Below are 55822 nucleotides of genomic sequence, written 5' to 3' on the forward strand. Positions count from 1 at the left end.
GTATCGCTCGACGGACCGCCGCTGTCGTTGTGGCGCTCCCGTGGTGTACCTGCCCCATAACGCATCCTTCCAACCATCGGAAAACAGTGCACCATCAAAGTCCGGGACCAAACATCTAGCTACGCAACCCGGCTTCCCATGGCACCTCCTTCTGAGTCATCAGGAGGAGGCGGTGCCAGACCTTGGCCGAGAAGCCGCTCTGGAGCCTCGTCCGCAATCGCCGCTTGGGTGGGTTCCGGTTCCTGCGGCAAGTCGCGATTGACCGCTTTCGCGGACTTCGTCTGTGAGGCGGCCAAGGTGATCGTGGAACTGGACGGCGCTGCGCATGACGGTCGCGAGGACTACGACGAGCGCCGCACCCAGACGCTGGAGCGGTTTGGATATGTCGTTCTGAGATTTACCAACGAACGGGTTCTTGCCGATCCGGGCGGAACGGCGGGCGACATCCTGGCGGTGCTTCGTTCGGCGAGGCTGTAACCTCTCACCCTCCCACCGCTGCGCGACGGGCCCCTCCCTCTCTCTACTGTTCAGACCAGGGACATCCGTGACAGGTGTTCGGAGACATCCGTGACACATTTTCGATCTCGCAGGGAGGTCGGAGATGCCGTTCACGGGAGTGTCCGCGAAGGATTTCAAGTTGGAGTTCGTGAGGCTGGCTGGGGTTGAAGGCGCCAACCGGCGTGAGCTGTGTCGGCGGTTTGGGATCAGCGCCAGCCTAGGCTACCGGTTGCTGTCGCGGTATGCAGCGCAAGGCGAAGGGGGGCTGCAAGAGCGGTCGCGGCGTCCGCAGGGCTCGCCCCGAACGACGTCGGACGTGATCGAGGCGGCGGTGATGGCGGTGCGGGCCGCGCATCCGGCCTGGGGCGGGCGCAAGATCGCCGTCAGCTTTGACGCAACCCTTTTGGCCGCGTTGCCAAGGTCGTCATCTGCACTGGCGCCAACCATCCGCAAGCCGAGCATGACGGCTTCCATCTCGTCGCGGTCCAGCGTCAATGGCGGAAGATAAGAACCAGGCTCGATCAGATACCCGAGTCCCGCCTCACCCCTTATGGGAACTCCCGAAGCCTGGAGGGAAGCGATGTCGCGGTAGGCCTTGGCGAAGCAACCAGGCTGGATCTTCCAACGCCTCATTCGGCTGGATGACGGACTCTTCTACGACCTGTCGTTCGCTGCCAACCGAGAGGCATCTTAGGCGATCTGCGCGGGTTGGATGCAAACCCCGCTATGCCAAGCGTTCCTGGACCTGATCGAAGCCGAGGAGCTTCGGTTCGGGTCGTTTGCTTGACCGACGTCGATGAGGTGATCGCGCTTGCGGTCATCTGGCCAGCCGGCTCCTGGATATTTGCCAAGATCAATGAGCCTTCAGCCGCCTACATCACGTTCGTAGCAAGCGGGCGGCGGAGTCGGTTCGGGTCCCTCAGAGTTGAGGCAAAGATCGGCGATACACGGTGGCGCACATCCTTGTTTCCGCAGAAGGAACAACGGGGCTGGCTATTGCCGATCAAGCGTGAGGTGCGCGAGGTCACGGGGATCAGCGTAGGAGAGGAGGTTGAGATTCTGCTTCGTTTCTGACCTCGATAACCTGGGGTTCTCACCAACGTCCGCTCACCGACCCTTGGCAGACGATCAGCATGTCCCCTTCTGGCATCGACGGCGAATACGCCCGCCGTAGCGCTACGACCGTAGGCGCCTCGTTCCTCATCCCGCTTGCCACGCTTGCCCGGATGAGTCATCCGAGGACAGCGCAATAAAGGCAGGCAAGAGAGTCGTATGACCGCAGCCAAGCCCCACGCCCTCCCCCTCACTCGCAGTGGCGGGCGTGGCAGACCGTCCAAGGCCAAGGGCCTGGACCTGAAGGAAACCATCCTCGACGCGGCCGAGGGGCTGTTTGCGCGCCATGGCTTCTATGGCGTGACCACCCGTCAGGTGGCGGCGGAGGCTGGCGTCGATACGGCGCTGATCCACTATTATTTCGGCGCCAAGCGCGAGTTGTTCGACGCGGTGTTCCTGCGTCGGGCCGAGATCCTCAACCAGGCGCGGCTTGCCTCGATGGACCTCTATGCGAAAGCCCATGCCGGATCGCTGACCGTCGAGGGCGTGATCGAGGCGTTCATCGAACCCCTGCTGCGCATCTCCCAGGAGGGCGGGCAGGGCTGGAAGAACTATTTCGTCCTGGTGGCCCAAGTGAACAACACCCCCGTTTGGGGCGGCGAGACCATGACCCGGTTCTTCGATCCGGTGGTTCACAGGCTGGTCGAGACCCTGAAAGCGGCGCGTCCGGACGCGGAATATCGCGACCTCTACTGGTGCTACCAGTTCCTGACCGGCTCGATGATGCTGGCCCTGTCGGAAACCGGCCGGATCGATTCGCTGTCGGAGGGCGAGTGCCATTCCAGCGATCTGGAGGCGGTACGCCGCCGCCTGTTCGCCTATTGCGCGGCGGGTTTCGAGACCGTCATCGGCCGCGCGGCCGTGCCGAAAGCCTGAAAGACACAGTCCGGCGCCATTTCATCACCTGATGAAAAAAGGCTGGCGTTGCGTCAATCTCTGGGTGACAGTGGCGCTATTCGCGGTTCGATGAATTCGCGAGCTCCGAGCACGTGTCCGCCAAAAGGATCCGGTTCGGCAAGGGCGGAACGTACAAGGGAGGGGAAACCCAATGACTTCGATGTGGAAGGCTGCGCTGCTGGCTGGCGCGGCATGGAGCGCGGCCGCGACGGCCGTTTCGGCTCAAGAGGCGCCTGTCGCCAATTCGGGCCTGTCGGTTGAAGAGGTGGTCGTCACCGCCCGTCGTCGCGAGGAAAGCCTCAAGGACGTGCCGGTCGCCGTTTCGGCCTATAGCGGCGAGACCCTGGCCCGTCAGGGCGGCGCGGACATCACTGTCCTGCAGCAGACGACCCCCAACATCACGGTTCAGACCGCCCGCGGTTCGAACTCGACCCTGATCTCCTACATCCGCGGCATCGGCCAGCAGGACCCGCTGTGGGGCTACGAGCCCGGCGTCGGTCTCTATATCGACGACGTCTACGTCCATCGCCCGCAAGGCGCGGTGCTGGACGTGTTCGACATCGAGCGCATCGAAGTGCTGCGCGGCCCGCAAGGCACGCTGTATGGCCGTAACACCATCGGCGGCGCCATCAAGTACGTGACCAAGCGCCTGGGCGGCGAGGCTCAAGGCAAGGTGCGCGGCACCTATGGCAGCTACAACCAGACCGACCTGCTGGTCTCGGGCCAGACGCCGGTCGGCGGCGGCCTGTCAGTGGGCGGCGCCTACGCCCTCTACAAGCGCGATGGCTACGGCAAGAACCTGACCACCGGCGCCGAGCACTACAACAAGGACGTCCAGGCCATCCGTCTCAGCGCGGAGTATGCGCCGAACGACGACCTGTTCTTCCGCCTGGCCTATGACCACGTCCAGGACGATTCCAATGCCCGCCACGGTCGCCGCGAACTTCCGACCCTGGTCGGCGGCTTCAAGGTGATCGACGAATATGACACCCAGGCCGGCTTCGGCGACGACAACTCGGTCGAGACCGAGGGCCTGTCGCTGACGGCCCAGTGGAACGCCAGCGAGTACCTGACCCTCAAGTCGATCACCGCCAGCCGCAAGGGTCACACCGACACCGTCATCGATTTCGACGGCACGCCGGTGAACACCCTCGACATTCCGGCCACCTATGACGACCGGTCGTTCTCGCAAGAGCTGCAGGCCGTCTATGCGGACGACAACGTCCAGGGCGTGTTTGGCCTCTACTACATGAACAGCCAGGCCTCGGGCGAGTTCGACACCATCGCCGGCAACCTCGGCCTGTCCATCGCCGATGGCGGCAAGGTCAGCACCCAGAGCTTTGCAGCTTTCTTCGACTTCAGCGCCAACCTGACCGAGCGCTTCAAGGTCTCGCTGGGCGCCCGCGCCACGCGCGACCACAAGCGCAGCACGACCTTCCGGCTGTTCTATCTGGGCGCCACGCGCTCGCCGTATCAAGGCGGCACGCCGCGTCCGATCCTGCAGACCCGCACCAACTACGGCGCGCAGACCACCTTCTCGCAGTTCACGCCGCGCGTTTCGGCCTCGTATGAGCTGAGCGACGACCTGAGCACCTACGTGTCGTACTCGAAGGGCTTCAAGTCCGGCGGTTGGGACATGCGCGGCGACGCCCTGATCACGCCGCAGACGGTCAACGGCTATAAGCCTGAAGTTGTCGACGCCTATGAAATGGGCCTGAAGGGCTACCTGTTCGATCGCCGCGTCTCGTTCGCTTCGGCTGCCTTCCTGTCCAAGTACGAGGACCAGCAGGTTTCGACCCAGGTCGTTGTCCCGAGCGGCATCGCCAGCTCGATCGACAACGCCGGCTCGTCCACCCTGTACGGCGTCGAGTTCGAAGCCAAGGCCAAGCTGACCGCCAACCTCTCGGCCAATGTCGCCTTGGGCTACATCCATGCCGAGTACGATACCTTCAACCGTTTCGTCCCGGCCGGCGCGCCAAACCCGCTGAACCCCTCGCAAGTCATTCCGGCGGGTGGCCAGACCGTCAACGTCGCCGACCTGTATGGCTTCCAGAACACCCCGGAATGGACGGGCAATGTCAGCCTGACCTGGGTTGGCGAACTGGCCGGCGGCACGCTCGCCGTCACGCCTATGGTCAGCTATCGTGACAGCTATCAGCAGTTCGAGCTGCCGCTGCCGCTGCTGGACCAGGACGCCTTCACCCTGGTCGATGTCACAGCGATCTGGACCGCCCCGGGTAACCACTACAAGCTTGCCTTGACCGGCAAGAACCTGACTGATGAGCGTTATCGGACCGGCGGCTATAATTTCGCCGGCGCGACCTTTAATAACTCGGTCATCGGTTTCTACGGCCCGCCGCGCACTGTCTCGGCCAGCCTCGAAATCGCATTCTGATCTAGGTTTGTAACTGGCGGCGGCCCGCTGCAACGGGCCGCCGCCATTTCTTTGTCTACAACGTAGAAGCCAAGCGGGGCGACCATGAGCGATAGCCAGAGCCAAAGCCGGATTGGGCCATCGGCGAAGGGGTCGCGCTACCGCTATGTGGTGCTGGCGATGCTGATCCTCGCCTACACCTTCAATTTCCTGGATCGGCAGATCCTCGGCATCCTGGCCGGGTCGATCAAGGCGGACCTCAATCTCACCGACACCCAGCTTGGCCTGATGGGCGGGGTTGCGTTTGCCGCGCTCTACACGACCCTGGGCGTGCCGCTGGCCTGGCTGGCCGACAGGGTCAGCCGCACCTGGATCATGACCGCCGCCCTGACCGTCTGGAGCGGTTTCACGGTGGCGTGCGGCTTTGCGGGCGGCTTCTGGACCCTGTTCCTGTCGCGGATGGGCGTCGGCGTCGGCGAGGCGGGCGGCGTGGCCCCGGCCTATTCGCTGATCAGCGACTATTTCCCCAAGTCGCAACGGGCCCGGGCCCTGGCGGTCTATTCATTCGGCATCCCGCTCGGCACCGCGCTGGGCGTATTGTTCGGCGGTTTGATCGCAGCCTATGTCAACTGGCGGGTTGCCTTCATCGTCGTCGGCCTGGCTGGTGTCGCCCTGGCCCCGATCTTCAAATGGGTGGTCAAGGATCCGCCGCGCGGTGGCATGGACCGCGAGCCGGGCGAGGCCGCCCCGTTGGAGGCGCCCAAGGCTCCGGCCTTCAAGGCGGTGCTGGCCACCATCATGCCCAAGCCCAGTTTCTGGCTGCTGTCGTTCGGCGCTGCCTGCTCGTCGATCTGCGGCTATGGCGTGGCCTTCTGGCTGCCGACCTTCTTCCAGCGCAGCTTTGGCCTGACCCTGCCCGAACGCGCCATGTTCTACAGCGCGCTGTCGCTGATCGGCGGCGTGGCCGGCATCTGGCTCGGCGGCGTGCTGGCCGACAAGTTCGGCTCGAAGAACAAGGCCGCCTACGCCCTGGCCCCGGCCATCTGCTTCCTGGTGGCCCTGCCGTGTTTCCTGCTGGCCATGAACGTGGATTCGATGGTCCTGGCCTTCCTGCTGTTCCTGATACCCACCGGCCTGAATCTGGCCTGGCTGGGTCCGGTGATCGCGGCGGTGCAGCATCTGGCCCCGGCCACGATGCGCACCACGACCTCGGCCCTGTTCCTGCTGATCAACAACCTGCTCGGCCTAGCGGTCGGCCTGTGGTTCTTCGGCTATCTCTCCGACCTGCTGGCCCCACGCTACGGCGCCGAGTCGATGCGCTACGCGATCTATTTCGGCCTGAGCTTCTATGTGGCTAGCGCGGTGCTGCTGATCTTCGCCTCGCGCCGGCTGGAGCAAGACTGGGTCGATTAGCGGCCCTCAAGGGCATGTGACCGGTAACAGTGGCGCGAGCTCAGGGGCTTCCGTGCCCGAGCGCTCGACGAGGCGGCGTCGCTGTCCTTTCGGACATAAGAACGGCGCAAGCCTTCACCTTATCGATCGCGCGCGGTTGCGCCTGCGAAATCACGCTCCTATAACCCGCGCACATTTCAGAAAAGCCGTCGCCGAGACCGGGCCCTCATGAACATTCACGAACACCAAGCCAAAGCCGTACTCGCAGAGTTCGGCGCTCCTGTTCCGCGCGGCTTCGCCGCCTTCACCCCCGACGAAGCCGCCGCCGCCGCTGAAAAGCTGGGCGGTTCGGTGTTCGTCGTCAAAAGCCAGATCCACGCCGGTGGCCGCGGCAAGGGCAAGTTCGAGGGCCTGGGCCCCGACAGCAAGGGCGGCGTCCGCGTCGTCAAGTCGGTCGAGGACGTCCGCCTCAACGCCGAGGAAATGCTCGGCCGCGTGCTGGTGACTCACCAGACCGGCCCCAAGGGCAAGCAGGTCAACCGCCTCTACATCGAAGAAGGCGCGGCGATCGCCAAGGAATTCTACCTGTCGCTGCTGGTCGACCGCGAGACCGCGATGGTCTCCGTCGTGGCCTCCACCGAAGGCGGCATGGACATCGAGGACGTCGCCCACGACACCCCCGAGAAGATCCACAGCTTCTCCATCGATCCGGCGACCGGCGTGTGGCCCACCCACACCCGCGCCCTGGCCAAGGCTCTGGGCCTGACCGGCGCTCTGGCCAAGGAAGCCGCCACGCTACTCACGCAGCTCTATACGGCGTTCCTGGCCAAGGACATGGCCATGCTGGAGATCAATCCGCTGATCGTCACCGCTGACGATCACCTGAAGGTCCTGGACGCCAAGCTGTCGTTCGACGGCAACGCCCTCTATCGCCACGCCGACATCAAGGCGCTGCGCGACGAGAGCGAAGAAGACCCCAAGGAAATCGAAGCCTCCAAGCATGATCTTGCCTATATCGCCCTCGACGGCGAAATCGGCTGCATGGTCAACGGCGCTGGCCTGGCCATGGCCACCATGGACATCATCAAGCTGTACGGCGCCGAGCCGGCCAACTTCCTCGATGTCGGCGGCGGCGCCAACAAGGAGAAGGTCACCGCGGCCTTCAAGATCATCACCGCCGACCCCGCCGTGAAGGGCATTCTGGTCAACATCTTCGGCGGCATCATGCGCTGCGACATCATCGCGGAAGGCGTCATCGCCGCCGTGAAGGAAGTCGGCCTGCAGGTTCCGCTGGTGGTGCGCCTGGAAGGCACCAACGTCGAACTCGGCAAGAAAATCATCTCGGAAAGCGGCCTGAACGTCATCGCCGCCAACGATCTGTCCGACGGCGCCGAAAAGATCGTCGCCGCTGTGAAGGGCGCCCGCTAAATGTCGATCCTCATCGGTTCTGAAACCAAGGTCATCTGCCAGGGCATTACCGGCGCCCAGGGCACGTTCCATTCCGAGCAGGCCATCGCCTATGGCACCAAGATGGTCGGCGGCGTCACCCCCGGCAAGGGCGGCCAGACCCACATCGGCCTGCCCGTGTTCGATACGGTCGGCGAAGCCAAGGAGGCCACCGGCGCCGACGCCTCGGTGATCTACGTGCCGCCTCCCTTCGCGGCCGACTCGATCCTGGAAGCTATCGACGCCCAGATCGGCCTGATCATCTGCATCACCGAAGGCATTCCGGTGCTGGACATGGTCAAGGTGAAAAAGGCGCTGCAAGGCTCCAAGTCGCGCCTGATCGGCCCCAACTGCCCGGGCGTCCTGACGCCCAACCAGTGCAAGATCGGCATCATGCCGGGTTCGATCTTCTCGGCCGGCAGCGTCGGCGTCGTGTCGCGTTCGGGCACCCTGACCTATGAAGCCGTGTTCCAGACGACCAATGCTGGCCTTGGCCAGACCACGGCTGTCGGCATCGGCGGCGACCCGGTCAAGGGCACCGAGTTCATCGACATCCTCGAGCTCTTCCTAGCCGACGAAGCCACCAAGTCGATCGTCATGATCGGCGAAATCGGCGGCTCGGCTGAAGAAGAAGCGGCCCAGTTCATCGCCGACGAAGCCAAGCGCGGCCGCAGCAAGCCCATGGTCGGCTTCATTGCCGGTCGTACGGCGCCTCCCGGCCGTCACATGGGCCACGCCGGCGCGATCATCTCGGGCGGCAAGGGCGGCGCGGAAGACAAGATAGCCGCGATGGAAGCCGCGGGCATCCGCGTCTCGCCGTCGCCGGCCAAGCTGGGCGAAACCCTGCTTGAGGTCCTCAAGGGCTAAAGACGATACCGAAACCCCGCTCTCGCGGGGCCCAGGTTTTTTGCGACCGCCAGTCGACGATCCGAAAAAATCACCTGGGCCCCTGCCGATGGCGGGCGCCCGGGTGATTGAGACACTATATTTACGGGCCTGGGATACCGGTCCCGTAGACCGACGGATCTAAGGCGAGCACGATGGCGGACGACGCAGGCATCATCAATCAGGTCTTGGCCGAGACCTCGTTCCTCTACGGCGCCAATGCGGCGTTCGTCGAAGACCTGTACGCCCGGTGGGCGACCGACCCCGCGTCGGTCGAGCCTTCCTGGAACGCCTTCTTCTCCACCCTGAAGGAACAGGCCGACCAGGTTCAGCGGGCCGCCAAGGACCCTGCCTGGACTTCACGCGCCGTTCCCAGCGCCCGTCCCGACTGGCTTTCCGCGCTCGACGGCCAATGGCCCACGGTCGCGCCGGCCGTCGAAGCCAAGATGTCCAAGGCCATCGAAGGCAAGGCCCCCGGCACGTCCGCCGAAGCCGTCCGCGCCGCCACGCTGGACAGCCTGCGCGCCATCATGATGATCCGGGCCTACCGGATGCGCGGCCACCTGGCCGCCAATCTCGACCCGCTGGGCCTGGAGCCCAAGCCGCCCGCGCCCGAGCTTGACCCCGCGACCTACGGCTTCTCGGAAGCCGACTACGACCGTCCGATCTTCCTGGACTTCGTGCTGGGCCTGGAGACCTCGACGGTTCGCGAGATCCTGTCGATCCTGCGCCGCACCTATGCCGGCAATGTCGGCGTCCAGTACATGCACATCTCGGATCCAACCGAGAAGGCCTGGCTGCAGGAGCGTATCGAGGGTCGCGACAAGGAAATCGTGTTCTCGAAAGAGGGCAAGGTCGCCATCCTCAAGAAGCTGATCGAGACCGAAGGCTTCGAGCGCTTCCTGCACAAGCGCTTCCCCGGCACCAAGCGGTTCGGCATCGACGGCGGCGAGGCCATGGTCCCGGCGCTGGAGCAGATCATCAAGCGCGGCGGTTCGCTGGGCGTGAAGGACATCGTCCTGGGCATGCCGCACCGCGGGCGTCTGAACGTCCTGGCGGCCGTGATGGGCAAGCCCTATCACGTCATTTTCCACGAGTTCCAGGGCGGCACGAGCCTGCCTTCGGACGTGGAAGGTTCGGGCGACGTCAAGTATCACATGGGCGCTTCGTCGGACCGCGAGTTCGACGACAACAAGGTCCACCTGTCGCTGACGGCCAACCCGTCACACCTGGAAATCGTCAACCCGGTCGTGATCGGCAAGGTCCGCGCCAAGCAGGCCTTCACCCTGCGCGAGCAGCCGGACGCCGGCCGGGGTCACGTTCTGCCGCTGCTGCTGCACGGCGACGCGGCCTTTGCGGGCCAGGGCGTGGTGGCCGAGTGCTTCACCCTGTCGGGCTTGAAGGGTTACCGCACGGGCGGCACCATCCACTTCATCGTCAATAACCAGATCGGCTTCACCACCAGCCCGCGCTATTCGCGCAGCTCGCCCTATCCGTCGGACGTGGCGCTGATGGTCGAGGCCCCGATCTTCCACGCCAACGGCGACGACCCTGAAGCCGTCGTCTATGCGGCCAAGGTCGCCACCGAATATCGCCAGATGTTCGGCAAGGACGTCGTGATCGACATGTTCTGCTACCGCCGGTTCGGTCACAACGAAGGTGACGACCCGACGATGACCTCGCCGCTGATGTACGCCAAGATCAAGGGTCACTCTTCGACCCGCGAGCTCTATTCGGGCCGCCTGATCGCTGAGGGCGTCATCAACCAGGGCGAAGTCGACGGCTGGGTGACCGAGTTCGAGACCTTCCTCGACAAGGAATTCGACGCCGGCAAGGCGTACAAGGCCAACAAGGCCGACTGGTTGGACGGCAAGTGGGCTGGCCTGGCCACCCCGGCCGACGAAGAGCGTCGTGGCTCGACCGCCTTCCCGGGCACGCGCCTGCTGGAAATTGGCCGTCAGATCACGACGATCCCGGAACGCATCGACGCCCACAAGACCGTCAAGCGCGTGATCGAGAACCGCCGCGACGCGATCGAAAAGGGCCAGGGCCTCGACTGGGGCACCGCCGAGCACCTGGCCTTCGCCACCCTGCTCGACGAAGGCTTCCCGGTCCGCCTGTCGGGCCAGGACTCGGTTCGCGGTACCTTCACCCAGCGCCACTCTGACGTCATTGACCAGACGACCGAGGAGCACTACACGCCGCTCAACAATATCGGCCCCGGCCAGGCCCATTACGAGGTCATCGACTCGGCCCTGTCGGAAGAGGCGGTGTTGGGCTTCGAATACGGCTTCTCGCTGGCCGATCCCAACACCCTGACCCTGTGGGAAGGCCAGTTCGGCGACTTCGTGAACGGCGCCCAGGTGGTGATCGACCAGTTCATCAGCTCGGGCGAGCGCAAGTGGCTGCGGATGAGCGGCCTGGTGATGCTTCTGCCGCACGGCTACGAAGGCCAGGGTCCCGAGCACAGCTCGGCCCGCCTCGAGCGCTTCCTGCAGTCGTGCGCCGAAGACAACATGCAGGTGGTTAACTGCACCACGCCGGCCAACTATTTCCACGCCATCCGTCGGCAGATGCATCGCGAGTTCCGCAAGCCCCTGATCGTCATGACGCCCAAGAGCCTGCTCCGCCACAAGCGGGCCGTCTCGAACATGGCCGATCTGTCCGAGGGCTCCAGCTTCCACCGTGTGATGATCGACGGGGCCGAGGCCGGCTGCGACGTTGGCGGGATCACCCTGACCACGGACGACCAGATCAAGCGTGTGGTGATCTGCTCGGGCAAGGTCTATTTCGACTTGGTCGATGCCCGCGCCAAGAGCGGCCGCAACGATGTCTATCTGCTGCGTCTGGAGCAGTTCTACCCGTGGCCGATGAAGTCGCTGATGGGCGTGCTGAACCGCTTCAAGACCGCCGAGCTGGTCTGGGTTCAGGAAGAGCCCAAGAACATGGGCGGCTGGACCTTCGTCGATCCCTGGATCGAGCTGACCTTGGCCAAGCTGGACATCAAGGCCAAGCGCGCGCGCTATATTGGCCGTCCGGCCAGCGCTTCGACGGCGGCGGGCATGATGAGCCGCCACCTGAAGGAGCTGCAAGCCTTCCTCGACGAAACCTTCGCCTAACGACTATTGATTGGGTCCCGCCCGAGTGGCGGGGCCGCCAACGCGCCGACCGGCAAAAACGAGAGACATCGGAACACCATGGCCGACATCATGACCCCCGCCCTCGGCGAATCCGTCACTGAAGCGACGGTCGCGCGCTGGACCAAGAAGGTCGGCGAGGCGGTGAAGAAGGACGAGATCCTCATCGAGCTCGAGACCGACAAGGTTAGCCTGGAAGTGGCTTCGCCCGCCGACGGCGTGCTGAGCGCCATCGGCGCCGAAGAAGGCGCGACGGTTGTTCCGGGTACGGTTCTGGGCGTGGTCACCGAAGGCGCGACCGCCTCGGCCGCTCCCGCTGCTGCGGCTCCCAAAGCCGCAGTGCCTGCCCCGGCTCCCGCGCCCGCTCCGGTCGCCGCCGCAGCTCCGGCGCCGGTCACCGCTGCGCCGGTCAGCCCGGCTCCGGCCCGCGTCGCCGCCGAGAACAATCTGGATCTCTCGACCGTCGCCGGCACCGGCAAGGATGGCCGGGTGACCAAGGGCGACGCTCTTGCCGCTCTGGAAGCCCGCGCCTCGGCCCCGGCTCCCGTCGCCGCTCCAGCTGCTCCGCGCGCCCTGCACGAGCGCGAAGAGCGCGTGAAGATGACGCGTCTGCGTCAGACCATCGCCCGCCGTCTGAAGGAAGCCCAGAACAACGCCGCCATGCTGACGACCTTCAACGAGGTCGACATGAGCGCGGTGATGGCCCTGCGCGGCCAGTACAAGGACATTTTCGAGAAGAAGCATGGCGTGAAGCTGGGCTTCATGTCGTTCTTCACCAAGGCCGTCGTGGCCGCCCTGAAGTCCGTGCCGGACGTCAATGCCGAGATCGACGGAACCGACATCGTCTACAAGAACCACTACGACATCGGCGTCGCCGTGGGCACCGACAAGGGCCTGGTCGTTCCGGTTGTCCGCGACGCCGATACGATGAACCTGGCCGAGATCGAAAAAGCCATCGGCGCGCTGGGCAAGAAGGCCCGTGACGGCCAGCTGTCGATCGACGACATGCAGGGCGGCACCTTCACGATCACCAACGGCGGCATCTATGGCTCGCTGATGTCGACCCCGATCCTCAACGCGCCGCAGTCGGGCATCCTGGGCATGCACGCGATCAAGGAACGCGCCATGGTCGTGAACGGCAAGATCGAGATCCGCCCGATGATGTATCTGGCCCTCAGCTACGACCACCGCGTGGTCGACGGCCAGGGCGCTGTGACCTTCCTCGTGAAGGTCAAGGAAGCCCTCGAAGATCCGCAGCGCCTGCTGCTGGAACTGTAGTCTCGACGCACCGTCGAACCGGAAAGGGGTCGCGAAAGCGGCCCCTTTTGCATGGACGGGTTCTCGTGCAGGTTGCTGCGGGGGGGCTGAATGAGCCTGACGGAAATCGCCCGCTTCGCCGACTTGACCGAGGCTCAGATCGCCGCTTCGCGCCTCCGCGCGGAAGGGTTCTCGGTGCTCGTGCAAAACGAGCACTGGGGCGCAGCCAATTTCATGATGAGTACGGCCATGGGCGGGTTTCCGCTGTGGACGCCGGCCGGCCAAGCCGAGAAGGCGCGGGCGCTGGTCGAGGATTTTCGCGGTGGCGAGCCTCCGGCCCTGACAAAAGACGATCAGATCCCACGCGACCCACCTTCGGCGGCCGTGGGGGTGGCGCGCACGGGGCTCGCCCTGTTCCTGGCCCTCACATTCGGATGGGCGGCTGGCTGGCTGGTGGCGGGTTCCGCCGGCCGCCGGAGCCCCCTGCTGGCCATAGGAGGATGGGTGACCACGATCCTCTGCGGCGCCTGGGGTCTTCTGATGCTGATGGCTTGGCTGGGTGTCTGATCGGCGTCGGAGCGTTTCGGTCCGAGGTTGAATCAAATGGCCCTCTTTGATGTATCTACGGCTTGTAGCTACGGAAATGCCCATGGCCAAGATCGACGTCGAACCGGCCCGCGCCAAACTCTTCACCCAAGGCGGCAGCCAGGCTGTCCGCCTGCCCAAGGCCTTCCGGTTTGAGGGCGCGGAGGTGACCGTGCGGCGCGAAGGCAATGCGGTGATCCTTGAGCCCATGCCCGCCAAGCCGCCTCGCACCCAGGCCGACCTCGACGCCATGTGGGCTCGCGTCGATGCGCTCCTTGACGGCGAGTTTCCGGACAGGGATCAGCCGGCCGAACAGGAGCGTGATTTCGGCTGGTGACGCTCGCGCTCAACACCAACGTCTTCATCGATCTGATGCGTGGTCGCCAGCCCTTGGTGCGCCAGCGTCATGCGACTGCGCTCCTCAACGAGCAGGTGCTCCTGACCTCTCTAGTGGTGTTTCACGAACTACATTTTGGCATAGCCGCCAGCCACAACAGCGCTGCCGAAGCTGGTGCTGTCGAGATCGTTCTGTGCGGCGTTCCTGTAGAGGCGCTGACCGAGGCCGACATGATTTGCGCGGCCAATATTCGGGCGCGCCTGAGAGGCTCGGGCCGCCCCATCGGCCCCTATGACGCCCTCATCGCCGGTCAGGCCTTGGCCCGTGGCTGGACGTTGGTGACCTCTAACGTCTGCGAGTTCGAGCGCGTCGAGGGCCTGAGCGTCGAGAACTGGGCCGCGTAGCTGATCTTGGCCCCGGCCTCGGGCGCCAAACGCTTCCAGTCCGGCATGCGTGCAAAGAGGCGCTTGGAGGCGGTGTTTCCTTGCGTTCCAAGGCCGAGCACGTCGAAAGCGGGTTCCGTTTTCGGCCCGCTCCCTCTAAGGAATGCGCGCCTCCAGAGGTCTGACAAGCTGGCCGGCGAGGCCCCATATTAGTTCGGCGCCGTTTCCGGCGCGTCCTGAAGGCGAAGATCCATGGCTCAGTACGACGTCGTCATCATCGGGGGCGGTCCCGGCGGCTACAATGCGGCGATCCGCGCTGGTCAGCTGGGTCTGAAGACCGCCATCGTCGAGGGACGCGGCAAGCTGGGCGGCACTTGCCTGAACGTCGGCTGCATGCCTTCGAAGGCCCTGCTGCACGCGTCGGAAATGTATGACTTGGCCGCCAATGGCGAGTTCGCCAAGCTGGGTATCGAGGTGAAGCCCACGCTGAACCTGCCGCAGATGATGGCCCAGAAGTCCGAGAGCGTCGAAGCCCTGACCAAGGGCGTCGAGTTCCTGATGAAGAAGAACAAGGTCGACTACGTCAAAGGCTGGGGCCGGATCGCTGGTCCGGGCAAGGTGGTGGTGAAGGCCGAGGACGGCTCGGAAGCCACCCTCGAAACCAGAAACATCGTCATCGCCACGGGCTCGGAGCCCACCCCGTTGCCGGGCGTGAGCGTCGACAACGTTCGTATCGTCGACTCGACCGGCGCCCTGTCGCTGCCGGAAGTGCCCAAGACGATGATCATCGTCGGCGCGGGCGTCATCGGCCTCGAGCTCGGCTCGGTGTGGCGTCGCCTGGGCGCAGAAGTGACTGTGGTCGAATATCTGGACCGCATCTGTCCGGGCATGGACGACGAGACCGCAAAGGTCTTCCAGCGCAGCCTGACCAAGCAGGGCTTCAAGTTCCAGCTGGGCGCCAAGGTCACCGGCGCCAAGGCATCCGCGACGGGCGCCGAGCTGACGTTCGAGCCGGTCGCGGGCGGCGAACCCCAGACCCTGTCGGCCGACTATGTGCTGGTTGCCATCGGACGTCGTCCGTATACGGAAGGTCTGGGTCTCGACACGGTCGGCGTCGTTCCCGACAAGCGCGGCGTGATCGCCAACAACCACTACAAGACCGGCGCCGAGGGCGTCTGGGTCATCGGCGACGTGACCAGCGGTCCGATGCTGGCCCACAAGGCCGAGGACGAGGGCGTTGCCTGTATAGAATTGATCGCGGGCAAGGCCGGCCACGTGAACTACGATATCATTCCGGGCGTCATCTATACCAAGCCGGAAGTGGCCACCGTCGGCAAGACCGAAGAAGAATTGAAGGCTGCGGGCATCGCCTACAAGGTCGGCAAGTTCCCGTTCACCGCCAACAGCCGCGCCAAGATCAACCACGAGAACGAGGGCCAGGTGAAGGTCCTGGCCGACGCCAAGACCGACCGCATCCTGGGTGTCCACGCTGTAGGTCCGAGTGTCGGCGACATGATCGCCGAATACTGCGTGGCCATGGAGTTTGGCGGCTCGTCGGAGGACGTCGCCCGCACCTGCCACCCGCACCCGACCCGCTCGGAAGCCATGCGTCAGGCGGCCATGGGCGTCGAAGGCTGGATCATGCAGGCGTAGAACTCGGCGACCTTGAAACCACTCTACTCATTGGATCTTTCGCACATCCCGTTGGCGGAGATTGAATGGTCGATTCGGGGAACACGTCACCGAGGACGGTGATGGCCGTCGCGCTGCGGCTGGATTCGGGCTCTGTCCTGCTGAAGCGTTGGCTCGGATGCTGGATCGACATGATCGTGGTGGCCGCCTGCCTGTTCGGGCCCTTCCTGCTGCTGTCCGCGCTCGGACAGGAGAGTGTAGGCTCCTGGCTAGAGCATTTTCCGATAAGTGTGAAACGGTTATCGGATCGAAAAATGCTCTAAACTTCTGATTTAGAGCCCTTTTCGCCCGACCCTGATGAAGCCATCAGGTCGGAAAGGGCTCTAGGGGCCTTGGCCGCCATTGCCTATTTCCCCGTCTCAGAGGGGCTCTGGGGCAGGACTGTTGGCAAGTTGGTCACGGGATTGGTGGTCGTTGACGCCAAGGGCAATAGGCCTGGGCTTTTGCGAGCGACCGGGCGGACGGTGACGCGAATGATCGAAGTCAATCCGTTCCTGCTGGGCGGCCTCCCTGCGGGTCTGATCGTCTTCGCCAGCGAACGTCGCCAGCGGCTCGGGGACATGTTGGCCGGGACCTACGTCATCCCGAAAGCCGATCTGGCTCGGTTGCGCAGCGCGAACCAAGATGCGTTGACCCAGGACTGATCTGTCTGGGCGTCGCGCCATGACTGATTGTTAATGGAGTCCGTCGCACAATCAGGTACACAGTATCGGGGTTTCGTAACGGAGCCCCGCCATGCTTTTGTCCGCTCTCCTGCTTGCGACCGTCGTTCAGGCTGCGCCGACGCCACCCAGCACACCTCGAGCCTTCATCGTTCCCACGGGACGGCTCATGCGCATTGCCCCGGCGCAAGTTTCGAAAGATGCCGCCGTCGCCGTGCTGGCACGCCGTGAGGCCTGTCGGCGGTCAAATCTGCATCTGGTCGATACGGCCGGGCCGGTCGAGCTCAACTTGCTGGGCGATCTGCCGCGAGCCAACCACACCCTTGCCGTCCTGCGAACCCAAGGCGGCTGTTCGGTGTCGTCGACCATTCGTTACAATATCGGACGGTAGCGGCCGGCGACCGTCCGACGATTGCGACTACGGGAGACGCCCCGTAGTCTCGCCTTCAGGTTTTCTTGCGGGACTCGACGGCCAGCCGGTCGGCTTGGCGATCCATGTCGTCAGCCTGGGACGGCATGTGGCCCGCCAGGGCGCGTAGTTCGGCGTCCGTGACCTCGTTGCCCCGGGCGCGGTTATCGGCGATTTGCCTGGCGCGATAGGCGGGGTCGCGCAGGCGAATGGCTTCCGCGCGCATGTCTCGAGCCCCCTTGCGCATCTGCTCTGCGCCGTGGGCCATCTCGACGCGAGCCTTGATCATGTGCCGCGCGGCTTCTTGGCGAGCGCGCTCGCCAGCTATGCGCGCCCGCTCTCCTTCGACCCCGGCTTGACTGGCGCGAGCGTGGGCATCCTCGGCCGCCATGCGGGCAATGTCGGCCTGCACGCGGCTGTCTTCGGCGTGGCGCTGGGCTTCGTCGGCCTGGATGCGGCTCTCGTCGGCGCGGCGTCGGGATTCTGCGGCTTCCGCTCGGGCTTCAGCAGCCCGAGCGCGCGCCTCGGCGGCTATCTCTCTCCCGGCGGGCGTGGCGACCCGGAAGTCGCTGTGCCAGTAAGCTTCCATCGGCGCGGCCGGGGCCGCCGGAGGGGCGGGAGGCGCTGCTTCGACTGCCTGGACCATCGGCGCAGCTGTCGCGGGCGGAGCGGCGGGGGCCATAAGAAAGACCGGAGGAGCCGGAGGCGCGGGCGCCGCAACGGCGTTCTGGCGGCTCAGGCCCAGCGCGGCCAGCGGCGTCGCGACGACGGCCAGGGCGGCGATGGTCAGGGCGACCGTGAGGGGACGGCGACGGGCGGACGTATCGGTCATGATGCAGGCGATCCTTGTCTTCAGCGTTCGGGCGTCGGCGGCCATGGCGGTGGCGGCGCGAGGGGCGGCCATCAGAGGGGCGGCAAACGGGGCGGCCAAGGGCGCGGGATGGGCGGCCAGGCGGACCAGGGTCCTGGCGTAGAGCGTGCGATCCACCGTTTCGAGCGCGGCGGCGTCGGCGGCTTCTTCCGACCGGTCGGCCAGGACGGCGTGCAGGCGCCAGACCAGCGGATTGAACCAAAACAGGGCCAGGGCCAGGCGGGAAAGCACCAGGAAGATCCAGTCGTGGCGGCGCAGGTGAGCCAGTTCATGGGCCAGGATGGCGGGGGCGGCGTGACGCTCGGCCAAGCTGCCGGAGTCGATGACGATGAAGCCGGGCGCGACGCCCCAGCTGAGCGGGCTGTCGATCCGGTCGCTGGACACCAGACGCGGGCGGTCGGCCGGCGACAGGTCTTCCAGCGGCGCCGTCCACTGGGCGCAGGTCACCGGGCGTCCCTCGCGGGTCCAGCGGTGGAGGGTGAGCAGTCCCAGTTGCAGCCGGCCGGCGACAGCGACGACGCCAAGCAGCCACAGACCACCGATCAGCTGGACCGACGGTGGCCAGGACAGGCCAGTCGCCTTCGTTTCGCTGGTCCACGCCGGCGAGATCCCGGGCGGCAGGTCGGGCGAGGCGGGCGGCAAGAGCGCCAGATCCATGGCGGGGAGGACGTTCATGATGACGGGCAAAGCCAGCAGCAGACAGACCGTGCCGCGCAGGATGTCCACGCGATCGACGGCGCGCTGGGCCAGGAAACGGGCGCAGGCCAGGCCGGCGCCGGCGACGAAACTGGACTTGATCAGCAGCGAGAGAAGCAGGGTTGCGGTCACGACGTCTTCTCCACGGCCTGATCGATGACCTGCTCCAGAGCCGCGGCCTCTTCGGGGGTCAGTCGCTGACCAAGGCCCAGCAGGGCGGTGGCGGCGCTGGCCGCGGAGCCTGCGAAAAAGGTGTCGATCATGCGTCGCAGGGCGCTGGCGGCGACGGCCTCGGTTCGCTGGACGGGACTGAACAGGAAGCCGCCCTGACCGCTCGACCGCTCGACCAGGCCCTTGGCTTCCAGGCGCGAGAGCATGGTGCGAACGGCGGAGTCGCTGAGCGGATCAGACAGTGAGGCGCGGACCCCGGCGGCCGTGCCGGCTTCCATGCGACAGAGGGTCTCGAAGACCTCGCGTTCGCGTCGGGGCAGGGATTCCATCATGGCGGCCTCTACGAGACGGGTTCGCTACATGTGTAGCGCTACACATGTAGCGACGCCAGCCGTCAAGGCGGTGATGAAGATGAAATCGCGGTAACCCCGCGGCAGCCGCTTGCCTGCCTGCCGCTTCTTATCTCTTGCGGCTCGCGCCCAGAAAAAGGCCCCGCCAGTTTCCCGGCGGGGCTTCAGTGTTTTCAGGGGAGGAACGCCCCAAGAGGGGTCAGGGGCGCTTTACGCTTACTAAAACTTGTCTGGAGCGCGGGCTCTCTAGAACTCTTCCCATTCCTCGGCGGCCGGCTTGGCCGAACCGGCGAAGGCGGCGACCTTGGCCTGGGCGGTGCGGACCGGATTGGCGCCCGGGCGGCTGCTGGCCGAGGCCGGCTGCAGGGTGGGACGCGTGGCCGGAGCGGCCGGGCGACGGGCGACCGGGGCGCGCGCCGAGGCGCTGGAACCGCTGACCTGGAAGCGCGAGATCATCTGCAGAAGATTGCTGGCCTCGCCCTTCAGCGAGTGGCTGGCGGCGGTGGATTGCTCGACCATGGCCGCGTTCTGCTGAACGGTCTGGTCCATCTGGTTGACGGCGGCGTTGACCTGGTTGAGGCCGGTGGCCTGCTCGGCGCCGCCAGCGGCGATCTCGCTGACCAGGGCGTCGATCTCGCTGACCTTGGCGACGATGGCCTGCAGGGCCTCGCCGGTCTGGCCGACCATCGACACGCCCTGACCCACTTGTTGGGTCGAGGTCGAGATCAGGGTCTTGATTTCCTTGGCGGCGTCGGCCGAGCGCTGGGCGAGAGCCCGCACTTCCTGGGCGACGACCGCGAAGCCACGGCCCGCGTCACCGGCCCGCGCCGCTTCGACGCCGGCGTTCAGGGCCAGCAGGTTGGTCTGGAAGGCGATCTCGTCGATGACGCCGATGATCTGGCTGATCGACTGCGAGGACTTCTCGATCTGGTTCATGGCGTCGACGGCGCCGCGGACCACGACGCTGGAGCGTTCGGCGTCGGTGCGGGTGGAACCCACGACGCGCGAGGCTTCGACGGCGCCGGCCGACGAGCGCTTCACCGTGGCGGTGATCTCGTCGAGGGCGGCGGCGGTTTCTTCCAGGCTTGCGGCTTGCTGTTCGCTGCGGCGCGACAGGTCGTCGGCGGCCGAGGCGATTTCATCCGAGCCGGCGCCGATGCTGCTGGCGGCGGTGACGATGGTGCGCATCGCCTCCTCCACCTGGCCGATGGCGCCGTTGAAGTCGTTCTGCAGGCGCTGATAGGCCTGCGGGAATTCGGCGTCGACGCGATAGGTCAGGTCGCCGTCGGCCAGCTTGTTCAGGCCCGTGGCGATGGATTCCATGACAAAGGCCTGCTCGCGGGCGGCGGCCTCGGCGGTCTCCTGGTTGCGGCGGCGTTCGGCGTCGGTCTCGGCCGACAGACGTTGCTGGCTGGCCTCGGCGGTGCGCAGGGCCAGGGCGTTGTCCTTGAACACCTGGACCGAGCGGGCCATGGCGCCGACCTCGTCCTTGCGCTGGGCGCCGACGACTTCGACATCGACCGAGCCCTGGGCCAGGGTTTCCATGGTCTTGGACAGGTTGGTCAGGGGCGCGGAAATCTTGGAACGACCGATCCAGATGGCGAACAGCAGGGCGATGCCGGCCGAGATTATGCCGAACAGCACGCTGAAGATGAGGCCTGCCGTCGCCGCCTTGTTGGCCTCGACGATCATGGTCTCGGTAGCGACGCTGTGTGCATTGTTGAACGCCACGACGTCCTTGGTCAGGGCGGCGATATCGGGATCGATCACTGCCATGACCATGACGGCGGCTTCATTGGCGTCCTGCAAGCCCAGGTCCGCACCCTGGCGGGCGCTGTCGTAAACCTTCTTTAGGCGCGTCCGGAAAACAGCGGCATCCTTGGCGGTGGCCGGGTCGGCCGCGACGACCTTGTCGAGCGCCTTTTCGCCTGCGGCCTTGGCTTCGTCGAGGTCCTTCGAGGCCGCAGCGGCCTCGGGCGAGGAGCCTGGGTTGGACACGGTGCGATAGGCCGCATAGCCAATCGTCGTGGCATAGCGATTGAACCGGGCCAATTCGAGTTCGGCAGGCGCGCGCTGCTCGACCAATAACTTGGTCGCGGTCTGCGATTGCTGGGCCTGCCAGGCCCCCATGCCGACAATAGCCAAGGCGACCAAGGTCAGGATTACAGCCGGCAAGGCCACCTTGGTCGAAATCTTCAGATCGTCGAATTTCATCGCTCGCCTCATGTCCTCAACGGCCGCCGGTCAAGAGACAGGCGTCGGTTCTTGCGACCAAAAGAGACACGCGCAGTAAAAACGCGGTTAATTCTCACATCGCCGTGCGGATATCGCGACAGTCCGTCGCAGCGTCGCTCTGACTCAGGCCTGAGGTTCAGGCGTGTGGATGGGCCTTGGCGTAGGCGGCCATCAGGCCGGCGGCGTCGACCTCGGTATAGCGCTGGGTGGTCGACAGCGAGGCGTGGCCTAGCAAATCCTGGATCGAGCGCAGGTCGGCTCCCGCGCCCAGCAGGTGGGTGGCGAAGGCATGGCGCAGGGCGTGGGGCGTCACCCGGTCCGACAAGCCCAGGCGGCCGCGCAATATCTGTACCGAGGCCTGGACATGGCGGGGCGACAGCGGGCCGCCGCGTTTGGCGCGAAACAGGGGCGCGTCGGGCGACAGCACGAAGGGCAGGGCGGCGACATAGGCGTCGATGGCGTCTCGCACGGCGTCCAGTACGGGGACGATCCGGGTCTTTCCGCCCTTGCCGGTGATCCGCAGGGTCTCGCCCAGGGGCGCGTTGCGACGCAGCAGCGACAGGCCCTCGGAGATTCGCAGGCCGCAACCCCAGAGCAAGGTGAGCACGGCCTCGTCGCGGGCCACTTCCCAATCGTCGCGGTCGGGATCGGCGGCGATTTCATTTATCAGGCCATGGGCCTGATCCTCGGTGACCGGGCGCGGCAGGCCGACCTTCAGGCGCGGGCCTCGCACCAGCTCGATGCTGGGGTTTGGGGTGTCCAGGCGCTGGTCGAGGAAGCGGTGGAAGGCGCGGATTGACGACAGGCTCTGCGACAGCGAGCGGGGCGCCAGGGCGTCGTCACCGGTGCGGCGGAAAGCCAGATAGGCGCGCAGTTCGGCCGCCGTGATCGCGCCCAGGGCGGCCAAAGTCACCGCCTCGCCGCGATGGCGCTCCAGAAAGTTCAGATAGGCCAAGACGTTATCGCCATAGGCCCGCACGGTGCGCGGCGAGGTCCGGCGCTCGTGCTCCAGATAGTCATGCCAGGCGACGAGGGCTTGGCGGCCGCTCGTCAGGCTGGTGCTCACAGGATCGGCCAGCGCTCGGCGGTGCGCTCGACCACGCGGGCCAGGAAGGCCACCAGGTCCGAGCCCATGTCCGGGGTGAAGGCCTCGGGGTCGGACGAGCCGAACGCGAGTATGCCCTGACGCGAAGGCTCCCACAGGGCCATGCGGACCAGGGCCATGCTGCGGATGTGATCCAGCTTGTCGCCAAACAGGCCCAGCGCAGGAGCGTAGAAGCCCATGCGCGCCACGGCGTGCTCGCCCATCAGCATGTCGATCTGGCCCTCGATCAGGGGGTGCCAGCCGGCCGGGACGCGGCCGGGACCTTCCAGAGCGATGACGCCGGTGGTCAGGGAAAAGCGAAGATTGGCCATCTCGTCGACCCGGCGCGCCAGGTCCGAATGGTTGCGGGCGTCCAGCAGGTCGATGACCGCCGCATGGGTCTGGGCCTGGGCCGAGAAATTGGCGCGGGCGGTGTCCTCGATCTCGCGACGAACCACGGCCTCGCGGCGATGGGCGGCCGAGGCGCGGGCCAGGGCGGCGGGGCCAAAGTCGATGACGTTGCCGCCGTCGACGCGCAGGCCAAGCTCGCCCAGAAGGCTCGTGTCGTCGCGCAGGAAGTCGGGTTCGTCGCGCAGGAAGGCGCGGACGACCTCGGGATCGACGGGCTGCATCAGGGCTTGGGTCGCATCGCTCATCGTCGGTCTTCTCCGCCCACGGCAAATCCACTCATGGGCGAGGCATCAAACCCCATATCGGTTAACGCCGGCTTGCGGCGCGCGACCAACGGACATCTTGCCCTTGGGCTCGACCCGCAGCAGCTTTCGCGGCAGAAGCTGATTCCCATGCCGCGCATCGCCTCCGTCCTCCTGCCCATGCCGCTGCCGGAGGCCTTCGACTATGCCGAGCCCGACGGCATGGGGCTGGCGCTTGGCGACCATGTGACCGTGCCGCTGGGCCCCCGCGTGGTTCGCGGCGTGGTCGTCGCCTTGCGCGACGGGACCGGCGGCAACCGGCCGCTGAAGCCGGTTCTGGAAAAGCTCGACGACCCCTCCCTGCCGCCTGGGATCCTCACCTTCATCGACTGGGCGGCGCGCTATTCGGTCGATGTTCCGGGCTGGCCTCTGGCCATGGCCCTGCGCGGCCTGCGCCATCCCCCGCCCAAGCCAGACAAGGTGCTGGTCCTGACCGGCGCGCAGCCGATCCGCATGACGCCAGCGCGGCTCAAGGTGCTGGCGGCGGCGCAAGGCGGGCCAATGTCCGGCGCGGCCTTGGCCAATCTGGCGGGCGTATCGGCGGGCGTCGTGAAGGGGCTCGTGGACGAGGGCGCTCTGGCCGTCGAATTTACCGAAGCCGACAAGAGCTTCCCCGCGCCCGACCTGAGCCTGCCACCCCAGTCGCTGAACCCCAGCCAGCAAGCCTGCGCCGATGTGCTGGGCGAGATGCTGGGGCAAGGCGGTTTCCAGGCGGCCCTGCTCGATGGCGTCACCGGCTCGGGCAAGACCGAGGTCTATCTGGAGGCGGTGGCCGCCGCGCTGGCCGAGGACCCCGAAAGCCAGGTCCTGATCCTGCTGCCCGAAATCGCCCTCACCCAGGCGGTGATGGCCCGCTTCGAAGCGCGATTCGGGGCAGTTCCCGCCGAGTGGCATTCCGGCGTCGCTCCGCCCCGGCGCCGGCGGGTCTGGGAGGGCGTGGCCAGCGGCCAGGCGCGGATCGTGGTCGGGGCCCGCTCGGCCCTGTTCCTGCCGTTCCGCAAGCTGCGGCTTATCGTGGTCGATGAGGAGCACGACGGCTCGTTCAAGCAGGAAGAGGGTTTCATCTATCAGGCCCGTGACCTGGCCGTGGCCCGCGCCAAGATCGAGGGCGCACTGGTCGTGCTGGCCTCGGCGACGCCGTCGCTGGAGAGCCTGTTCAACGCCCAGAGCGGCCGCTACCGCTGGCTGCGCCTCAGCGCGCGGCACGGGGCGGCGCAACTGCCCGACATCAGCCTGATCGACATGCGCGAGACCCCGCCCGAGCCAGGACGCTGGCTGTCGCCGCCGCTGATCAAGGCCATGACGGTCACCCTGGCGCGGGGCGAGCAGTCGATGCTGTTTCTCAACCGCCGGGGCTATGCGCCGCTGGTGCTGTGCAAGTCGTGCGGCGAGAAGATGAAGTCACCCGACACCGACAGCTGGCTGGTCGAGCATCGCTATACCGGCCGTCTGGTCTGCCACCTGACCGGCTTTTCGATGAAGAAGCCCGAGGCCTGCCCGGCGTGCGGCGCCAAGGACAGTCTGGTTTCCATCGGCCCCGGCGTGGAGCGGGTGGAGGAAGAAGCGCGCTTCCTGTTCCCGACCGCGCGGATTGTGGTGTTCTCGTCCGACACGGTGATGGACGCCGCCGGAGCCCGGGCCCTGGTCGAGACCATGGCGGCCGGTGAGATCGACATCCTGGTGGCCACCCAGGCCGCAGCCAAGGGGCACAATTTCCCGAACCTAACCCTCGTGGGCGTGGTCGACGCCGATCTTTCCCTGCGAGGCGGCGACCTGCGGGCCGGGGAACGGACCTTCCAACTGCTGGCCCAGGCGGCGGGGCGCGCGGGGCGGCACGAGAAGCCCGGCCGGGCCATGCTGCAGACCTACACACCCGACCACGCCGTGCTGCAGGCCCTGAAGGCTCAGGACCGCGACGCTTTTGTCGAGGCCGAGATGCGGATGCGCGAGGAGGCTGGTCTGCCGCCCTATGGCCGCCTGGCGGCGGTGATCGCCTCAGGCCCCGACGGCGCTGCGCTGGACGCCTATGTTGAGGCTTTGGCGGCGGTGATCCCCAATGCCGAGGGGGTCGAGGTGTTCGGCCCAGCCGACGCTCCGCTCGCCCTGATGCGGGGACGTCGCCGCAAGCGGTTCCTGGTGCGGGCCGACCGCAATGTGGACCTGCAGGGCTTCATGGCCGCTTGGCGGGCGCGGGCCAAGGTTCCTAATTCGGTGCGGGTCGTGATCGATATCGACCCCTACAGCTTCCTCTGAATCAAAGCGCCCCGGACCTTTCGGGCCGGGGCGCTGATAGTTTTGCCGAGGCGCGGGTTGTTTACTGGTCCCCGCCGGCCGCCTTCTTCTTTTCCGCAGCCTTGCGCGACAGCATGTTCAGCCCTTCGACCACCCCGGAGAAGAGCATGGCCGTATAGATGTAACCCTTGGGAACATGCATGCCGAAGGCGTCGGCGATCAGCACTGTGCCGATCATCAGCAGGAAGCCCAAGGCCAGCATCACGACCGTCGGGTTGTTGTTGATGAAGTTGGCCAGCGGATCGGCGGCCAGCAGCATCACCGTCACGGCGACCAGCACGGCGACCACCATGATCGGCAGGTGCTCGGTCATGCCCACCGCGGTCAGGATCGAGTCGATCGAGAACACCAGGTCCAGCAGGATGATCTGGAAGATCGCCGAGCCGACGTTGGAGATCACCGCGCCGGTCTTGTCCAGCAGGTCATTGCTTTCCTGCTTGGTGTCGACCGTGTGGTGGATTTCCTTGGTGGCCTTCCAGATCAGGAACAGGCCGCCAGCCAGCAGGATCAGGTCGCGCCAGGAGAAGGCGGTCTCGAAGGTCGGCTCACCATGGGCGCCCAGCGGTCCGACGAGGCCCAGATTGAACACCGGCGCGGTCAGGCCGACGATGAAGGCGATCGTCGACAGCAGGACCAGACGCATGATCAGGGCCAGCGAGATGCCGATGCGGCGAACCCGTTGGCGATGCTCTGGCGGCAGCTTGTTCGAGAGAATCGAAATGAACACCAGGTTGTCGATGCCAAGCACGACTTCCATGACGATCAGAGTGACGAGGGCGGCCCAGGCGGCTGGGTCGGTAGCGAGGTTAAGGAGTTCGTTCATCGTCCTGTTCTAATGCTTCTGTCTGGAAAAGCGTCTCGACCCACCCCTCCGTGGGCCCCGTCCATGCGAGGGAACGTGACGGAAGCCCCCAGGCTTCGCCAGACTGGACCTGAAGTATGCCCGACGCCGCAAATATCAAGCCCTTAACCGCCCTTCGGTTTTTCGCCGCCTTCTGGGTGGTGCTGTTCCACTATTGGCCCAATCTGGCCGCGGGCTTCACGCCCGAGGTGGCGACCAAGGGCTATCTGGGCGTCGAGGCCTTTTTCACCCTTTCGGGCTTCATCCTGTGCCACGTCTATCTGCAGGGCTTTGGCCAAGGGCGCTTCCGCTACGGCGATTTCCTTTGGAACCGGCTGGCGCGGGTCTATCCGCTGCACCTGGCCACCCTGCTTGGCGTAGGCCTGATGGCCGCCGGCGCCGGTCTGGCCGGCATCGTGGTCGGCCACAACATCGTTTCCTGGGAAGCCCTGCTGGCCAACCTGCTGCTGGTCCACGCCTGGGGCTTCGCGCCGGTGTCGGGTTGGAACCACGCCTCGTGGTCGATCTCGGCCGAGTGGTTCGCCTATCTGACCTTCCCCGTCTTCGCCTTCGCCGCCTGGAGGCTGCGTGAGAAGCCCTTCCTGGCCGTCGGTCTGGCCCTCGCCCTGATCGCCATCCTCTATCCCGCCTTCGAGCGCCTGGCCGGCTTCTCGCTGACCGACGCTACGATCAAGTGGGGCGCGCTGCGCATCGTGCCGTGCTTTGCCTATGGCTGCGCCCTGCACGCCCTGTGGCGTTCCGGCGCGATCCCGAGCCGACTCGCCGCGCCGGGCGCCGCGATCATGGGCGCCCTGGTTCTCGGCGCCGTGCAGCTTGGCGCCCCGGATCCGGTCATCGTGGCGGTGCTGGGCGGGTTGATTCTCTCGCTGGCCTGCATGGCCGCCAGCGGCTCAAGCTTCGCTACGCAAAGCATCTTCGTCTATCTGGGTGAGATCAGCTATTCGACCTATATGATCTGCATCCCGTGGAAGATCGTCTCGGTCAATGCAGCGACAAAATTGCTGGCTATCGAGGGCGAGCAATTGCCTGTGCTGGTCTGGGTTGCGATTGTCGGCGCGCTCATTCCGCTCTCGGCGATATCGTATCATCTGATCGAGAAACCGGCCCGCGAGCACATGAAATCTTGGGCTCATCGCAGGGCTCGGCAACGACCGATCTCGGTCAGCGCCTGAGAAACACTCTTTTCACACGTCGCTGGCAAGGTTACTGCTTGGTCCAGTGACACGGGGGAGTACCCACAGCATGACGAAACGGACGAGAACCCTCTGGGGTTCCATCGCAGCCGCCGCCATGATCAGCCTTCTGCCGGTTTCCGGCGCTGTGGCTGACGGGTACTGGCAATGCGTGCCGTTCGCGCGCCTGATGTCGGGAATCCAAATCTTCGGTGACGCCCGCACCTGGTGGGGGCAGGCCGCCGGCAAGTACGACACCGGCTCGGCTCCTAAGATCGGCTCGGTTCTCTCTTTCAAGCCTACCGGCCGCATGAACCTCGGACATGTCGCCTTTGTCAGCCAGGTGCTGACCGACCGCGTCATCCAGGTGACCCACGCCAACTGGTCCGTCATGAACGGAACCCGCGGTCAGGTCGAACAGGACGTCACCGTGGTCGATGTATCGCCGGCCGGTGACTGGAGCCAGGTCAAGGTCTGGTACGATCCGATCCGCGATCTGGGCACCACGGTCTATCCGACCCACGGTTTCATCTATCAGAACGCCCAGGCAACCACGATCGCCGTCGCGACCAGCAAGCTGGCTCTGGCCCAAAACGCCGCCGTCTCGCTGGCCAAGTCCGCCGCCAACCAGGTGGCTGCTTCGGTTCGCGCCTCGCCGCTGGACATCATCAACCAGGCCGCCGACTCTACCGACCGGATCGCCGCCCTGATCGCCGCCGCTTCGGGCGGTTCGTCTGAAGACGACAAGCCGGCTGCCCCCCGCTAGGTACTGGCCGCGCTAAGTCGCGTTGACGCCAAGCACGCGCTGGGCCATTCCCGGCGCGTGAAGAGGCTCACCGATCCATGCTGAGAATTCTGCGCCATGGCGCTCCGGGCTTCGAGACCGGCGATGCGGGTCCCGACTGGCGTCTGCCGGACGACGCGGTGTGGATCGAGCTCGTCGATCCCTCGCGCGCCGAGGAGGTGGCCGTCGAGCAGGCCATCGGCGTCCTGCTGCCCACCCGCGAGGAGATGGCCGAGATCGAGGCCTCCTCGCGCCTCTATCAGGAGGACGGCGGCACCTTCATGACCGCCACTATACTGGTCAACGCCGACGGCGACCTGCCCACGGCCGCGCCGGTGACCTTCGTGCTGGTCGGCCAAAGACTGATCACGATCCGCTATGTCGAGCCGCGCGCGTTCTCGGTGTTCGCCGCCCAGGCCGAACGCCAGCCCAGCCTGTGTCCGCACGGTCCCCAGACCTTCCTGGGCCTGCTGGACGCCATCATCGACCGCACCGCCGACATCATCGAGCGCACCGCCACCGAGGTCGAGACCCAGTCCCGCGCCATCTTCAGCAGGCCGCGCGGCGGGGCTTTCGAGCATATCCTCAACCGCCTGGGCCGCGCCCAGAACATCAATTCCAAGGCCCGGGACAGCCTGGTCAGCCTGGCCCGCCTGCTCAGCTTTGCCTCCCTGGCTGAGCAGTTCGAGGGCGACCGCGAACTGCGCGATCACCTCAAATCCCTGCAGCGCGACGTGCAATCGATCACCGACCACGCCAGCTACGTGTCGAGCAACATCACCTTCCTGCTGGATGCGGCCCTTGGCCTGATCAACATCGAGCAGAACTCGATCTTCAAGATCTTCTCGGTGTTCTCGGCCGTCTTCCTGCCGCCCACTCTGATCGCCGGGGTCTACGGCATGAACTTCGACCACATGCCCGAGTTGAAGTGGATGCAAGGCTATCCGATGGCCCTGGGCATGATGTTCGCCGCCGGCATCGGCCCGCTGCTGTGGTTCAAGCGCAAGGGCTGGCTGTAGGCCCCAAGCTCTGGCGCATTTCGTCGCAGGTTTGAACCTTTCCTTAAAGCTGATGTGGGAAGATACGGGCTCCGAAGAGACGCCAATTTCCGCATGTCCGCCGCCGCCAGACCCAGTCTGATCCGCTCCCTGCACGCCTCCGCCGTCAAGGAGGTGGTGGAAGCCCATGGCCGGTTCATGAAAGGCCTGCCGGGCGGGCGGCGCGCCAATTTCTCTTATGTGAACCTCAACAATTACAACTTCGAGGGCCTGGATCTCACCGAGGCCGACCTGACCGGCGCGCTGCTGGGCGGGGCGATGCTGGCGCGGGCCAGGCTGGTGCGGGCCACGCTGTACGGCGCCGATCTGCGCGACGCCGATCTGCGCGACTGCGACCTGACCCGGGCTGACATGCGCGGCGTGTGCCTGCGCGGGGCCAATCTGTCGGGCGCCGACCTGTCGGCCTGCGACCTCCGCGAGGGCGTCACCGCCGTTCAGGACGACACCAAGGGCCTGCGCATACTCAAGCATTCCACGCGCCCGGGCGAGCTGGACTACGCCCTGCTGAACGGCGCCAAGCTGGCCGGAGCCCAGATGTCGGGCGCCTTCGCCCAGGCCGCCGATTTCACCGACGCCGACATGACCGGCGTGTCGCTTCAAGGCGCCAAGCTGGCCAATGCCCGCATGGACGGCGCGGACCTGTCGGGCGCCAATCTGCACAATGCCGACATGGCCAAGGTCTCGATGCGCCGGGCTGTTCTGGTGGGAACCGATCTTTCCGGGGCCAACCTGGAAGACGCCGACATGACCGGGGTGCTGCGCGCCCCGCCGCCGATCATCTATGTCGACGACCTGCCGCTGACCGAGGTGCTCGAAGCCCACGAGGCTTTCGTGAAAACGGAAGGTCGCGAAGGGGCTATCGCCAAGGCCGAGGCCGTCGATTTTCGCCCGCTGAGACGCCTGAAGAACCGTCGGCTTACCGGCCTGTCTGCCCCAGGGGCCGTCTTCTTCGGTATGGACCTGGAAGGCGTCCAGCTGCAGGGCGCCAATCTGATGGGCGCGGACCTGCGCGGTGTGAAGTTCAAGAACGCCGACCTTCGTGGCGCGCGCCTGGTCGGCGCCCAGCTGTCGAAGGCCGACCTGTCGGGGGCGAAGCTTGGTCCGCTGAAGATCGCCGAGGACCGGTTCATCCGCACCGACCTCAGCCGCTCGGTGCTGCGTGGCGCAAACCTCACCGGGGCCAGCGCGCCGCGCGCCCGGTTCATCGAGGCGGACCTGACCAGAGCCCGCCTCGAGGGTTGCGACCTGAAGGGCGCGGAATTGCCAGCTATGGCTACATCTTCTTCTTGAGCGGCAGCAGGTCGGGGAAGTCCGCCAGCCGCTTTTCCATCTTGGCCTTGAACGCCTCGGCCATGTGCGAGCCGGCGAACATGCCGGTCTGCCAGGTGGCGATATAGTCCAGGCTGTCGGCGATGGTGTGGTCGCGGGCGTAGTTGATCATGACCTTGCTGCCCGCCACGGCCAGGGGCGACTTCTCGGCGATCTCGCGGGCGGTGGCCATGGCGTGGGCGAGCAGCGCCTCGTGGGTGTCGAAGGTCTCGTTGACCAGACCGATGTCACGCGCCCGGGCGGCGGGTAGGCGGCGGCCGGTATAGGCCAACTCCCGCACCCAGCCCTCGGGGATCAGCTTGCACAGGCGCGGGAAGGTGCCGACATCGGCGGTCATGCCGATATTGATCTCCTGGATGCAGAAGAAGGCGTCGGCCGTGGCGTAGCGGATATCGCAGGCGCTGACGAAGTCGACCGCCCCGCCGATGCAACCGCCCTGGATGGCGACGATCACCGGCATGCGGGCCTTGTCCAGACAGGTGAAGCTGTCCTGCAGAAGATGCACGTGACGGCGGAAGCTCTCGCCGGCCACGTGGCGGTCGCCGGAACGCTCTTCGGTAACGCCTTCGCCGTCGGTGAACACCGAAAGCTCCATACCGGCCGAGAAGTGTTTGCCGGTCGAGGTGATGACGATGCAGCGGGCCAGGGCGTTGTCGTCAATATGTTTTACAATTTCGGGAAGCTCGTTCCAGAAGGCCCGTGTCATGGTGTTCATGGCGTCGGGGCGCTTCAACTGGATGTGCGCGACGCCAGCCTCGATCTCGACCCTGAAACAAGTATAGTCCACCCGACCTTCGGTGCTCATGACGTCCTCCCTTATCGTTGATCAGGGACTATCTCGCGGACGGGACGCGGCGCCAACACTGCCTTTGCGGAATGCGGCCGCACCCGTCGGCCAGAATGAGGAAGACCACATGAAGACCACCCCCGCCCTGTTCGCCATCGCCGCCATGGTCGGCGCCAGCGTCGCCATCCCCGCGCCAGTCCTGGCCCAATCCAAGGGACTGGGCAGCCTGTTCTCGTGCGAAGGCTCGGGCAAGAAGCAGGAAGGCGGAGCCCTGATCGGCGCCGCCGCGGGCGCGTTCCTGGGCAGCAAGGTCTCCAAGAACGAAAAGACCATCGGCGCTTTGGTCGGCGCGGCCGCCGGCGCGGCCGCCGGCTCCTATATCGGCTGCCGCATGCAGTCGACCGACACGGCGCTGGCCCAGCAGGCTACCAAGAAGGCGCTGGAAACCGGCCAGCCGCAGATCTGGAGCAACGCCCGCACCGGCGCGTCGGGCCGGGTCGACGTGGTTTCGTCCAGCTACGGCCCGCCGATCGACAGCCGCGACCTGCGTTTCGCCTCGGGCGTCCAGAGCTTGCCCAGCTATGACGCCCTGGGTGGCCAATACGCGGCCCGCAGCACGGTCAACATGCGCTCCAGCCCTTCGACCCGGGGCAGGGTTGTCGGCAAGCTGGCCGCCGGCCAGCCCTTCGACGCCCTCGGCTCGGCCCCGAACGGCGGCTGGGTGCTGGTGGGCCAGAACGGCTACGCCGTCGGCTATGTCTCGCCGTCGCTGGTTCGTCCCACCCAGATGGCCTCGGCCTCTTGCCGGGTGATCAACGCCTCGATCGCGACCTCGGGCCAGCGCCCGTCGGCCGAACGCTACAGCGCCTGTCTCGACAATCGCGGTGAGTGGCAGCTGACCCAGGCCTAAAGGTCAACGACCTCGCATTTCAGTCGCCGACGTATCTCGTCGGCGACGATCTGGCGATGGCAACAATTGGGGTCGTCCTCGTAGCAAAGGAGGGCGACCCTTTTTGTCGTCGCCAGCTCGGTGGCCTGGGCCAGGGCGAGCTGGGCGTCCGGCTCATCGAGATGGGCGTTGAAGATGTCCCGCATCTCGTCGACGCGCCCGGCTCGCGCCGCGTCGCGTCCCGCCTTGGGTGTGCCCAAGGGGCGCAGATGCGCGTAGTCGACGCCTTCGGCTTTCAGGCTGTTTCCCAGCAGGGTCTTCGAGAAACCGGCCTTGCGCGACGACGCTACGGCCCGCACGTCGATCACCAATTCTACCCCCGCCGCCTTCAACCTTGCGATCACGCCGGCCTGGGTGTCGCTCTGATATCCGATCGTGGCGAGACGGTTCGTGTCGAGGCTCCATGGACGTGGGCGGGTCGCGCGCCTACCTTAACGCCCGAGCCTCAAAAGGAGCCCGCCCGATGGACGCGGCCGTATTCCGCCAGCCCCGAAGGCGCATGATCGCCATCGACAGCCCCGCCGGCTCCGGTGAGATGGCGGCGCTGGAATTTGGCCCGCAGGACCGGGCCATCGATGTGATCTTCGTTCACGCCAACGGCTTCAACGCCCAGACCTATAACAGCCTGCTGGCCCCGCTGGCGGCGGGCCTGCGGGTTCTGGCCGTGGATCAGCGCGGCCACGGGGCCACGACGCTGGCCGCCAAGGGCGAGGGTCGCCGCTCCTGGCTCGACCTGCGCGACGATCTGGTCGCCCTGCTCAAGGCCCTGGACGGCCCGCCCGTGGTGCTGGCCGGGCACTCGATGGGCGGCACCGTCAGCCTGCTGGCCGCCGCCGCGCGACCTGGGGCCGTGAAGGGTCTGGTGCTGCTCGACCCCGTGATCATCCCACGTCTGGTGGCGCTCTACGCCCGCGCTCCGTGGACCTCGGGAGCGCTGTGGAAGAAGATGCCGATCGCCCAGGCGGCTCTGCGTCGCCGCGCCGTCTTCGACGACCGCGAGGCGGTGGTCGCCGCCTATACGGGTCGCGGGGCCTTCAAAACCTGGCCTGAGGTAATGCTCGCCGACTATGTCGACGGCGGCTTCATCGACCGCGACGACGGCAAGGTCCAGCTGGCCTGCGCGCCAAGCTGGGAAGCCTCGAACTATTCGGCGCAGGGCCACGATCCCTGGCGGGCGATCCGCAAGGTCACTGGCCCGGTGCGCATCCTGCGGGCCGAGCGGGGCTCGACCTGCCGGGTAGGCGACAGCTTCGCCCGGCGCGGCCGCGACGTACGGGTCGAGACGGCAGCCGGAACCAGCCACTTCCTGCCGATGGAGCGCCCGGATCTGGCGCGCGATGCGATCTTCGCGATGGCGACGGGGTGATCGTTCCGGGAGTGGCGATCTGAAGGTTCGCTGGTCGGCAAAGCTCTGCCCCTTAAGACGCTATTGCTCCGACACCGCCGCAAAATTTCTCGTCATCCCGGGGCTCGTCCCCGGGACCCATCTCTCCGCCGCAATTGCAGGCGTAGCGGCGCACGCGCCGCTGGCGTCTCACGTAGAAGCTGAACCATGGGTCCCGGGGACGAGCCCCGGGATGACGGGCTTTTGTGGAGAAGCTCCGGTCTGTACTCTCGACCCCTGTCGGTCATTAGACAGATCGCTCAAGCAGGCGCATTATTTCAGACATTCGCCGCGCATCGCTCGGCGCGGCTAAGCTTACTAGAGAGAACGCTATGTGGGTGGCTAACACAGTTGCACTGGTCGCCTTTTTCGTCACCGCCATCGCCGGGACCATAGCATTTTTCAAAAGCGAACCAGGATCTCAGTGGCCTATGCAATGGAACTACAAGGGCGCGGTAAACTGGCGGGCTCCCCGTACTGCGGCGTTGATTATATCACTGCTGTTCCCGGCTTTCGTCCTAGCCATCGTCGCGTTCGCGAGCAACCAGACTCGCGAAGCATTACCGCTTGTAGCGGCGTCCCTGATCTTGGGGGGTGTAAATGTAGCGTTCTACGCCGCTGTGTTGCGTGATCAGCGGTCCAGCAAGCCACCGTCCTAAACTTCCAGGTCCGCTACCTCACCTGAAGCGATGATCAGTATATCCTCTTTGAGCGTTGGCTGGGGACCAAGCCAGTCGCAGCGCCGTTCGCCTTCAGTGAAGTTCAAGCGCCCGCCGCTACAGCTCCAGCCCTTCCACTGAGAACGCCTCCAAACCCTCCTGCGCCGCCGGCGTGATCGGCACCGCCTTGCGGGCGTCGAGGTCGAAGGTGATCGCCACGGCTTCCGAGGTTCCCCAGGGCAGGCCGGTGGCGGGATCGACCATCCAGTGGGCCATCCGCATGGTTCGCGGATCCGCGCCCATCAGGCCCGAGCGCAGCTCGACCCGGTCGCCGGCCCGGGGCCAGCGCAGATAGGCCAGACGGTATTCCAGAACCGCTCCGCCGAACCGTACCGGCCTGTGGTCCGCATTGGCGACGATCACGTCGCGGAACGGGCCGATGAAGCTGCCGATGCCGTCCGAAACCCGACCGATGAACTGTTCGGCCCGCATGCGGCCAAAGACGTCGCACTCGGTGGGCGACAGGGCGCCCAGGCCGATGCGTTGCAAGCCCAAGGCGTCAGCGCGCTCCAAGCCGGCGGTCGGGACGAAGGGATCGAGCGCGATGCTGCGGCCGCGGGCCTTTTCCGGAACCTCGACCATCAGGGCCTTGGCCCGCTCGCGAGTGGTTTTCGGCCAGGGGAAGACTTCGCCTTCCCGCGGCGTGGCGTGGACGACCGTGGTCTGGAAGGTCGCGGCCAGCTCGCCTGTCGCCGAGTGGACCAGCAGCTGCAGCAGCTTGGCCTCGGTGTCAGTGATTTCGATCACCCCGCCCAGCATGTGCAGGGTCGCGCCGGCATGGGCCTCGCGCAGGAAGCGGACGTGGTGTTCCTTCACCAGCAGGGTGGCGTTGGCGTAGGGGGTGAAGGCGTGGGGCAGGCCCAACTCGGCCGCCAGACCCGCCAGACCCTCCATGGCGCGCACGATATAGTGGCGCACGTTCATGTGCCCCATCTCGTCGCAGTCCCAAGTATTGACGCCTCCGCGCCAGATTTCGACGCCGGGGAGGGATTCTGCGGTCGTCATGGCGGCTCTCGAACGGCTTGAACGGTTGTTCGAGTCTTAGCGGGCTTCTTGCCGCCTGCGCTAGCCCTTGCCCGGCGAGCGCTTGAAGGTGTCGCCGATCACCGTGGCGTCGGGCCCGTCCGGGCCGGCGGACTTGCGCTCACGCTCTCCAGTCTTCTGGACCTTGTCCTTGCCGCCTAGGGCGGTGAACTCGCCCAGCGGTTCGGCGGCGTTCTTTTCGCGGCCTTCGGTATTGGGTTTGTCGGCCATGACCTGTCTCCTCGGGTTCGAAGAGACAACAGAACCGGCGGGATCGTGGTTCCCCTAACCCCGGCAATCCGCGCAAAGTCCGTGCGCCTCGATGGTCACGGCGGCCAGGGCGTAGCCGGCTGCGGCGCCGGCGGCGATGATTTCGGCGCTAGCCTTGGGCTCGATCTCGCGGGTGGCGCCGCAGCAGTCGCAGATCAGGAAGGCGGCGGCATGGCCGTCGGCTTCCTTGCGGCAGGCGACATAGGCGTTCAGGCTCTCGATCCGGTGGGCGAAGCCCTGTTTTTCGAGGAAGTCCAGCGCCCGATAGACGGTCGGCGGCTTGGCCGGCGGACCACCAACCGCGTAGGTTGAGATCAGGTCATAGGCCTTCACCGGTTGGCCGGCCTGCAGAAGCTGTTCCAGCACCCGTCGGCGCGGCGCGGTCAGGCGCTGTTCAGCCGCCAAGCAGCGCGCCTCGGCGGCTTCCAACTCGGCCGCGAGGGCGGAGCCGGCGACGCCGTTGTGGTCGTGATCGTGATCGCAAGCGGCGTGATGGGCCATGGCCAAGAGGTAGAGGCGGGAAGGGCCGGGCGCAAGCTAGAGGAGCGGCCGAGACAGCAATGCGCTCTCGGCCTCGCAGCGCGCCTTGTCGGGCGTTGGACCGGCCGCGCGGGCCGCGTCCAGCTCGACGCGCACGGCCACCAAGTCGGCTTGGAAAGCGTCCGACCGCTTCAGGGCGGTGAAAAGGTTTTGGGCGTTCATCCGTCCGGCCTCGACCGAACTGGCATTGTGAACGCCGCAGGCGATGCGGCTTTCTCCGAAGGCCCTGGCGCGGGCCAGAATAGCCTCGGACCGGTCGGGGGCGACTTCGGCGAGCAGCAGGCCCACGCTCCAACCCCAGGTCGAATGTCCGGATGGATAGTCGGGCGAGAGGGTCAGGCCCGGGCTCCTGCGCACGCAGATCGGGCCTTCCGCCGAGAGGTAGGGCCGTGGACGCCTGTATTTCAGCTTGGGCCCGGCGACCGCCGAGCGGACGTCGCGACTCATCCGCAGCAGGGTGGCGGCCAGTTTCGGCGTGGTTTCGAAGGTCGGGGTCACGCCCAGCGCGCAGGCATAGCCTTCTAGGATGCGCTCCTCGACATTGTCGGCCTGGGCTAGGGACCAGCGGGGCGTGTCCTTCAGCGGCCGGGTGCCGAGGAAGATTTCGCGGTCTCGCAGGGCTTCGGGCGAGCCTTTGGCCGGCGGCGGCGGCAGGTGGTCGCGCGCGTCGAACGCGCTCTTGGCGAGGTAACGATTGGAGGGCGCGCCGCCGGGCAAACTGGCGCAGCTGGCGAGAAGCAGGCCAGCAAGGCCGATGGTCCAGGAAGCGCGCCAAGAAGCGTACATGAAAAAGGTCCCCGAAATCGCTTTCGGGGACCCTGCATTTTCAAGCCGGAGGCATCAAGCCTACTTGCCGAACAGCTTGTTCCAGCGCGGACGCTCGCGGCCCTTCCAGGCCTCGCGATGATAGGCGTCCGAGGCGATCAGCGGCACCACGGTGGTGGCTTCGGCGAAGACCATCTGCTCGTGGGTGGTGTTGACCTTGCCCCAGGAAGCGGCCTCTTTCAGGGTCGAGGACGAGCAGGCGCCGTCGCGCACGTCGGCCACGGTAATCTGGATGGCGTATTTGTGCATGTCCGCCTCGACGCCGAGGATCTCGGCGCAGACCACGGTGTCCTGGGCGAAGTTCTTGGGAACGCCGCCGCCGACCATGAACAGGCCCGTCGTGCCGGCCGCGATCTTGATATCGGTCAGTTCGCGGAAGTCTGCGACCGCGTCGATCATCAGATAGGGCTTGCCCGCCGCGATCTGCTCCTTCTGGTGCTTGACCAGGCCAAAGCCGGCCGAGCTGTCGACGAAGGCGGGGCAGAAGATCGGCACGCCCTGCTCAAAAGCGGTCTGGATCAGCGAGCCGGGCTTCTTGGCGTTGCCTTCGCTCAGCCACTTGCCCATTTCCCAGATGAACTCGCGCGAGGAATAGGCGCGCGGCTCCAGGGCGTTGCAGATCTCCAGGATGGTGTGATCGCAGTTCTGGAGCTCTTCCTCGTCGATATAGGTGTCGTAGATCCGGTCGATATAGTTCTCGCGCAGCACGTTGTCGTCGACCGGGCCGGCGGCCTGATAGTGCTTGAAGCCCAGGGCCTCGAAGAAATCCATGTCGACGATTGAGGCGCCGGTGGCGACCACGGCGTCGATCATGCCGTTCTGCACCATGTCGCGATAGACGTGCATGCAGCCGCCGGCCGAGGTCGAGCCGGCCAGGATCAGCCACGGCGAGCAGGACTGGTCCTGCAGCGCCATGTTGAAGATGTCGGCGGCGCGCGCGGTGTCGCGTGAGCTGAACGACATCTTGCGCATGGCGTCGATGATCGGGCGGGCGTCGAAGGACGTGATGTCGATGTGCTCGACCACGTTCTGCAGCAGCTCGGCCTTTTGGTTGTTCTGAACGGGAGCGTTCATCGTTTCGGTTTCCCTGACTTTGGACGCCCGTCGTTGGAACAAACTCTTCACCGGGACGGAGCAACCGGCGGGAGCGGAAATGCGAACCGCACCCGACGTCTGTAACGTCGAGTGCGGCGCGCGGTTTAACTCAGAAATGATCTAGTGGCGAACGGTGTCGAACTAGCGACGACGTTTGCGCTTGCCGGCCGCGCCCTTGGGGCGCGAAAAGCGGACGACCTTGCGCTCTTCGGACTCCGGCTTGTGGGTCGGGATCGAGCGCTTGGCCAGGCCGTACATCGAGGCCATCGGCGCGTCCTGGACCTCGACGGTCTCGTTGTCGCCAAAGCCGTTGAAGCGGGTCGACATGGCCACGCCATAGGCGCCCAGCATGCCGATCTCGATGTAATCGCCCTCATCGACGCTGTCGGGCAGATAGAACGGGCCGGGCATGTGGTCGACGCTGTCGCAGGTGGGGCCGTAGAAGCGGAAGGGCTTGAGGCCGTCGTCGACGATTTCGCCACCGTTCTTGCGGTACAGCTTGACCGGGAAGGGCCACTTCATGTGCGCGGCGTCGAACAGCGAGCCATAGGACCCGTCGTTCAAATAGAGCGCGTCGCCCTTCTTCAGCTCGACCTTGACCAGCAGCGACGAGGCCTCGGCCACCAGCGCCCGGCCAGGTTCGCACCACAGCTGGGTCGACTCGTGGACCATCATCTCGGCGAAGCCGCGGTCGATGGCGGCCAGATATTCGGACATGTCCGGCGGAACCATGCCGGGATAGATCGACGGGAAGCCGCCGCCGACATCGACGACATCGGCCAGAACGCCAGCGCGCACCAGAGCGCGCGAGGCCTGGGCCATCGCCGCCTGATAGGCCGTAGGCCGCATGCACTGGCTGCCGACGTGGAAGCTGACGCCCATCAGGTCCTGGGTGGCGCGACGGGCGGCCAGCAGCAGGGCCGGAGCCGCATGCGGCTCGACACCGAACTTGCCCGACAGGCTATAGGCCGCGCCCTCGGCCTGCACGCCCATGCGGACGATCAGGTTGAGGTCCTTGGCGTTGCCGGTCGCCTCAAGGATCTTGGCCAGTTCCTCGTGGGTGTCGAACGAGAAGGTCCGCACGCCGTGATCGAAATAGGCAGCCGAGATCGCCACGCGGCTTTTGACCGGGTGCATGAAGGCCATGCGTGAGCCGGGCGCATGCTCGCCCACCAGCTCGATTTCGTTGAGAGACGCCACGTCGAACGACCGCACGCCGGCGTCAACCAGCTCGCGGATCACCCAGGGCGAAGGATTGGCCTTCACCGCGTAGAAGACATCGCCTTTAAATTCAGCCTGGAACCAGCGCGCCGCTACCGACACCGCATCCCGTCGCACGAGTGCGACAGGACGTTCCGGTGACCGCTCACGGACCAGGTCCAGGGGTTCATGGTACGTGTGCAATGCACGTAACCCCCTGCAAGAAGTGAAACCTAGGCCGGCGTTAGCAGCGCTTATGAGGACTTCGGGTCCGCCGGAGGAGTGCGAAGTAGGGCTATAGCCCCCCGATGTAAAGACCTTTCCGACCCTGGCCCCGAGGCGAGTCGGGCCGCCGGGCGTCACAAATCCATTGCGAACGGCCGCCAAACCGTCGAACGCATTCCCCTTCGTCCGAAACCCCGTTAAGGATTCGCCCCGACCATGACGTCGGACCCTGTTCTCTCGATCCGCGCCGCCTCAAAGACCTTCGGGTCTCGCCGGGCGCTGGACGCCGTTTCGCTCGACGTCAGTCGCGGCGAGATGATCGCGCTCATCGGCCCTTCGGGCTCGGGCAAATCCACGCTTCTGCGCTCGATCGACGGCCTCCAGACCATTGATGAGCCGGCCAAGGGAACCGACGGGGGCGTGATCACCGCCTTTGGCGGACCCGTTCAGGCCAGGGGCAAGGTCAGCGATCAGGTCCGCAAGGCCCGGGTGCGCATCGGCTTCATCGCCCAGCAATTCAACCTGGTCGGCCGGCTCTCGCTGTTCAGTAACGTGGCGCTGGGGTCGCTGGGCCGCATTCCGTTCTGGCGCGGCGTGTTCGGCGCTTGGCCGGCCGAGACCAAGGCCGCGACCATGGCGGCCCTGCATCGCGTGGGTGTGTCCGAATACGCCGCCCAGCGGGCCAACACGCTTTCCGGCGGTCAGCAGCAGCGCGGCGCCATCGCCCGGGCCCTGGTCCAGAAGGCCAAGATCATCCTGGCCGACGAGCCGGTCGCCTCGCTTGACCCGGTGTCGGCCCGCAAGGTCATGGACATCCTGCGCGACCTCAACAAATCCGACGGCCTGACCGTGGTCGTCACCCTGCACCAGGTGGACTACGCCCTGCGCTATTGCGACCGGGTCGTGGCCCTGAAGGCCGGCAAGAAGGTCTATGACGGCCCGGCCGACGGCCTGAAACGTGAACAACTCATCGACATCTACGGCCCGGAATTCGAGGACGTATTCTGGGAAGGAGCTCCGCAATGATCCGCCGCAGCCTGTTCATCGCCGCCGCAGCCGCCATGGCCCTGTCGGCCTGCTCGCCCAAGCCCGCTGCCGAGGGACCCAAGGACACCATCGTGTTCTCGATCCTGTCGACCGAGTCGGCCCAGAACATGGAGAGCTACTGGAAGCCCATCCTGGTCGACATGGAAAAGCAGACCGGCCTGAAGGTAAAGCCGTTCTTCTCGTCCAACTATTCGTCGCTGATCGTGGCCATGGGCGCCGACCAGACCGACGTGGGCTGGTTCTCCAACCAGTCGGGCCTGGAAGCCGTGCGCCGCTCGGGCGGCGAAGTCTTCGCCCGCACCTTCGATCCTTCGGGCACTGATGGCTACAAGTCGGTGATCATCGTCCCGGCCGACAGCAAGCTGACCCTTGCCGACCTGTTGAAGTGCGACAAGACGCTGGACTTCGGCATCGGCGACAAGAAGTCGACCTCGGGCACTCTGGCCCCGATGACCTATGTGTTCATCCCGGCCGGCAAGAAGCCCGACACCTGTTTCAAGACCGTGCTCAGCGCCAGCCATGACGCCAACCTGTTCGCGGTCGCCAACAAGAAGTTGGACGCGGCCACCAACAACACCACGGCCCTGCGCCTCAACGACAACCGCGGCGGCGCCCAGTCCAACAAGATCAAGGTGATCTGGGAATCACCGGTCCTGCCCGAAGACCCCATCGTCTGGCGCAAGAAGCTGGATCCGGTGCTCAAGGAGAAGGTCCGCCAGTTCTTCCTGACCTATGGCCAGGGCGACACCCCGGTCGCGGCCCAGCAGCGGGCCAATCTGGCCAAGCTGTCGATGGGCGGATTCCTGGCTGCCGATGACACCCACCTGCTGGTGGTGCGCGAGATGGAAGCCCTGGAGCAGTTTGGCCTGGCCAAGGAAACCGGCGACGCGGCCAAGATCGCCGCCGCCCAGAAGGCCCTCGACGGCGTCAAGGCCGAGCGCGTCGCCGCGCAGGGCAAGGCCGGCCTGCCCGCGCCGGCCAACTGAGCCTGTCCATGATCAGCGACACCATCCCGCAGCCGCCGAAGAAGTCGGCTTCGGCCCAGGCCTTCGACATCCTGCTATGGGGCGGGGTGATCGGCCTGCTGATCGTCAGCTTCAAGCCAGCCGAGATCGACAAGTTTCCGCAGCTGTTCACCGAAGCGGGCCGGATGCGCGAATTCGCCACCGGCTTCTTCGCGCCGTTCGGCAATGCCGGGCTGTTCATGGCGATGGATTGGCCGACCTATATCGGCAAGATGTGGCAGACCATTCAGATGGCGCTGTGGGGCACGGCCCTGGCCATCATCGTCGCCATCCCGCTGGGTCTGTTGGGCGCTCGCAACATCACGCCGGTGTGGATTCAGCAGCCGGTCCGCCGGGCCCTGGACCTGATCCGCTCGCTGCCCGACCTCGTCGTCGCCCTGATCTTCATCACCGCCGTCGGCCTGGGTCCGTTCGCCGGCGTCATGGCCCTGATGTTCAACACCGGCGGCGTGCTGGCCAAGCTGTTCGCCGAGGCTGTCGAGTCGATCGACAAGGGTCCGGTCGAAGGCGTGCGCGCCACCGGCGCCGTGTCCCTGCAGGAGATCGTCTGGGGCGTCATCCCTCAGGTGGCCCCGCTGTGGACCAGCTACGCGCTCTACCGCTTCGAATCGAGCAGCCGCTCGGCCACCGTGCTAGGGCTGATCGGAGCGGGCGGCATCGGCCAGGTGCTGCTCGAATCCGTCAACGGATTCCAGTACGATCAGACCGGCTGCATCGTGCTGGTCATCGTGGTGGCCGTGTCGATGATCGACTTGCTGTCGCAGATCATCCGTAGCCGTTTGCTCTGACGACGGACGACCCTGTGGCGGCTCTGCCACAGGTTAACCTCTTGAAAACGCTTGTCGCGGGGCTGTCACAAATCGGTGGCGGAACCGTCACGGGACCCCGTTAAGCCGCTGTCATCCTGATCCCGCTCCTGAAAAGAGGGCGAGAGGCCAGGGGCAGTCTGAAGGGGAATCCTCACATGCGGAACAAGACCACGCTGGTCGGCGGTTCGGCGCTGGGCGTGATGCTCGCGTTGGGCCTGAGCGTCTCGGCTCAAGCGCAAGACACCACCACCACCTGGCGCGGCGCGCCGCAATTCGCCAACGACACCCTGACCTTCAAGGTCCGCGGTCGCGTGTACGAAGATGTCGTCTACCAAGACGTCGATCGCACCGGAACCGGCGTCGACTTCAAGGCCTGGAACACCCGCCTGCGCACCGCCCGTCTGGGCGTCGAAGGCACCTGGAACGGTCAATGGGCCTACAAGGCCGAGGCCAGCATCTCCAGCGGCGGCGGCACCACCCAGTGGGAAGACCTGACCCTCGAGTACAAACCTACCGAAACCTCGTCGATCATCGTCGGTAACTTCAAGACCGTGTCGCTCGAGGACATCAACTCGTCGCGTTACAATACGATGATGGAACGCGGCGCGTTCAACGACTTCATCAACGCCGGTCGCGTGATGAACCTGCAGTACAAGATGAACGGCCCCAACTGGACCGCCGCCGTCGCCGTCTCGGGCGATAGCCTGAACAACGCCGACGTCGCCACCAACGTCTCGACGGGCTCGAAGGAAACCTTCGGCTACAACGGCCGCGCCACCTTCGCGCCGATCGTCACCGACTTCACCACCGTCCACCTGGGCGTCTGGGGCCGTTACCGCGACCGCGGCGACCAGGCCAACTTCACCTATCAGGTCCGCAACAACACCAACTACGGCGCGCGTTACACCTCGTCGGGCGCCGTTGGCGTCCACGACAAGACGATCGGCCTGGAAGCCGTCCTGCTGCACAAGCAGTTCTCGCTGCAGTCGGAATACGCCCGCATCACCGCCGACCGCACCGGCACGGCGTCGGACGTCGAGCTCGACTCCTTCTACGTCACCGGCAGCTTCTTCCTGACCGGCGAAACCCGCCGTTACGAAGCCGCTCGCGGCGAGTTCAACCGCACCCGCATCCTGTCGCCGATGACTGCCGGCGGCATGGGCGCCTGGGAAGCGGCCCTGCGCTATGACTCGGTCGACCTGACCGACCTGAAGGGCGTCGCCACCGCTGGCAAGTACACCGCCTGGACCGCCGGTCTGAACTGGTACCCCCACCCCTACGTCCGTTTCCAGGCCAACTACACCAAGGCCCAGAACGACAACCCGCTGACCACGGGCGTCAACACGCAGCTGAACGATGTCGACGTCGACACCTTCCAGATGCGCGCCCAGTTCGACTTCTAAGAAACGACCCAGGACCGCCCCAAAAGGGCGGTCCTGATTGCCTTGCCAACTAGGACCACTCCATCGGGAGCGATCCTAGATCCTCCCCAAGCTCTCGAGACTTCCAGGAGTTCTCTATGAAAAAGATGCTTTCCTGCGCGGCCGCCGCCGTCGCCCTTTCGGGCCTCGCCGCTGTCCCCGCCCACGCCGCTCGCGACTATGTCTGGGCCGCCGGCTCCTCGACCGTGTTCCCCTTCTCGACCCGCGTGGCCGAGAACTTCGCCAAGAAGACCGGCAAGAAGGCCCCCAAGGTCGAATCGCTGGGCACCGGCGGCGGCATCAAGCTGTTCTGCTCGGGCGGCGGTGAAGGCTTCCCCGACATCGCCAACGCCTCGCGTCCGATGAAGAAGTCCGAGTTCGACGCCTGCGCCGCCAAGGGCGTCAAGGACATCGTCCAGATCAAGATTGGCTTCGACGGCATCGTTGTCGCCACCGACAAGGACGGCGCCGACTACAATTTCAAGACCGAGCACCTGTATCTGGGCCTCTCCGCCCAGGTGCTGAAGGGCGGCCAGTTCGTGAAGAACACCAGCAACAGCTGGGACGACGTCGGCAACGGCCTGCCGGGCAACCGCATCCAGGTCTATGGCCCGCCGCCCACCTCGGGCACCCGCGACGCCTTCGTGGAACTGGCCATCGAGGCCGGCGCCCGCAAGTTCCCGACCGCCGACGAACTGCGTTCGAACAACGAAAAGCTGTTCAAGGCCAAGGTCGATCCGCTGCGTAACGATGGCTGGATCGACGCCGGGGAGAACGACAACGCCATCGTCGGCACCCTGACCAAGACCCCGGGCGCCCTCGGCGTGTTCGGCTTCTCGTTCTTCGAAGAGAACATGGACAAGGTGAAGGTCGCCAGCATCAACGGCGTGCGTCCCAACCCGCAGACCATCTCGGACGGCTCCTATCCGCTGGCCCGCTCGCTCTACATCTATGTGAAGAAGTCGAGCATCGGCGTCACGCCGGGCCTGGCCGAGTTCCTGTCGGAGTTCACCTCGGACGCCGCTTCAGGCCGTGGCGGCTACTTGCAAGGCCGCGGTCTGATCCCGCTGCCCCCCGGCCAGCACGAAGCCCAGAAGAACGTCGTCAAGAACAAGACCTCGATGGCACGTCCCGCTTCGTAAGCCTCTAAATTTTTCCCTGACCAAAACTGATGCGCCGCGGCCCTATGGGCCGCGGCGTTTTCTTTTGTATAGTGAGCCCACGGTTCACCCTCGCCGCGTCAAGGAAGTCAGGGTCGCGGTCGCCGCCCGGCGTCGCGTCATCGACCCACCAACCGTTGCCGTCTTTTTGGACGGAAACGGCCGGGGATAATGCGGAGCGCGTTCTAATCGCGAAACCGAGCACACTTTCGCGGAACGCGCTTCGGCCATGATCCTCCTCGCGCTCGCCGTCGTGTTTCTCCTCGTTCTGTTGAACGGGGTTTTCTCCATGTCCGAACTGGCGGTGGTTTCCGCCCGCCGGGCTAGGCTCCAGACCTTCGCCGATCGCGGCGACAAGGGCGCCAAGCTGGCCCTCGCCATGGCCGAGCATCCAACAAGGTTCCTGTCGGCCGTGCAGGTGGGCATCACCCTGATCGGCATCCTGGCCGGCGCCTACGGTCAGGCCACCATCGCCGGCGCGCTTGACACCTGGCTGTCGACCAAGCCCGTGATCGGACCTCATTCCGAGATCATCGCCACCATCGTGGTGGTCATCGGCCTGACCTACGTGTCGGTGATCCTGGGCGAGCTGGTGCCAAAGCGCCTGGCTTTGCTGTTCCCCGACGCCATCGCCCGCCGCATGGCCCCGTTCCTTGCCATCGTGGCCACAGTGCTGCGCCCGTTCGTGACCATCCTGACCGTTTCGACCGCCACCATTCTCAAGCTGATGGGCGTGCGCGACGAGCGGACCAACGACATGACCGCCGAGGAGGTCGAGACCGTCCTGGCCGAAGGCGCCGACGCCGGCCTGATCGAGCCCGAGGAGCGCTCGATGATCCAGGAGGTGCTGCGTCTGGGCGACCGCCCTGTGCGAGTCGCGATGACCCCGCGCCGTGACCTCTTCTGGATCTCCCTGGCCGATACGCCCGAGGAGATTCTGACGGAAATCCGCAACTGCCGCTATTCGCGCATCGTCGTCGCCACCGACGACGACCTCGATGGCGATATCGGCGTGGTCCTGAAGAAGGACCTGCTGGACGCCGCCCTGACCGGCGGCCCCATCGACGTCGCCGCCCATGTGCAGCGGCCCATCGCCATTCCCGAGACCATGTCGCTGCTGCGCGCCATGGCGGTCTTCAAGCAGACCCCGCTGCACATGGCCCTGGTGGTCGACGAGTTCGGCTCGGTGCAGGGGGTGATCACCCCGCTGGACCTGCTGGAAATGATTGCCGGCGACTTTCCCGAAGGCCATGACGACACCGAAACCCGCATCCTGCGCCGCGAAGACGGCTCATGGCTGGTCGATGCCCGCCTCGACATCCAGGAACTCAACGACGCCCTGGGCGAGTCCTTCGAGGCCGAGGGCGGCTATCACACCGTGGCCGGCCTGATCCTCGACCGCCTGGGCCGCATCCCCCGCGAGGGCGAGATCGTCGAGCTTGGCGGGTTCGATGTCGAGATCGTCGACATGGACGGCTCGCGGATCGACAAGGTGATCCTCAAGCCGTGCCTGAGGCGGGGCGCGGACGGGGAGTAGGACGCGCGCGCCGGCCTGCGGGTCGGCTTTGGGCGGCGCCCAAAACTTTTTTCCACATGAACGAATTCTGTCCGCGCGGTCGCCGGCGCCGTTCAGCTTCGACCTGCCATTGTCTGTCTCACGGGGTTGATGACCTCGGAGACATTCACGGGACGAAGGATACTCACCATGACCATCAGCAGCACCACCAAGACGTTCGCCCTGGGTCTGGCCATGACCGCCAGCGCCCTGACCCTGATTTCGGCTCCCTCGGCCTTCGCCGTCGAACAGCGCCTGGGCGGCGTCGTCGGCTGTAACGCCGCCGGTTCGAAGCAGGAAGTCGGCGCCGTAATCGGCGGCCTGCTGGGCGCCGTGGCCGGTAACAAGCTGGCCAAGAACGAACGTGGCGCAGGCACCGCCGTCGGCGCTGTCGTCGGCGCCGGCGCGGGTTCCTATGTCGGCTGCAAGATGCAGAAGAAGGACGCCCGTCAGGCCGTTGGCGGCACCTACAAGAGCGATGGCGTCCGTTTCGCTGACTCCATCCAGGCCGAGCCTGTCACCCAGCTGGACGGCAAATATGTCGCCCGTTCGAACCTGAACCTGCGCGCCTCTGCCTCGACCCGCGGCGCCAAGGTGGGCGGCGTCGGCGCTGGTCAGACCTTCCAGGCTCTGGGCCGCACCGGCGACGGCAAGTGGATTCTGGTTGGCCAGGATGGCGTCGGCGTTGGCTACGTTTCCAGCGCCTATGTCTACCGCGCCTAACACATAGAGGTCTGGAACGCGGTTTCCGTCCCTCCCGCGTTCCAACACGAGCCCGTCTGGTCGTTCCCCCGACCAGGCGGGCTTTTTTTGTTCGGGATCTTACCCCAGCGCGCTGACCCCGCCCCACCAGGTCTGCCAGATCACCACCATGGCCCAGTGCAGCAGCACGGCGGGCCACAGCGAGCCTGTCTGGCGACGCATGATCGCGCAGGCCAGGCCCAGCACGGCGCAGCACAGCAGGAAGTCGGGGCGCAGGAAGATCTTGGCTGCGGCCTTCAGAAAGGTGAGCGCCTCGAACACGTGCCACAGGGTGTAGAGGCCGGTCGAGATTGCGATCTCGAGCACCGGGCGCTGCGGCTCACCACGGTCGGGCGTCAGCAGACCGCGAAACGGGATCTCCTCGCCCAGGGCCGGGATGAACAGCACCGTCAGCATACGGAGCGCCAGGTCCGGCTGGGTCGGGGTCAGGTGGTAGAGGCCGGTGGAAAAGCCGATGGCGGCCATGATCGGCACGGTCAGGGCGCAGGCGGCGGCGCAGAACAGCCAGCCTTGAAGGGTCGGCAGGGTGACGAGGCTGCGCCCCAGCCGTCGCCCGAGTTTGCCGATCAGGTGCGCCAACGCAGCGTCGTTTCCTTGACCGGATTGACGAAGGCCCGGCCCTCGGCGCGGCTGGCCTGCCACTCGCGCTTGCACTGCTGGTACCAGCGGGCCTGCTGGTCGGCGTCGCCCACCCACATCAGCGGCGGATTGCTCTGCAGGCCCTGGCTTTGCACGCCGACGATATAGCCGTCCTGGCGCAGGAAGGCCCGGGCCGCGATCCGGATGATCGGATGGAAGGCTGTGAACGCCCAGTGATCGGACCACATGATCTGGTTCATGCGGGTCTTGTTGGCGTTGATCGGCGTCATGGCCGACAGGGCCAGCACCTGCTTGTCGCCCACCGTCACATGCTCCCAGCGCAGGCCGGGCAGGCGGAAGGTGATCTCGGTCAGGGGCTCGCCGCCCAGAATGGCGTAGGCCTTGGAGTTCTTGGACGGCTCGTGCCGGACCATGGTGAAGCCGGCCTCGGACGGGGCGAAGCGTTTGGTTTTCTCGTGCTGGCTGGCGGTGGTGCGCCACCACCATTGCTGATGCACATAGGGGCCGTGGGCCGGGTCGATCAGCCCCAGCACGGCGTGGTCGATGTGGATGTCATAGTCCAGGGCGTCGACCAGCTTGGGCTTGCCGCCGACGATGCCCGGGATGACGGGCGGGGCTTCCGGCGGTTCGCCGTCGAAGCGGGCGTCCGACGACATCCAGATCCAGACGAGGCCTTGGCTCTCGACCACCGGATAGCGGCGCACCCGCACCTTGGAGATGTCCAGATCGCTGTCGGCCGTGAGCGACGGGATCGCGGTGCAGGCCCCGTCCGTGCCGAACCGCCAGCCGTGATAGGGGCATTCTATGCTCTCGGCGCCGTTCGCCTCGGTTTTGACCTTGCCGGCCGACAGGGCGGCGGCGCGGTGCGGGCAGACGTCGCGGATCGCATAGGCCTCGCCCTTGCGCGTGCGGCCCAGCAGCACCGGCTCGGCCAGCAGTTCGCGGTGCTCCATCTTGCCGGGCTTGAGCTCCGGCGACAGGGCGGCGACGTACCAGGCGTCCATGACGAAGCCTTCGCCGAACCGGGCGGCGGGCTTGGGAGCGGCGGGCTTCTGGGCGTCGTCGGGCATGCTCAGCCTTCTAGCGCGGGGACGCCCCCTCCGTCACGTTGCGTATCCGCGCCGTGACGGAGGGGGCGTCTGGCGCGCGTTATCTGGACGCCGCCGTCTCGACCAGCCGCTGATAGAACCGCACCATCCGCTCCACATTGGCGATGCTGATGTGCTCGTCGGTGCCGTGGATCATCTTGGTCTCGTCGATCGACATCACCAGCGGCTGGAAGCGGTAGATGTCTGTGGCCACGGGCGCGAGGTAGCGGCTGTCGGTGCCGCCAATGACTAAGCCAGGAACGACAGGCGCCTTGCTCTCGTCGGCGGCGAGGCTGGCAATGGTCTTCCAGGCTTCGGAGCTGGTCGAGGAGATCGGCGAGGGCTCGTCCGGCGTCTTTGTCCAAGCAAGCTCGACAGGCAGCTTGCCGACCGCCGACTTGGCGCGGGCCATGATCTCGGTCGAAGTGTCGCCCGGCGCGATGCGGTAGTTGATCCAGGCGGTGGCGTCCTGCGGCAGGACGTTCTCCTTGGGCGAGCCCTTCAGCATGGTGGGGGCGATGGTGGTGTGCAGCATGGCCGCCCCAGCCGGCGTTTCGGCGGTGACCTTCACCAGCAGCGGCGAGAACAGCCAGCTGTTGGCGACGAACACCTTGACCGGTATCTCGGCGTGCGGGGCGATCGACGTCAGCATGTCGGCGCCTGGGCCGGAGAATTTCATCGGGAACGGCTTGCCGGCGATGGCCAGAACGGCCCGCGATAGCGTCGCGACACCTGTTTCCTTTGGCGGCGACGAGGAATGGCCGCCGATGGCCGGGGCCGTGACCTTCAGCGTGGCGTAGCCCTTCTCGGCCGTGCCGATGATGGCGGCGGGCTTGCCGGTGGCGGGATGGTCCTCGACCACGGCCATGCCCTCGTCGAGCACGAACTGCGCCTTGATCCCGCGCGATTTCAGCAGGGCTGCGGCGGTGCGGGCGCCGACGCCGCGCACCTCCTCGTCGTGGCCGCTGACGAGGATCACAGTGCGCACCGGCTTGAAGCCGCCTGCCGCCAGACCGTCGAGGGCCTCGAAAAGGGTCACGAGCGAGCCCTTGTCGTCGATCGCCCCCCGACCCCAGACTGCGTTGTTGGCCACCACGCCGTCGAACGGCGGATGGGTCCAGGAGCCCTCGCTGCCCGGCGTCACCGGGACCACGTCCTGGTGGGCCATCAAAACGATGGGGGGCAGGGCCGGGTTCGAGCCGGACCAAGTATAGACAAGGCTATGCTCGGCCACGACCTCGCGCTTCATGGCGGCATGGGCGGCGGGATAGGTCGTTTGCAGCCAGGTGTGCAGCTTGTCCCACTCGGCCGGCTGGTCGTCGGCCTTGTCCTGGTGACTGATGGTCTGAAAGCGCACGGCCTGGGCCAGGTTGGCGACGGCCTTGGCGGTGTCGACCGGCTTGGCCGCGGCTAGATTGGCGGCGGCGATATCAACCGACGCCGGAGCCTTGAAGGTCGCCGTCCGCACCGCCATCACTATGGCGACGGCCCCGATGGCCGCACCCACGAATAGGAGTCCCTTGCCCACAATACCCACGTCGCCACCCCATACGTCTGTTTGGCGGGGAGCTTGGCCGGGAACGCCCTGTCTGTCCAAAGTTTCATTTGAGGTTGGCGCGAGCCCGGGTCAGGGTCCGCGCGCCTCCGGGGAGGCCGCTTGCCGACGCGCCGCCAGATCGTCATAGCCGGACCCGGCCTGATGCTGGTGGGCGCCGCGCACGCCCAGGAGCCCCCCGAAAAACTGGAGGCCTTCTTGAAGAAGACCGGAGCGCCCGCCTTGGCCGGAGCGCTACATTCTGGCTGGGGCCGCCATCGAGCGACTGACGGGCGGGACCTGGGAGGCGGCGATGGGCCGACGGATATTCGAGCCGCTGGGCATGGCCAGCGCCGGCTTTGGCGCGCCGCTGGGCGACAACGCCTGGGGACACAGGGCGCCGCCCTTCATCGGCGCCGTCGTGGCGCCCACGCCCATGGACCCGACCGATCCCGCAGCGGAGAATCCGTTGGCCCTGGGGCCGGCCGGGAAGGTCCACGCCAGCTTGGCCGACTATGGCAAGTTCCTTCGCCTGTTCCTGACCGAGGGCGGTGGGTTGCTGAAGCCTGAAACGATGGCGCGGCTGACGCGGCCGGTGGGCGAAGGCGGGGCGCCCTACGCCCTGGGCTGGGCCATCGCGCCGCCCATGCCCTGGACGCGCGGCCCTTCCCTCGTTCACGACGGCTCCAACACGATGTGGCACATGCTGGCGGTCGTGGCGCCAGAGCGCGGCATGGCGGTCGTCACGGTCTGCAACACCGGACCCCACGCCGCCCGCATGGCGGCGCCGCTGCTGGCCCAGCGCCTGCAAAAGGCCTATGCGCCCTGATCCAGCGCCGGGGTGGCGGGACTGCTGACTGTTCTGGGCCGCAAGGCGGCGTAGAAAGACAGGTCTTTGATGGGGAGAAGGCCATGACGGGAAGCGTCGGCGAGGTCGTGAACGCCTATGTGCGGGCCTGGAGGGCGGGCGATGTGCCGGCCATCTTCGCCTGCTATCACGACGACTTCACGATCCACTATGCCGGAACCAGCCCACTTGCGGGCTCGCATCGCGGCAAGACGGCGGCGCTGGCGGTCCTGGCGGAGGTCTCCCGCAAGACCCGGCGCCAGCTGGTCGAGATCGTCGATGTGATGGTAGGGACCGACCGCGCCGCCGTGCTGGCCCGCGAACGCTTCAGCCGCGACGGCCGCGAGGCGCTGGTCGAGCGGCTGCTGGTCTATACGTCCAAGGACGGCCTGCTGCACGAGTGCTGGTTGTATGAAGCTGATCAGGCGCTGGCAGATAGTTTTCTGGGGTGACGGGAGGGTACCTCCGAGGTCGGCTGCTAAGCCGCCGTCCGCCCGCGCAGTCGCGCCAGCCGGCGGAGCCTGCGCCAGAATCGGGTCTTTTCCGGCTCGGGATAGGGCTGAAGGTTCCTGAAGAACTCCTCGGCGCAGGAGCGCCACGAAAAGCCCTCGGCGAACTTGCGGACGACCGTCTTGTCCAGGTCGAGGCAGGCCATGCAGGCTTCCTTCAGCCCGTCGGTCTGGCCCGGAGCCAGACAGCCGGCGTTGGAGCCGGGGATGATGTCGATAGGGCCGGGGGCCGAGAAGGCGGCGACCGGCACGCCGGCGGCCATGGCCTCCAGGATCACCAGACCGAAGGTGTCGGTCAAGGAGGGGAAACAGAAGACGTCGGCGCAGCCGAAATAGCGGCCCAGCTCTTCACCGAACTTGGCTCCGGCGAACACGACGCCGGGATATTTCTCGGCCAGCTCCTCGCGCTGGGGACCGTCGCCGACGATGACCTTGGTGCCGGGCAGATCCAGGCTGGCGAAGGCCTCGATGTTTTTCTCGACGGCCACGCGGCCGACATTGAGGAAGATCGGCCGGGCCAGGCCCTCGAACACGTCGCACTCTTCGGGCTGGCGGGGGCGGAAGATGTCGGTGTCGACGCCGCGCGACCAGGGCGAGAGGTTGCGGAAACCGTGTTTGGCCAGCTCGTCGCGCATGGTGGGCGTGGCGACCATCAGGCGCCCGGAGGGCTTATGGAACCAGCGCATGTAGGTATAGCCGGCGGCCAGCGGCAAAGGCAGGCGGGCCGAAACATATTCAGGGAACTTGGTGTGATAGCTGGTCGTGAACGGCAGCTTCCACTCCAGGCAGATGCGGCGGGCGGCCAGGCCGATCGGACCCTCGGTGGCGATATGGATCGCCTCGGGCTCGAACGACTTGAAGCGATCCTGCACGGGCTCGTAGGCGCCGATGGCCAGCTTGATTTCCGGATAGGTCGGCAGCGGGAAGGTCGGAAACTGGTCGGGACTGACCACGTCGACCTCGTGGCCCATGGCGCGCAGTTCCTCGACCACCCGGGTCAGGGTGCGAACCACGCCATTGACTTGAGGTTCCCAGGCATCCGTGGCGAGCAGTATTCGCATTAGGCGGCGGCAGGCTCCGGCAGGGGCTCGTCAAGGGACGTGGCGCGCTTGCGGTCGATGACCGACCACGAGCGCAGCTTGGCCCATTCGAGGATTTCGAGGTGACCGTCAGCGTGTTCGACGAGGGCGGTGCAGCTTTCCACCCAGTCACCATCGTTCACATAGGTGATTCCGTCTATGTCGCGCATTTCGGCCTTGTGGATGTGTCCGCAGATCACCCCGTCGACCCCCCGCCTGCGCGCTTCGTCGGCCACGGCGGCCTCGAAGTTCTCGATGAAATGCAACGCGTTCTTCACCTTGACCTTAAGATAGGCCGAGAGACTCCAGTAACCGAAACCCATGCGTCGCCGAGCGCGGTTCAGCAAGGTGTTCAGCATCAGGATGGTTCTATAGGACCAATCGCCGAGGAAGGCGAGCCACCTGGCCTGCTGCACGACGCCATCGAATTCGTCGCCATGGACGACCAGGTAGCGCTTGCCGTCGGCGGCCTCGTGGATCACGTCGCGGACCACGATGACACCGCCGAAGTGCGTGCCGCAGAAGTCACGGATGCGGTCATCGTGATTGCCCGGCACGTAGATCACCTCGGTTCCCTTGCGGGCCAGGCGCAGGATCTTCTGGATCACGTCGTTGTGGCTTTGGGGCCAGTGCCAGCCGCTGCGCAGCTTCCAGCCGTCGATGATGTCGCCGACCAGATAGAGCCGGTCGCATTCGACGTGGCGGATGAAGTCGAGCAAGAGCTCGGCCTGGCAGCCTCGCGTGCCGAGGTGCAGGTCGCTGATAAAGATGCTGCGGTAGTGGCGGACAGCGGATTCGGTGCTCATTGCGGCCCCCGGTTGCTGCGCTTGGTCGATCCGCCCCCGGATTGGTCGCGACCCTCGGCGAGTGCACCGCCGATTAAGCTGATTGCATGTCGCTTTGATGAAACCGGCTTCCGCAGGCGACGCTCCGAAAACGGGCAGCTCTGGCGATGGCGAGGCAGGGGGCGCGGCCTTCTGCATCGCCTGGGCGCTGCCGGCGGGCGAAGGGGGCGAACGCCTGTTGCGATGCAGCATGGCCCGCACTAGATCATGGCCATGGACGCCGCCCGCCTCGCCAAGGACACCCCGAAATCGTTGAAGACGCGGGCGCGGATTCTCGATTGCGCGATGAAGCTGATCGCCGAGATCGGCTATCACGCCGCCACGAACCCGATCATCGCCGATGCGGCAGGCCTGACGCGCGGGGCGATGCTGTATCACTTCCCGACCCGCGAGGCCTTGGTTGAGGCCGCCGTGGCCCATGTCCAGGCCGAGCGCTCGGCCTTGTTTCGCGCCGCCGCCGACACTCTGCCCCCGGGCGGCGACGTCACCGAGCACGCCATCGACAGCTATTGGGACCTGCTGCAGAGCATCCCGTTCATTGCCTTCGCCGAGCTGGAAGCGGCCGGCCGCACCGATCCGGCCATCCAGGCCCTGCTGACCCCGGCCCAGGCCGAGTTCGACCGCGCCCAGGCGGGCGATCATTTCCTGAAGATCCTGCACGCCGGGGCTGGTCCGCGCTTTCAGGCCAGCCGCGACCTTGCCCGCTTCATGCTGGAAGGCCTGGCCCGCTCGACCCTGACTTATGACAAGGATGGTCGGCAGGAGCGCCTGCTGACGCTGATCAAGCGCGCCACCCACATGCTCAACCGCAAGGGCGACGTCCAGGATCTCTGGCCGGACTGAGCTCTGCCCCGACTGCGTCGGTGGCGTTCCTTGTTCAACGCATTTTCTTCACGCGAACCGGAATCCACTTCGCTTGAAAATGCTCTAGTAGGCGTTCTCGGCCGCCAGCAGATGCGGGGCCGTCAGCAACATGATCCGCAGGTCGCCCGCAAAAGACCATGTCTCGATATAGGCGATATCGGCTCTGACGCGCCGGGCCATCGATTCGATGTCGTCGGTGCCGCCGCGCAGCCCCTGGATCTGGGCCAGACCCGTCAGGCCTGGACGGGTCCGGAAACGCAGGGCGTAGCCGGGGATCAGTCCGCCATACTGCTCGTCATGGGTCCGAGCATGGGGACGAGGACCGACCAAGGACATGTCGCCCCTGAGCACATTCAGCAGCTGGGGCAGCTCGTCGATGCTGGTCTTGCGAATGAAGCGCCCCACCGGGGTGATCCGGTCGTCGGCGCGCGTTGCTTGCACGACGGTCTCGCCGTCCTCTTCGCAGCGCATGGAGCGGAACTTGTAGATCGTGAACGGGCGTCCGTTCAACCCGCCCCGGGCTTGCCGAAACAGCACCGGGCCGGGCGACTCCAGGCGGATCAGCAGGGCCACCAGCAGCAGCGACGGTGCGAAGAACATCAGCATGGCCAAGGCCACGACGACGTCGAAAGCGCGCTTGGCCGAATCCCGCGCGACGCGAGGCATCAGGTTCTCCGCGCACGCGAGATCCGCCCGCGGACGAGAAACTACACCAGTCATCGGTCCCCACCGTGCTCTCATCGCGGGAAAGAAGCGCAGACTTGAGCGCGCCTTCGGCAACTCGCAGCTTGGGCCACGATCGCGACGCCGTATGTGACGGGAGTCACAGTCAGCGCCAGATGATCGTATCGTGACCGCGCCGATCCGCCGCTCCCCTGAAATGGGGGGATGCAGCCGGGCTTGCCAGTCAGCCGTGGGTTATGGGCAGGGCGGTGGTGAACTTGATCTGCTCCATCGCGAAGCTGGAACTGACGTC

At 66.0% G+C, this 55822-nt stretch carries 53 protein-coding genes and 2 pseudogenes (1 of these 55 cut by a window edge); 34 read left to right on the forward strand and 21 right to left on the reverse strand.

Annotated elements, in window-relative coordinates:
- The first annotated feature begins 158 nt into the window (after window positions 1-158).
- The 17 genes and pseudogenes from ACP69S_RS12870 to ACP69S_RS12950 all read left to right on the forward strand — a co-directional run bounded on the left by ACP69S_RS12870 (window position 159) and on the right by ACP69S_RS12950 (window position 17049).
- Window positions 159-477, forward strand: a pseudogene (locus tag ACP69S_RS12870) (endonuclease domain-containing protein).
- 124 nt (window positions 478-601) lie between these two features.
- Window positions 602-886: pseudogene (locus ACP69S_RS12875) on the forward strand (helix-turn-helix domain-containing protein); the annotation flags it as partial.
- A gap of 395 nt (window positions 887-1281) precedes the next feature.
- Complete coding sequence (locus ACP69S_RS12880; RefSeq protein WP_425997791.1) at window positions 1282-1572, forward strand: DUF1905 domain-containing protein; 291 nt, start codon at window positions 1282-1284, stop codon at window positions 1570-1572.
- Window positions 1573-1770: 198 nt separating this feature from the next.
- Complete coding sequence (locus ACP69S_RS12885; RefSeq protein WP_425997793.1) at window positions 1771-2487, forward strand: TetR/AcrR family transcriptional regulator; 717 nt, start codon at window positions 1771-1773, stop codon at window positions 2485-2487.
- Between the two features lie 172 nt (window positions 2488-2659).
- Window positions 2660-4903, forward strand: coding sequence for a TonB-dependent receptor (locus ACP69S_RS12890; RefSeq protein ID WP_425997795.1), 2244 nt, complete (start codon window positions 2660-2662; stop codon window positions 4901-4903).
- A gap of 84 nt (window positions 4904-4987) precedes the next feature.
- Complete coding sequence (locus tag ACP69S_RS12895) at window positions 4988-6295, forward strand: spinster family MFS transporter (RefSeq protein WP_425997797.1); 1308 nt, start codon at window positions 4988-4990, stop codon at window positions 6293-6295.
- A 207-nt stretch (window positions 6296-6502) separates the two neighbouring features.
- Window positions 6503-7702, forward strand: a complete 1200-nt coding sequence (gene sucC, locus ACP69S_RS12900; RefSeq protein ID WP_425997799.1) for an ADP-forming succinate--CoA ligase subunit beta — start codon at window positions 6503-6505, stop codon at window positions 7700-7702.
- On the forward strand, window positions 7703-8587 hold the full coding sequence (gene sucD, locus ACP69S_RS12905; protein ID WP_425997801.1) for a succinate--CoA ligase subunit alpha: 885 nt from the start codon (window positions 7703-7705) through the stop codon (window positions 8585-8587). It begins immediately after the preceding gene.
- 173 nt (window positions 8588-8760) lie between these two features.
- Window positions 8761-11724 carry a 2-oxoglutarate dehydrogenase E1 component gene (locus ACP69S_RS12910; protein ID WP_425997803.1) on the forward strand — a complete coding sequence of 988 codons (2964 nt, stop codon included), beginning with the start codon at window positions 8761-8763 and terminating at the stop codon, window positions 11722-11724.
- 78 nt (window positions 11725-11802) lie between these two features.
- The gene (gene odhB / locus ACP69S_RS12915) at window positions 11803-13020 is read left to right on the forward strand and encodes a 2-oxoglutarate dehydrogenase complex dihydrolipoyllysine-residue succinyltransferase (RefSeq protein ID WP_425997805.1); all 1218 of its coding nucleotides are present in this window, start codon (window positions 11803-11805) and stop codon (window positions 13018-13020) included.
- Window positions 13021-13110: 90 nt separating this feature from the next.
- Window positions 13111-13566 (forward strand): hypothetical protein, encoded by a 456-nt coding sequence (locus ACP69S_RS12920; RefSeq protein WP_425997806.1) that lies wholly within the window; start codon window positions 13111-13113, stop codon window positions 13564-13566.
- Window positions 13567-13648: 82 nt separating this feature from the next.
- Window positions 13649-13921, forward strand: coding sequence for an antitoxin (locus tag ACP69S_RS12925; RefSeq protein ID WP_425997808.1), 273 nt, complete (start codon window positions 13649-13651; stop codon window positions 13919-13921).
- The gene (locus ACP69S_RS12930) at window positions 13918-14325 is read left to right on the forward strand and encodes a type II toxin-antitoxin system VapC family toxin (protein WP_425997810.1); all 408 of its coding nucleotides are present in this window, start codon (window positions 13918-13920) and stop codon (window positions 14323-14325) included. The genes ACP69S_RS12925 and ACP69S_RS12930 overlap by 4 nt, the downstream gene beginning before the upstream one ends.
- Before the next feature lie 231 nt (window positions 14326-14556).
- Window positions 14557-15957: a dihydrolipoyl dehydrogenase gene (gene lpdA, locus ACP69S_RS12935; protein ID WP_425997812.1), complete on the forward strand. Its 1401-nt coding sequence runs from the start codon at window positions 14557-14559 to the stop codon at window positions 15955-15957.
- 101 nt (window positions 15958-16058) lie between these two features.
- A complete protein-coding gene (locus tag ACP69S_RS12940) occupies window positions 16059-16259 on the forward strand; it encodes a hypothetical protein (protein WP_425997814.1) in 201 nt (66 codons plus the stop codon).
- A gap of 69 nt (window positions 16260-16328) precedes the next feature.
- The gene (locus ACP69S_RS12945) at window positions 16329-16640 is read left to right on the forward strand and encodes an RDD family protein (protein WP_425997816.1); all 312 of its coding nucleotides are present in this window, start codon (window positions 16329-16331) and stop codon (window positions 16638-16640) included.
- A gap of 91 nt (window positions 16641-16731) precedes the next feature.
- Window positions 16732-17049 carry a hypothetical protein gene (locus ACP69S_RS12950; protein WP_425997818.1) on the forward strand — a complete coding sequence of 106 codons (318 nt, stop codon included), beginning with the start codon at window positions 16732-16734 and terminating at the stop codon, window positions 17047-17049.
- A gap of 55 nt (window positions 17050-17104) precedes the next feature.
- Here the strand turns inward: ACP69S_RS12950 and ACP69S_RS12955 are convergent, their stop codons facing one another.
- From ACP69S_RS12955 to ACP69S_RS12975, 5 genes are all read right to left on the reverse strand, one after another.
- Window positions 17105-18766 (reverse strand): M56 family metallopeptidase, encoded by a 1662-nt coding sequence (locus ACP69S_RS12955; protein ID WP_425997820.1) that lies wholly within the window; start codon window positions 18764-18766, stop codon window positions 17105-17107.
- Window positions 18763-19137: a BlaI/MecI/CopY family transcriptional regulator gene (locus ACP69S_RS12960; RefSeq protein WP_425997822.1), complete on the reverse strand. Its 375-nt coding sequence runs from the start codon at window positions 19135-19137 to the stop codon at window positions 18763-18765. The genes ACP69S_RS12955 and ACP69S_RS12960 overlap by 4 nt, the downstream gene beginning before the upstream one ends.
- Before the next feature lie 264 nt (window positions 19138-19401).
- Window positions 19402-21369: a methyl-accepting chemotaxis protein gene (locus ACP69S_RS12965; protein WP_425997823.1), complete on the reverse strand. Its 1968-nt coding sequence runs from the start codon at window positions 21367-21369 to the stop codon at window positions 19402-19404.
- 157 nt (window positions 21370-21526) lie between these two features.
- Window positions 21527-22444, reverse strand: a complete 918-nt coding sequence (locus tag ACP69S_RS12970) for a tyrosine recombinase XerC (protein ID WP_425997930.1) — start codon at window positions 22442-22444, stop codon at window positions 21527-21529.
- A gap of 8 nt (window positions 22445-22452) precedes the next feature.
- Complete coding sequence (locus ACP69S_RS12975) at window positions 22453-23130, reverse strand: DUF484 family protein (RefSeq protein ID WP_425997825.1); 678 nt, start codon at window positions 23128-23130, stop codon at window positions 22453-22455.
- A 147-nt stretch (window positions 23131-23277) separates the two neighbouring features.
- On the opposite strand from ACP69S_RS12975, the gene ACP69S_RS12980 reads away from it, so the two are divergent.
- Window positions 23278-25440: a primosomal protein N' gene (locus ACP69S_RS12980; RefSeq protein WP_425997827.1), complete on the forward strand. Its 2163-nt coding sequence runs from the start codon at window positions 23278-23280 to the stop codon at window positions 25438-25440.
- A gap of 61 nt (window positions 25441-25501) precedes the next feature.
- Here ACP69S_RS12980 and ACP69S_RS12985 read toward each other — a convergent pair whose 3' ends face one another.
- Window positions 25502-26302, reverse strand: coding sequence for a TerC family protein (locus ACP69S_RS12985; protein ID WP_425997829.1), 801 nt, complete (start codon window positions 26300-26302; stop codon window positions 25502-25504).
- Between the two features lie 116 nt (window positions 26303-26418).
- Between ACP69S_RS12985 and ACP69S_RS12990 the strand changes: the two genes are divergently transcribed.
- The 4 genes from ACP69S_RS12990 to ACP69S_RS13005 all read left to right on the forward strand — a co-directional run bounded on the left by ACP69S_RS12990 (window position 26419) and on the right by ACP69S_RS13005 (window position 30645).
- A complete protein-coding gene (locus ACP69S_RS12990; protein ID WP_425997831.1) occupies window positions 26419-27513 on the forward strand; it encodes an acyltransferase family protein in 1095 nt (364 codons plus the stop codon).
- Between the two features lie 70 nt (window positions 27514-27583).
- Complete coding sequence (locus tag ACP69S_RS12995; protein ID WP_425997833.1) at window positions 27584-28279, forward strand: CHAP domain-containing protein; 696 nt, start codon at window positions 27584-27586, stop codon at window positions 28277-28279.
- A gap of 77 nt (window positions 28280-28356) precedes the next feature.
- Entirely contained in the window at window positions 28357-29316 is a 960-nt protein-coding gene (locus ACP69S_RS13000) for a magnesium transporter CorA family protein (RefSeq protein WP_425997835.1), read from the forward strand.
- A 93-nt stretch (window positions 29317-29409) separates the two neighbouring features.
- On the forward strand, window positions 29410-30645 hold the full coding sequence (locus ACP69S_RS13005) for a pentapeptide repeat-containing protein (protein WP_425997837.1): 1236 nt from the start codon (window positions 29410-29412) through the stop codon (window positions 30643-30645).
- Here the strand turns inward: ACP69S_RS13005 and ACP69S_RS13010 are convergent.
- Window positions 30629-31489 (reverse strand): crotonase/enoyl-CoA hydratase family protein, encoded by an 861-nt coding sequence (locus ACP69S_RS13010; RefSeq protein WP_425997839.1) that lies wholly within the window; start codon window positions 31487-31489, stop codon window positions 30629-30631. The genes ACP69S_RS13005 and ACP69S_RS13010 overlap by 17 nt on opposite strands.
- A gap of 109 nt (window positions 31490-31598) precedes the next feature.
- Here ACP69S_RS13010 and ACP69S_RS13015 point away from each other — a divergent pair, with 109 nt between their 5' ends.
- Entirely contained in the window at window positions 31599-32381 is a 783-nt protein-coding gene (locus tag ACP69S_RS13015; RefSeq protein WP_425997841.1) for an SH3 domain-containing protein, read from the forward strand.
- On the opposite strand, the gene ACP69S_RS13020 is transcribed toward ACP69S_RS13015, so the two are convergent.
- Entirely contained in the window at window positions 32378-32764 is a 387-nt protein-coding gene (locus tag ACP69S_RS13020) for a DUF488 family protein (RefSeq protein WP_425997842.1), read from the reverse strand. The two genes, ACP69S_RS13015 and ACP69S_RS13020, sit on opposite strands and share 4 nt — an antisense overlap.
- A 119-nt stretch (window positions 32765-32883) precedes the next feature.
- Here ACP69S_RS13020 and ACP69S_RS13025 point away from each other — a divergent pair, with 119 nt between their 5' ends.
- Entirely contained in the window at window positions 32884-33786 is a 903-nt protein-coding gene (locus tag ACP69S_RS13025) for an alpha/beta fold hydrolase (RefSeq protein WP_425997844.1), read from the forward strand.
- A gap of 794 nt (window positions 33787-34580) precedes the next feature.
- Here the strand turns inward: ACP69S_RS13025 and ACP69S_RS13030 are convergent.
- From ACP69S_RS13030 to ACP69S_RS13055, 6 genes are all read right to left on the reverse strand, one after another.
- Window positions 34581-35528, reverse strand: coding sequence for a thioesterase family protein (locus ACP69S_RS13030; RefSeq protein WP_425997845.1), 948 nt, complete (start codon window positions 35526-35528; stop codon window positions 34581-34583).
- 60 nt (window positions 35529-35588) lie between these two features.
- Window positions 35589-35777, reverse strand: a complete 189-nt coding sequence (locus ACP69S_RS13035; RefSeq protein WP_425997846.1) for a hypothetical protein — start codon at window positions 35775-35777, stop codon at window positions 35589-35591.
- A gap of 54 nt (window positions 35778-35831) precedes the next feature.
- Window positions 35832-36317, reverse strand: a complete 486-nt coding sequence (locus ACP69S_RS13040) for a transcriptional repressor (RefSeq protein WP_425997848.1) — start codon at window positions 36315-36317, stop codon at window positions 35832-35834.
- Between the two features lie 36 nt (window positions 36318-36353).
- Window positions 36354-37142: an acid phosphatase gene (locus tag ACP69S_RS13045; protein WP_425997849.1), complete on the reverse strand. Its 789-nt coding sequence runs from the start codon at window positions 37140-37142 to the stop codon at window positions 36354-36356.
- Window positions 37143-37202: 60 nt separating this feature from the next.
- Window positions 37203-38255 carry a 1,9-bis(guanidino)-5-aza-nonane synthase gene (locus tag ACP69S_RS13050; RefSeq protein WP_425997850.1) on the reverse strand — a complete coding sequence of 351 codons (1053 nt, stop codon included), beginning with the start codon at window positions 38253-38255 and terminating at the stop codon, window positions 37203-37205.
- A gap of 162 nt (window positions 38256-38417) precedes the next feature.
- Window positions 38418-39680, reverse strand: a complete 1263-nt coding sequence (locus tag ACP69S_RS13055; protein WP_425997851.1) for a type III PLP-dependent enzyme — start codon at window positions 39678-39680, stop codon at window positions 38418-38420.
- Window positions 39681-39917: 237 nt separating this feature from the next.
- Between ACP69S_RS13055 and phnC the strand changes: the two genes are divergently transcribed.
- From phnC to ACP69S_RS13090, 7 genes are all read left to right on the forward strand, one after another.
- Window positions 39918-40727: a phosphonate ABC transporter ATP-binding protein gene (gene phnC, locus ACP69S_RS13060; protein ID WP_425997853.1), complete on the forward strand. Its 810-nt coding sequence runs from the start codon at window positions 39918-39920 to the stop codon at window positions 40725-40727.
- A complete protein-coding gene (gene phnD, locus ACP69S_RS13065) occupies window positions 40724-41734 on the forward strand; it encodes a phosphate/phosphite/phosphonate ABC transporter substrate-binding protein (protein ID WP_425997854.1) in 1011 nt (336 codons plus the stop codon). Before phnC ends, phnD begins: the two co-directional genes overlap by 4 nt.
- Window positions 41735-41742: 8 nt before the next feature.
- Complete coding sequence (phnE, locus tag ACP69S_RS13070; protein WP_425997855.1) at window positions 41743-42561, forward strand: phosphonate ABC transporter, permease protein PhnE; 819 nt, start codon at window positions 41743-41745, stop codon at window positions 42559-42561.
- Window positions 42562-42737: 176 nt separating this feature from the next.
- Window positions 42738-43985, forward strand: a complete 1248-nt coding sequence (locus tag ACP69S_RS13075; protein ID WP_425997857.1) for an OprO/OprP family phosphate-selective porin — start codon at window positions 42738-42740, stop codon at window positions 43983-43985.
- A 116-nt stretch (window positions 43986-44101) separates the two neighbouring features.
- Window positions 44102-45145 (forward strand): substrate-binding domain-containing protein, encoded by a 1044-nt coding sequence (locus ACP69S_RS13080; protein WP_425997858.1) that lies wholly within the window; start codon window positions 44102-44104, stop codon window positions 45143-45145.
- A 247-nt stretch (window positions 45146-45392) separates the two neighbouring features.
- Window positions 45393-46700: a hemolysin family protein gene (locus tag ACP69S_RS13085; protein WP_425997859.1), complete on the forward strand. Its 1308-nt coding sequence runs from the start codon at window positions 45393-45395 to the stop codon at window positions 46698-46700.
- A 168-nt stretch (window positions 46701-46868) separates the two neighbouring features.
- Window positions 46869-47441, forward strand: a complete 573-nt coding sequence (locus ACP69S_RS13090; protein WP_425997861.1) for an SH3 domain-containing protein — start codon at window positions 46869-46871, stop codon at window positions 47439-47441.
- Window positions 47442-47540: 99 nt separating this feature from the next.
- Here ACP69S_RS13090 and ACP69S_RS13095 read toward each other — a convergent pair whose 3' ends face one another.
- The 3 genes from ACP69S_RS13095 to ACP69S_RS13105 all read right to left on the reverse strand — a co-directional run bounded on the left by ACP69S_RS13095 (window position 47541) and on the right by ACP69S_RS13105 (window position 50705).
- Window positions 47541-48059: a CPBP family glutamic-type intramembrane protease gene (locus ACP69S_RS13095; protein ID WP_425997862.1), complete on the reverse strand. Its 519-nt coding sequence runs from the start codon at window positions 48057-48059 to the stop codon at window positions 47541-47543.
- On the reverse strand, window positions 48047-49156 hold the full coding sequence (locus ACP69S_RS13100) for a Rieske 2Fe-2S domain-containing protein (RefSeq protein ID WP_425997932.1): 1110 nt from the start codon (window positions 49154-49156) through the stop codon (window positions 48047-48049). The genes ACP69S_RS13095 and ACP69S_RS13100 overlap by 13 nt, the downstream gene beginning before the upstream one ends.
- Before the next feature lie 73 nt (window positions 49157-49229).
- Entirely contained in the window at window positions 49230-50705 is a 1476-nt protein-coding gene (locus ACP69S_RS13105) for a M20 family peptidase (RefSeq protein ID WP_425997864.1), read from the reverse strand.
- Window positions 50706-50964: 259 nt separating this feature from the next.
- Here ACP69S_RS13105 and ACP69S_RS13110 point away from each other — a divergent pair, with 259 nt between their 5' ends.
- Together ACP69S_RS13110 and ACP69S_RS13115 are read left to right on the forward strand one after the other, a co-directional pair.
- Window positions 50965-51531 carry a serine hydrolase domain-containing protein gene (locus ACP69S_RS13110; protein WP_425997934.1) on the forward strand — a complete coding sequence of 189 codons (567 nt, stop codon included), beginning with the start codon at window positions 50965-50967 and terminating at the stop codon, window positions 51529-51531.
- Between the two features lie 83 nt (window positions 51532-51614).
- A complete protein-coding gene (locus ACP69S_RS13115; protein ID WP_425997866.1) occupies window positions 51615-52001 on the forward strand; it encodes a nuclear transport factor 2 family protein in 387 nt (128 codons plus the stop codon).
- 26 nt (window positions 52002-52027) lie between these two features.
- Here ACP69S_RS13115 and ACP69S_RS13120 read toward each other — a convergent pair whose 3' ends face one another.
- Window positions 52028-53119 (reverse strand): glycosyltransferase family 4 protein, encoded by a 1092-nt coding sequence (locus ACP69S_RS13120; protein ID WP_425997868.1) that lies wholly within the window; start codon window positions 53117-53119, stop codon window positions 52028-52030.
- Window positions 53119-53943, reverse strand: coding sequence for a UDP-2,3-diacylglucosamine diphosphatase (locus ACP69S_RS13125; protein ID WP_425997870.1), 825 nt, complete (start codon window positions 53941-53943; stop codon window positions 53119-53121). The genes ACP69S_RS13120 and ACP69S_RS13125 overlap by 1 nt, the downstream gene beginning before the upstream one ends.
- A gap of 252 nt (window positions 53944-54195) precedes the next feature.
- On the opposite strand from ACP69S_RS13125, the gene ACP69S_RS13130 reads away from it, so the two are divergent.
- Complete coding sequence (locus ACP69S_RS13130) at window positions 54196-54825, forward strand: TetR/AcrR family transcriptional regulator (protein ID WP_425997872.1); 630 nt, start codon at window positions 54196-54198, stop codon at window positions 54823-54825.
- A gap of 84 nt (window positions 54826-54909) precedes the next feature.
- On the opposite strand, the gene ACP69S_RS13135 is transcribed toward ACP69S_RS13130, so the two are convergent.
- Window positions 54910-55512: an exopolysaccharide biosynthesis polyprenyl glycosylphosphotransferase gene (locus ACP69S_RS13135; protein ID WP_425997874.1), complete on the reverse strand. Its 603-nt coding sequence runs from the start codon at window positions 55510-55512 to the stop codon at window positions 54910-54912.
- Between the two features lie 241 nt (window positions 55513-55753).
- Window positions 55754-55822 carry the final stretch of an Lrp/AsnC family transcriptional regulator gene (locus tag ACP69S_RS13140; protein ID WP_425997876.1) on the reverse strand. The gene runs 399 nt beyond the window's last position, so 69 of the gene's 468 nt are visible here — the last part of the coding sequence; its start codon lies off the right edge, out of view — the gene reads right to left on this strand; its stop codon occupies window positions 55754-55756.

The sequence above is a fragment of the Caulobacter sp. DWR1-3-2b1 genome, assembly GCF_049895765.1.
Classification (GTDB): Bacteria; Pseudomonadota; Alphaproteobacteria; order Caulobacterales; family Caulobacteraceae; genus Caulobacter.

Bases quoted from the DNA above. Each gene is read 5' to 3' on its own strand.
- ACP69S_RS12885 (WP_425997793.1), top strand. From the start codon at position 1,771: ATGACCGCAGCCAAGCCCCACGCCCTCCCCCTCACTCGCAGTGGCGGG.
- ACP69S_RS12890 (WP_425997795.1), top strand. From the start codon at position 2,660: ATGACTTCGATGTGGAAGGCTGCGCTGCTGGCTGGCGCGGCATGGAGC.
- ACP69S_RS12895 (WP_425997797.1), top strand. From the start codon at position 4,988: ATGAGCGATAGCCAGAGCCAAAGCCGGATTGGGCCATCGGCGAAGGGG.
- sucC (WP_425997799.1), top strand. From the start codon at position 6,503: ATGAACATTCACGAACACCAAGCCAAAGCCGTACTCGCAGAGTTCGGC.
- sucD (WP_425997801.1), top strand. From the start codon at position 7,703: ATGTCGATCCTCATCGGTTCTGAAACCAAGGTCATCTGCCAGGGCATT.
- ACP69S_RS12910 (WP_425997803.1), top strand. From the start codon at position 8,761: ATGGCGGACGACGCAGGCATCATCAATCAGGTCTTGGCCGAGACCTCG.
- odhB (WP_425997805.1), top strand. From the start codon at position 11,803: ATGGCCGACATCATGACCCCCGCCCTCGGCGAATCCGTCACTGAAGCG.
- ACP69S_RS12920 (WP_425997806.1), top strand. From the start codon at position 13,111: ATGAGCCTGACGGAAATCGCCCGCTTCGCCGACTTGACCGAGGCTCAG.
- ACP69S_RS12925 (WP_425997808.1), top strand. From the start codon at position 13,649: ATGGCCAAGATCGACGTCGAACCGGCCCGCGCCAAACTCTTCACCCAA.
- lpdA (WP_425997812.1), top strand. From the start codon at position 14,557: ATGGCTCAGTACGACGTCGTCATCATCGGGGGCGGTCCCGGCGGCTAC.
- ACP69S_RS12940 (WP_425997814.1), top strand. From the start codon at position 16,059: ATGGCCGTCGCGCTGCGGCTGGATTCGGGCTCTGTCCTGCTGAAGCGT.
- ACP69S_RS12950 (WP_425997818.1), top strand. From the start codon at position 16,732: ATGCTTTTGTCCGCTCTCCTGCTTGCGACCGTCGTTCAGGCTGCGCCG.
- ACP69S_RS12960 (WP_425997822.1), bottom strand. From the start codon at position 19,137: ATGATGGAATCCCTGCCCCGACGCGAACGCGAGGTCTTCGAGACCCTC.
- ACP69S_RS12965 (WP_425997823.1), bottom strand. From the start codon at position 21,369: ATGAAATTCGACGATCTGAAGATTTCGACCAAGGTGGCCTTGCCGGCT.
- ACP69S_RS12975 (WP_425997825.1), bottom strand. From the start codon at position 23,130: ATGAGCGATGCGACCCAAGCCCTGATGCAGCCCGTCGATCCCGAGGTC.
- ACP69S_RS12980 (WP_425997827.1), top strand. From the start codon at position 23,278: ATGCCGCGCATCGCCTCCGTCCTCCTGCCCATGCCGCTGCCGGAGGCC.
- ACP69S_RS12985 (WP_425997829.1), bottom strand. From the start codon at position 26,302: ATGAACGAACTCCTTAACCTCGCTACCGACCCAGCCGCCTGGGCCGCC.
- ACP69S_RS12990 (WP_425997831.1), top strand. From the start codon at position 26,419: ATGCCCGACGCCGCAAATATCAAGCCCTTAACCGCCCTTCGGTTTTTC.
- ACP69S_RS12995 (WP_425997833.1), top strand. From the start codon at position 27,584: ATGACGAAACGGACGAGAACCCTCTGGGGTTCCATCGCAGCCGCCGCC.
- ACP69S_RS13000 (WP_425997835.1), top strand. From the start codon at position 28,357: ATGCTGAGAATTCTGCGCCATGGCGCTCCGGGCTTCGAGACCGGCGAT.
- ACP69S_RS13005 (WP_425997837.1), top strand. From the start codon at position 29,410: ATGTCCGCCGCCGCCAGACCCAGTCTGATCCGCTCCCTGCACGCCTCC.
- ACP69S_RS13010 (WP_425997839.1), bottom strand. From the start codon at position 31,489: ATGAGCACCGAAGGTCGGGTGGACTATACTTGTTTCAGGGTCGAGATC.
- ACP69S_RS13015 (WP_425997841.1), top strand. From the start codon at position 31,599: ATGAAGACCACCCCCGCCCTGTTCGCCATCGCCGCCATGGTCGGCGCC.
- ACP69S_RS13025 (WP_425997844.1), top strand. From the start codon at position 32,884: ATGGACGCGGCCGTATTCCGCCAGCCCCGAAGGCGCATGATCGCCATC.
- ACP69S_RS13030 (WP_425997845.1), bottom strand. From the start codon at position 35,528: ATGACGACCGCAGAATCCCTCCCCGGCGTCGAAATCTGGCGCGGAGGC.
- ACP69S_RS13035 (WP_425997846.1), bottom strand. From the start codon at position 35,777: ATGGCCGACAAACCCAATACCGAAGGCCGCGAAAAGAACGCCGCCGAA.
- ACP69S_RS13040 (WP_425997848.1), bottom strand. From the start codon at position 36,317: ATGGCCCATCACGCCGCTTGCGATCACGATCACGACCACAACGGCGTC.
- ACP69S_RS13045 (WP_425997849.1), bottom strand. From the start codon at position 37,142: ATGTACGCTTCTTGGCGCGCTTCCTGGACCATCGGCCTTGCTGGCCTG.
- ACP69S_RS13050 (WP_425997850.1), bottom strand. From the start codon at position 38,255: ATGAACGCTCCCGTTCAGAACAACCAAAAGGCCGAGCTGCTGCAGAAC.
- phnC (WP_425997853.1), top strand. From the start codon at position 39,918: ATGACGTCGGACCCTGTTCTCTCGATCCGCGCCGCCTCAAAGACCTTC.
- phnD (WP_425997854.1), top strand. From the start codon at position 40,724: ATGATCCGCCGCAGCCTGTTCATCGCCGCCGCAGCCGCCATGGCCCTG.
- phnE (WP_425997855.1), top strand. From the start codon at position 41,743: ATGATCAGCGACACCATCCCGCAGCCGCCGAAGAAGTCGGCTTCGGCC.
- ACP69S_RS13075 (WP_425997857.1), top strand. From the start codon at position 42,738: ATGCGGAACAAGACCACGCTGGTCGGCGGTTCGGCGCTGGGCGTGATG.
- ACP69S_RS13080 (WP_425997858.1), top strand. From the start codon at position 44,102: ATGAAAAAGATGCTTTCCTGCGCGGCCGCCGCCGTCGCCCTTTCGGGC.
- ACP69S_RS13085 (WP_425997859.1), top strand. From the start codon at position 45,393: ATGATCCTCCTCGCGCTCGCCGTCGTGTTTCTCCTCGTTCTGTTGAAC.
- ACP69S_RS13090 (WP_425997861.1), top strand. From the start codon at position 46,869: ATGACCATCAGCAGCACCACCAAGACGTTCGCCCTGGGTCTGGCCATG.
- ACP69S_RS13115 (WP_425997866.1), top strand. From the start codon at position 51,615: ATGACGGGAAGCGTCGGCGAGGTCGTGAACGCCTATGTGCGGGCCTGG.
- ACP69S_RS13120 (WP_425997868.1), bottom strand. From the start codon at position 53,119: ATGCGAATACTGCTCGCCACGGATGCCTGGGAACCTCAAGTCAATGGC.
- ACP69S_RS13125 (WP_425997870.1), bottom strand. From the start codon at position 53,943: ATGAGCACCGAATCCGCTGTCCGCCACTACCGCAGCATCTTTATCAGC.
- ACP69S_RS13130 (WP_425997872.1), top strand. From the start codon at position 54,196: ATGGACGCCGCCCGCCTCGCCAAGGACACCCCGAAATCGTTGAAGACG.
- ACP69S_RS13135 (WP_425997874.1), bottom strand. From the start codon at position 55,512: ATGCCTCGCGTCGCGCGGGATTCGGCCAAGCGCGCTTTCGACGTCGTC.